Origin of the sequence: Rathayibacter sp. VKM Ac-2926, from assembly GCF_022815565.1 — a bacterium.
Classification (GTDB): Bacteria; Actinomycetota; Actinomycetes; order Actinomycetales; family Microbacteriaceae; genus Rathayibacter; species Rathayibacter festucae.
The window spans coordinates 272,618-328,170 of the sequence record NZ_JALGRS010000003.1; the positions used below are offsets into that span (position 1 = coordinate 272,618).

Below are 55,553 nucleotides of genomic sequence, written 5' to 3' on the forward strand. Positions count from 1 at the left end.
GGCGTAGTCGGCGGCGTAGTCGGCGGCGTAGTCGGCGGCGTAGTCGGCGGCGTAGTCGGCGGCGTAGTCGGCGGCGTAGTCGGCGGCGTCGTCGGCGGCGTCGTCGGCGGCGTAGTCGGCGGCGTCGTCGGCGGCGTCGTCGGCGGCGTCGTCGGCGGCGCCGTGGTCGGCGCGGTCGTCGGCGGGGCGGTGGTCGCCGGGGTGCAGGAGGACGAGACGAAGGTGTCGTCGTCGAGGGTCACGGCGCCGTTGCGGGCGAGGGCGCGGCCGTCGACGGTGACCGCGTTGGTCACGGTGATCGAGGTCAGCGCGAGGATCGAGCCGGCGAAGTCGGAGGAGGTGCCGAGGGTCGCGGAACTGCCGACCTGCCAGAAGACGTTGCAGGCCTGCGCGCCGTTGATCAGCTCGATCCGGCTCCCGGAGCCCGTGATGAGGGTCGAGGCGGCCTTGAAGACGAACACGGCGCCGTTCGCGCCCTCGGCGTCGAGGGTCACGGTGCCCGTGACTCCGATCGGGCCGGAGGCGGTGTACACGCCGGGAGTGAAGGTGCGGCCGACGAGGTCGCCGGCGACGGACTCGGTGGTGGCCTGCGAGGTCAGCTGGTCGTAGGCCTTGACCAGGTCGGACTGCGCGCCGATCGCGTCGGCGTCCGCGGCGTGGGTCGCGCCGAGCACCTCGCCGGGCGGGAAGCCGGTGATCGCGGTGCCGGGACTCACGCCGAGGTCGAGCGGCAGGAGCGTGTCGCCGGTGTTGGTGACGGTCGAGCCGCCGAGGACCGAGAAGTTCCCCGCCCTCCCGAGCGTCGGCGCCGTGGCCGCCTGGGCGGCGGTCGCGGAGAGGAGCCCCGCGGACAGGAGCAGGATCCCGGTCGACGCCGCGATCCCCACCTTCCAACGGGCCCGGTCTCGTCGGACGTGGGAAGGAGTTCCGTGCGGCATCGTTGCGCAGCGATCCGCCCACGACAGCGTGGGCTCGTGACACCCGAGGTGAGTGGAGTCGAACCGTAGCCCCGGGCTTGAGCAGGAGTACAGGGCGCGATCGCCGGCCCGGCGCGGATCTGCCGGGGATCCGGGCGCGGATCGACGGATTGTCACCCTAACGGGGGACTGCGTGCCGTTGCGCCGGTGTCCCCGGACACGTGACGCGACCGAGGCCACGATGACGCGGCGGCCACTTGCCCCGCCCCCGCTCGAGTGGGACCGTGGGCCGCAGCCGCCGACGCAGAGGAGCGCACCGTGGGAACCCTCGACATCGATCTGTTCAGCACCGTCGACGGGGTCGCGCAGGCGCCCGGCGGACCGGAGGAGGACCCTGGCGGCGGCTTCGCGTTCGGCGGCTGGCAGGCGCCGCTGGTCGACGAGGTGGTCGGCGAGCAGGTCCTGGACGGGATGGCCGGCATGGACGCCCTGCTGCTCGGACGGCGCACCTACGAGATCTTCGCGGGCTACTGGCCGCAGCAGCAGGGGCCGATCGCGGAGCTGTTCAACCGGATCCCGAAGTACGTCGCCTCCCGCGGCACCCCGCCACTCCCCTGGTCCGGCTCGATGCAGCTCGGCGCCGACCTGCCGGCCGCCGTCCGCGAGGTGCGCGAGCGCCACTCCGCCGTGCACGTGATCGGCAGCCTCGACCTGGTGCAGACGCTGCTCGCGGAGCAGCTCTTCGACCGGCTCACCCTGTGGCTGCACCCGATCCTGCTCGGCTCCGGCAAGCCGGTCTTCGGCGGCGGTGCCGTGCCCACGAACCTGCGGCTCGACGGGCCGGCCGTCACCTCGCCGCGCGGAGTCGTGCGCCTGCAGTACCTGCGGGTGGACGGGACGCCCGGCACCGGGACGATGGGGCCCTGAGCCGCCGATCGACCCGCCGGCCAGGCGACGCTCCGGCATACTGACGGCGTGCAGGACGAGGACGACGAGCGCCAGGATCTCGAGCGCGCGCTCTACGCCCGCCCGACCGGGGACGACCGCGACGAGGCACTGCGGGCCGAAGCGCTGCGGGTCGAGGCGCAGCGGATCGAGGCGCAGCGCCGACTCGTGGCCGCCGCCGCCGCGGAGGCGCAGCCCGCCCCACGAGCCGCCGGACCCGCGCGGACGGCGGGCGGACTCGCTCCCGCCGCACCCCCCGCCCGGTCGCGCCTCGTCCTCCTCGGCGCCGGGCTGCTCGTCGGCGGGCTCGCGATCGGCGCGGCCACCGCCTCCGTCATCAGCGCGGCCGTCCCGCAGCCGTCCTCGAGCGGGCCCGCACCGGCGACCGGGACCCCGACCCCGCGCGCGACCGACCGCTTCGCCGCGATCGTCGAGGGCTGGGCCGTCACCACCGACATCCCCACCGGTCTCTCGCTGATCTCGGGCGACGCCGAGGTCTACAGCCCGACCTTCGAGACCACCCAGAACGACCGGCTGCTGCTCACGGCGCCCGACGCCACCCGGATCTGCCTCGCCCTCGAGCGCCCCGACGGCTCGCTCTCGGCCGGCTGCACCGGCCTCGAGGCCTTCTTCGCCGGCGATGCGCTCGACGTCGTCGGCACGGTGACCGGCGACGACACCCCGGTGTACACGCGCGTCACCCTCCGCCCCGACGGCAGCATCGAGGGCGGCTTCCAGCTGGTCGCAACGCCGGGCCCGGAGGCGTGAGCGGCGAATCCGCAGCGGAGACCTTCCCGCGGCGCACTCTCACCACGGCCGACGGCACCGAGCTCTCCGTCCTGGATTCAGGAGGCTCCGGCCCGATCGTCGTCGTCCTCCACGGCCTCGCCGGCAGCTCCTCCGAGTTCTTAGCCACAGCCCAGGCGCTGCCCGAGCACAGGGTGCTGCTGCTCGACCAGCGCGGGCACGGGCACAGCACGCGGCGGCCGGCCGACGTGTCGCGGGAGGCGTTCGTCTCGGACGTGATCGCGCTCATCGAGGAGGTCGGCCGGCCCGTCGCCCTGGTGGGCCAGTCGATGGGCGCGCACACCGCGCTGCTGACGGCGGCGGCCCGGCCTGAGCTGGTGTCGCGCCTCGTGCTGCTCGAAGGCGGCGAGGGCAGCGGCGACCCCGACGAGCATGCGGCGCTCGGCGAATGGCTCCGCGCCTGGCCGGTGCCGTTCGACTCCCGCGAGGCAGCGCTCGCCTTCCTCGGCGACTCCCCGCTCTCGCGCGCGTGGGTCGACGACCTCGAGCAGGCGGCCGACGGCCTCCGCCCGCGCTTCGACCCCGACGTGATGGTGCGCGCGATCACCGCGGTCGCCGTGCCCCGGTGGGAGGAGTGGGAGAGAGTGACGGCCCCGACCACGGTGATCTACGCCTCCGACGGCCTCTTCACCTCGGAGGCGAAGGACGAGTTCGTCCGCCGCGGACGCGACGTGACCCGCATCGATCTGGCCGGCGCCTCCCACGACGCGCACCTCGACGCGTTCGACGGCTGGATCGCGGCGCTACGAGCCGGGCTGTCGGGCTGAGAGCCGCTGTCAAGCCTGCGCGGGCGCTCAGAGAAACCGAGGGCGCGGGCGCCAGGATGCGGAGACATCCGCCCGCTCCGCCGAGCACCGATCCGAGAGGCCCCGCCGTGCCCGCCAGCACTCAGAACGCCACCGCCGCCACCGACTCCGGCACCACCGCGCCCCAGGAGTACGACGTCGCCGTGATCGGCGCGGGCCCGGCCGGCACCGCCGCCGCCCTCCGCGCGGCCGAGCTCGGCGCGAAGGTGGTCGTGCTCGAGGCCGGCCGCGTCGGCGGCACCTGCGTCAACACCGGCTGCGTGCCCACCCGCGTGCTCGCGAAGACCGCGCGCATCGTGCGCGAGGCTCGCACCGCCGGCGACTACGGCGTCGACGTCGGCACGCCCGTCGTCGACTGGGCCGCGACCGTCCGCCACGTGCACGCGCGGGTCGACAAGGTCCGCTCGATCAAGCGCGAGGCGCAGCGCTTCGAGGAGGCGGGAGTCGAGCTGATCCACGAGGGCCGCGCGCGCTTCGTTGACGAGAGCACCCTCGTCCTGGACAGCGGCCGGCGGATCCGCGCGCGCTCGATCCTGATCTGCGTCGGCGGCCACTCGCGCCGCCTGCCGATCCCGGGCGCCGAGCTCGCCACCGTCCCCGAGGACGTGCTGGCGCTGCCGGCCCTCCCCCGCCGGGTCGCGGTCATCGGCGGCGGCAACACCGGCGCGCAGCTCGTCACGGTGTTCAACGCCTTCGGCTCCGAGGTGACGCTGCTCGACGTCGCGCCGCGGATCCTCACGACCTCGGACGCGAGCATCTCGGAGCACGTCGCCGGCGCCTTCGAGCGCCAGGGCGTGCGCGTGCACCTGGGCATCGAGACGGTCGAGCGCCTCGAGCGCGCGGAGGACGGCTCGATCGACATCACCTGGCGCGAGGACGGCTCCGCGCGCACCGAGGGCGTCGACGCCGTGATCATGGCGACCGGCTGGCCCGCCGACGTCGAGGACCTGGGGCTCGAGAACGCCGGCATCGAGGTCGTCCGCTCGGCGATCCCGGCCGATCAGTACTTCCGCACGATCGTGCCGCACGTCTTCGCGGTCGGCGACGCGAACGGGCGCGACATGCTCGTGCAGGCGGCGCAGTTCGAGGCGGAGGCGGCGGCCGAGAACGCGGTGCTCGGCGCCAACCGGCGCACCCCGCAGTTCCTGCTGCCGGCCGGCGGCTTCACGGACCCGGACTACGCGGGCGTCGGCTTCACGCAGGAGCAGGCCCGCGAGCGCGACCCGCAGTGCATCGTCGCGTCCGTGCCGTTCTCGAGCGTCGACCGCGCCGTGATCGACGACCGCGAGAGCGGATTCCTGACGCTGATCGCCGACCGCCGCCGCGAGCTGCTGCTCGGCGCGCACGCGGTCGGCGAGAACGCGATCGAGGTCGTGCAGTCCGTGACGACCGCGATGGCGGCCGGCGTCGACGTCGCGACCCTGGCGAACGTGCGGTTCGCCTACCCGACCTACAGCGCGGTGATCGGCATGGCGGCGCGGGCGCTGCTGGCCGAGCCGGCGCGGCCCGCCGAGCTGGAGTGAGCGGCGCTACCCGATCCCGGAGCGCGGCGCCAGCCCTCTCCGGGTGCGGCGCCCGCTCCGAATGATGGGAGGAGGGCGACTCCTGCCCTTCCGCTCCCGAGAGGAACCACCGTGCCGATCCCCGCTGTCGACTACGCCCACATCCGCCTGACCGTCCGCGACATCGCCGTGTCGCGCGCCTTCTACGATTCCGTCTTCGGCTTCGATGTCGCCTTCGAGGCGCCGCCCGCGGATGCCCCCGAGGAGCAGAAGGAGCAGCTCGCGTTCCTCTTCGGCGGAGTGATCTACCAGTTCCCGGGCGGACTGCTGGGACTGCGCCCGGTCGCCGACGCGGGCGACCGCTTCGACGAGAACCGCATCGGCCTCGACCACCTCAGCTTCGCCGTCGCGGACCTTGACGCCCTGAGGGCCGCCGCCGCCGCGCTCGACGAGCTCGGCATCGCGCACGAGCCGATCAAGGACGCCGGCGGCCAGAGCATCCTCGAGTTCCGCGACCCCGACAACATCGCGCTGGAGATCAGCTCGCCGAGCTGAGCGCCCATGCCGTCCATGCTGGTCGAGTAGCCCCGCAGGGGCGTATCGAGACCCGGCCCCTGCAGGACGGCGGATCTCGATACGCCCGCTCCGCGGGCTACTCGATCAGCATGAAACGGGCCGCGTCCATGCTGGTCGAGTAGCCCCGCAGGGGCGTATCGAGACCCTGCGTCTGCAGGACGGTGGATCTCGATACGCCCGCGCCGCGGGCTACTCGATCAGCTTGTGCCTCTCACGGGCGGCGCCAGAGGTACGGGGTCGTCGTCGAGACCTTCACGAGGCCCGAGCGCTCGAGGATCGGGCGGGAGTACTCCGTCGAGTCGCTGTGCACGAGGGTGCGGCCCGCCTCGAGCGCGGCGGCGGCGCGCGCGGCCGTCAGCGCGCGGTAGATGCCGCGGCCGCGGTACTCCTCGAGCACGGCGCCGCCCCAGACGCCGACGACGTCGGAGTCCGCGACCGGCTCGAGCCGGCCGCCGCCGACCATGCGGCCGTCGACCTCGGCGACCCACAGCTCCATGCCGTCGCCGCGGGCGAGCCGTGCGACCAGCGCGTCGGCGATGTCCGTGTCGACGTCCTCGCCGAACGCGGCGTCGATCATCGCGCTGAACGCGCGGACGTCCGGCTCGTCGACGACGCGGCGCAGGGTCGCGCCGTCGGGCACCGGGGCGTCGCGGGTGAGCGCCTCGAGCGGGCCGATCATGATCGACTCCGTCTCCTCGGCGACAAAGCCGTGCCGCAGCAGCGCCTCGTGCAGACCGGGCGCCCGGTCGTGGCCGCGGGTCTTCCACTCGACCTTCCGGATCTCCGGGTCGGCGTCGAAGTGCGCGCGGGCGGCGGCGACGAGGGCGTCGATCGCCGAACCGTCCGCCCCGCCGAGGTCGCGGTAGGTGACGAAGCCGCGCCCGCCGGCGAAGGTCACCAGCCGGAGCGGCCCGGCGAGAGTCACCGCCACGGCGCTCGGTGTCTCGGCGTCGGTGCGGAGCTGCTCGTCGTAGACGCGCAGGTACTGCGCGCGGAGGTCGTCGGGGTGGGTGCTGGTGGTCATCCCGCCACGCTACGGGCGGGGGGGTGCAGATCGCCTCGGGGTGCCCATGCTGATCGAGTAGCCCGCGGAGCGGGCGTATCGAGATCCAGCGACGTCAGAACGTGAGTCTGCAGACCCGCCGCGCTGAGGACGGCGGGTCTCGATACGCCCCTGCGGGGCTACTCGACCAGCATGTTCGCCGGCGACTCTTCCCGGTGGATCCACCGATGTCAGAAAACGAGTCTGCAGATCTGCCCTGCTGGTGACGGCGGGTCTCGAGACGCCCCTGCGGGCTCCTCGACCGGCAGGGGTGCGCACAACATCAGCTGAGAGCAGGGGGCCTCCCCTGACAGCGGAGGCCACCCCTTCTCAGCTGATGTTCTGCAGCGCTCGAGCGCTCCACACCGTTCGAGCGGGCCCTCCGGTGGTCGCACAGCACGCGCAGCGGTCGTGTCGAGGTCCGCTCGCGTCGGAAGGCGAGTCTGCAGACCGCCCTGCGGATGACGGTGGGTCTCGATACGCCCCTTCGGGGCTACTCGACCAGCATGAAAAAGGGCGGCCGCCGCGTCCACTCCCCCATCGCCGAGGTGCGAAGCGGTTCCGCCTGCTCGACCGGCGGGATGCGGAGCGGGGTCAGCCGGTGACGCGGGCGATCAGGTCCTGGATGAAGGGGATGACGTCGCCGGCCTGGTCGACGCTCGCGAAGGCGGTGGCGAGCAGCGGCCAGACGGAGCCGACGAGGGTGGCGATCACGGCGGCGACCGCGGCGACCCAGGCGAGGGCGGCGTTCCGGGAGACGAAAGCCAGCGCGAGGCACGCCAGGGCGATCAGGTAGCTCAGCACGATCGAGAGGGTGATCGCGCCGACCGGGACGTCGAGGACGCCCGCGGTCGTCGCGTCGGCCGCGCCGATCAGGCCGAGCACCGGGAGCAGCACGCCGACGACGATCAGGAAGCTGACGACGACGCCGGTCGCGAGGGCGGCCCAGGCCGCGCGCGGATTCCGGCGCGAGCCGTAGGAGCGGGTGCGCACGGCCTACTCCGACCCGCGGCGCTCGGCGACGATCACATCGGCGTCGTCGGCCGAGATGTCGTCGGCAGAGGTGTCGTCGGCAGAGGTGTCGTCGGCAGAGGTGTCGGCGGCCGAAGCATCGGTGGCCGAGGTGTCGGCGTCCACCGGCTCGACCTCGACGCGGACGACGAACTCGGCGGCGGGAGCATCGGCGGTGACGACGACGGTCTCGACAGCGTCGGAGTCGGAGTCCGCGTCGGCGTCGCGCTCCACGCGGGCCGGCCGGGTCGCGACCTCGTCGGACAGCGAGTCCGCGGTGGCGTCCGACTCGGCGGCGCGGTCGGCGGCCTCGTCGAGGCGGTCCGAGGCGTCGTCGAGCGCGTCGGCGGTCCGCTCGCGGGCGGTGTCGAGCGCTGCGGCGCCCTTCTCGCGGGCGGAGTCGAGGGCGGCGCCGCCCTTCTCGCGGGCCGAGTCCATCGCGTCGCCGGCCTTCTCGACCAGCGAGGGGCCGTCCTCGCGCTCGGAGTCCGGCACCTCGATCGGGTCGAAGGGGCCGTGCACGTCGGTGACGTTGACGTTGACGACGACGCGCTCGCGGGTCAGCTGAGCGGCGGCCTTGCCGACCTGCTCGCGGACGGCGTCGATGACCTCCTGGACGGGGCGCGGGTACTCCGACACCAGGTCGAGGTCGAGGACGAGCGCGCCGTCGACGCGGGCGATGCTCACGCCGGGGCTCGTGCTGGTGCCCAGGACGGCGCGGGTCGCGCGGTCGAGGGTGCGGGCGGCGGCGCCGCCGAGGTGGTGGACGCCGGTGACACCGGCGGTGGTCTCCGCGGCGGCGGTCGCGAGCAGGCGCTCGATCGACTCGTCCTCCGGGTGCGCGCCGTCGATGGCGCGGAGGTCGTTCGTTCCGACGGTGTCGGTCATGGGGTACTCCTCAGTGGTCTTCCGGCCCTCCCGAGCGGGAGGGCCGGATCGTCCGGTGCGGCGGGTGCGCGGCACGGGGCGGCGCGGACGCCGCTACTGCACGCGGGCGCTGCTGCTCATCCTGGTGCGGAGGCCGCTGACGATCTGGATGACCACGGGGGTCTCCTCGCCCAGCACAGCGTCCCAGCTCTTCACCGCGTCGTCGATCGCGCGGCGGGTCCGCATCGGCGAGACGCCGCGGCGGGTGTGCGCGGTGACGCGGAGGACCGTGCGGTGCTTGACCTCGAAGGCGGTGACGTCGAGCGCGACGATCGAGGGATCGTGCGACAGCGCCTCCTCGAGGACGTGCTCGGCGACCTTCGCGTCGATGGTGACGGAGCCGCCGGTCGGCGTGCCCGCGCCGGAGCCGGAGCCCACGCGCAGCAGGGTCGACGTGCGTCCCCGGCCCTGGCGCACGATGAAGCGCACCAGCAGCAGGATCAGCACGAGGGCGACCACGGCCGTGACCCAGAGGATCCACGGCTGCCCGCCGGACAGGGCGTCGCTGGTGGGCTGCGTCGCGTCCTCCGCGCCGGTGGACACCGTCTGCTGGACGTCGGGGAACAGGGCTCCCGCCGCGACGGCACCGCCGGCGAGCAGGAGCACGAGGCCCACGACGAACAGGAGGAGGCGGTTGAGGAACCGGTTGGTGGTGGTCATCGGACCGTCCCCTTCTCGGACAGGCGCACGCGGGCCGTGAGCTTCGGGCTGATGTCGTAGCCGGCGAGCTCGGCGTCGACCGCCTCGCGGATGGTGCCGACGTCGAGGCTGCGCCCGGAGGTGCGGCCGACGGTGACACCGGCCGTGCGTCCGCCGATCGACACCGACACCTGGTCGGGGTCGACGTCGCCGGCGTAGGCGGCGGTGCGGGCGAGGCTCTGCGCGATCACGCGGTCGTCGATGACGGCCGCGGTGCGGTCGGCGGCGGCGCGGCGGCGGCCGCGACGACCCGGGGAGAAGGACACGACGATCAGGACGAGCCCGATCAGCGCGGCGACCACTCCGCCGGCCACGATCAGCGGGACGGGAGCGCTCGCGGCGCCGAGCACCGCGGCCGCTCCGTCCTGCGGGGCGACGAGCAGCGCGGGCTGCCCGAGGGCGGCGAGCACCGCCTCCGTGCCGATCCACGCGAAGACGAGGATGAGCAGGACCGCGAGGACGATCGCCGAGGTGGAGCGGGACGAGGTGATCTCGCGCCGGACGAGCCGGGGATAGAGGGCTCCGGTGGAGCGGGTCCCTGAGGCTGCGGGGGTCGTCACGAGACTCTCCTTCGCTCGCGCAGGTCGGCCCCGGTGATCCGGAGGTCGACGCGCCCGATGGTGGACCCGGTCAGCTCGAGGCAGCGGGTGCGGATGGTGGACTGGGCCGTGCTGAGACGGCTGAGGACCGTGCCGGAGCGGCGGTCCCCCTCGCCGAGCGGACGGATGCGCAGGGGGGCCTGCGCGGTGACGTGCAGCTTCCCCCCGTCGTCGTCCAGCTCGACCGAGACGTCCGACGCGTCGACGTCGAGCGCCTCCGCGGTGACGGCCGACACGACCCTGCGCACGGCGCGCGAGGTGATCGTCGTGCGGCCGTGGCGGGCCTGGTCGGCCATCACCGCCGCGGTCACGAGGACCGCCGCCCGCGGAGGGTGTCGGCGAGCGAGCTCAGGTCGAGCTTGCCCTCGACGACGCGGCCGACGCCGTAGCCGATGGCCATGGCGAGGGCGACCCAGAGGAGTGCCCAGAAGCCGAAGACCAGGCCGGTGACGGCGAGGACGGCGCCCAGGATCAGGCCGAGGTGGGACGGAGTCACTTGACGCGGCTCTCGGTGTCCTCGTCCTTGTCGTCCGAGGGGATGTAGACGTCGGCGATGGTCACGTTGACCTCGGTGACCTCCATGCCGACGACCGAGGAGATGGCCTCGGAGACGGCGGAGCGGATGCTGTCGGCGAGCTTCTGCAGCGCGACGGGGTACTCGGCGACGACGGTGATGTCGGCGGCGACCTGCTTCTCGCCGACCTCGACGGAGATGCCCTGGCCGCGGTCCTGCGCGTTGATCGCGTTGCGGATGGCGCCGATGGCGCGGGCGGCTCCGCCACCGAGGTCGTGGACGCCGGCGACCTGGCGGGCGGCGATGCCGGCGACCTTCTCGACGACGCCGTCGGCGATCGTGTTCTTGCCCGTGGAGGTCTCGGTGCCGTGCTTCGCGGTCGTGGTGGCGACGGTGCTGGGGGTGACGTTGGTCATGATGCTCTCCCTGGTAGAAGGTGATGCGCGACTCGGTCGCGGTGACGACGATCCGTCGCACATGAATCAGACGTGCGGGGCTCCGGGATCGTCCCGCCGGATCAGCCAGTGCGCAGGAAACATCGAGCGACGACGCGCTCTGCGGCCAGTGCCGTCCACAGGTCCAGGAGATGCGCGGCAGCTGTCGGTGAAGCGGGCGTCCGGGTGGGCTCCGGGCGGACCCCGCGCGGTCCCGGGGCAGGCTCCACACTGCGCCCAGGCCCGTTTTGTATACAGCGGACGCAGAATCACCGCACGGTCGGCGCCCTCTCGCCCGGTTCGACGCCCGCGTGCGCAGGTTGTAGCATCGTGGAAACCTGCCCGAAACGGTGTTTGGGATACAAAAGAGGAGTCCTCGCGGTGACCATCACTCTGGAGCCGCCTCACCCCTCGCCCTGCTGGGAGCTACACATGTCAGCTGTATCCCGCACCACCGCTCCGCCCGCCTCCGGACACACGGTCGCCTCCGTCCTCGACTCCATCGGCTTCACCCGCGCGCAGTTCTGGATCTTCCTGCTGATCCTCGCCGGAGAGTTCTTCAACACGCTCGAGCAGAACTCGGTGGGTGCCATGGGCAGTCACATCAAGGAGACGCTGCAGATCGGCGACATCCAGCTCACGACGATCAACACCGCCACGGTCATCGGCGGACTGATCGGCCGCCTGCTGGCCGGCTACCTCGCCGACCGCTACGGCCGCCGCTTCTCGCTCAGCCTGAACCTGCTGATCTACACGCTCGGCGGACTGCTCAGCGCCGTCGCGATGAACTACGAGATGCTGCTCGTCAGCCGCCTCATCGTCGGCATCGGCATCGGCGGCGAGTTCATGATCGGCCTGGTCATGCTCTCCGAGATGGTCTCCACCCGCTTCCGCGGCACCGCGATCGGCGCCGTCAACGTCGGCGCCGGGGGCCTGGGCAACTTCCTCTCCTACGGCCTGTTCCTGCTGCTGCTCGGCCCGCTGGAGACCCCGCTCGGCGGCCCCGACTCGGTCTGGCGCTGGTCGTTCGTGATCCTCGCGGTCCCCGCGCTGCTGGTCGTCTTCTACCGCCGCAAGCTGCCGGAGACGCCGCGCTGGCTGCTCTCGCAGGGCCGCACGGAGGAGGCGAACCGCTCGCTCGCGATCCTCGCCTCGAACTCGCTCACCCCCACCACCGCCCGCCCGCCCGTCGAGCTCTCGCCGGACGACCTGCCGCCCGTGCGGATGTCCGCCTCCCCCGCCGCGGTGTTCAGCCGCCCGGTGATCCGCCGCACCGCCGCCCTCGGCATCGCGTCCTGGATGGCCTTCGGCTCGCAGGTCACGCTGAACTTCCTGATGCCGACCCTGCTGGTCGAGCGCGGCTACTCCGTCTCGGAGAGCCTGCTGTACACGATGATCATGAACATCGGCTCGCTCCTCGGAGCGACGACCGCGGCCCTGATCGCCGGTCGCGTCGGCCGCCGCACCGCCGTCGGCGCCGCCGGAGTCCTCGGCTGCCTCACCGCGCTCGCCTTCGCCGGGTTCGGCAACGGCACCGGGGCGATCCTCGTGCTCGGCGCTCTCTTCCAGTTCTTCACGATGGTCACCAACACGACCCTCGCCACCTGGACCGCCGAGATCTTCCCGACCGCGATCCGCGCCTCCGGAGCCTCGATCGTCAACGGCATCGGCAACATCGCCGGAGCGGTCATGCCGTTCCTCGCCGTCGCGCTCTACGGCTCGTTCGCCTTCGCCGGCGTCTTCGGCCTCGCCGCCGTGATGTACGCGGTGCTCGTCGTCGCCTCCCGCTTCGCCCCGGAGACCCGGGGACGCTCGCTCGAGGACGTCAACGAGAACGCGATCGCCGCCGCCGCCCACTGACCCACCCCCGCCCCCGGCGCTCCGGCGCCGGGGGCGCGACCCACCACCGGACAGCACCACAAGGAGCACCATGGACACCCTCACCGTCTCGGCCACCGCCAACGGACTCAACTACCTCCCCGAGTACGTCGCCGACGTCGGCGGCCTGTTCGCCGAGCGCGGCCTCGCCGTCACCGCCACCGCCTGCGACCCCTGGACCGGCGTCCTCGACGACCTCGACTCCGGCGCCGCCGACCTCGCCCTCGGCGGGCTCTGGGTCCCCGGCATGTACGCCGGCACCAGCCGCGAGCTGACCGTCGTCGGCCAGCTCAACCACCGCTTCCCGATGACGATCGTGGCCCGCCACGGCTCCGGACCGGTCGGGCTGGACTGGCTGGCCGGCAAGGTCGTGCTCGCCCCGGGCGCCGGCGGCAGCGCGCCGTTCGAGTTCACCGCGGGCCTGATCCGCGAGGCCGGCCTCGACGTCTCCGCCACCCGCTGGGCGCGCGACCTGTCCACGGCGATGATGCTCGAGCTCTACCGCGACGGCCTCGGCGACGCGATCGTGCTCGACCTGCTCTCGGCGAAGGAGCTCGTCGCGGCCGGCGGCGGGCAGATCGTCTTCCGCCACCTCGACGCGGGCGTGATGCCCAACAGCGTCTACTACACCCGCACCGAGCGGGTCGAGGAGCTCGCCGACCGCACCGAGCGCTTCGTCGACGCGATCGAGACGGCGATGCAGCGGATCACGGCGGGCGAGGCCGGCGCCGAGATCGACGCGGTGCTCGCCGCGCGCTGGCCCGACCGCGACCCGGTGCTGCTGCACGAGGCCGCCGACGAGATGGCCGCCGGCGGGGTCTGGGACACGACCGTGATCGACGAGGCCGCCTCCGACCGCTGGATGCGGATCCTCGCGGAGGCCGGGCTCGTCACCCGCGCCCCCTCCCTCGCCGAGCTGACCGGCCGCACGACGGTCGGCGCGCGCTGATGACGCTCGTCCTCGCCTCCGAGCAGATCGCCGGGCTGCTCCCCGACGTCGACGTGCTCGGCGCCGTCGAGCAGGTGTTCGCGGACCTCGGCTCCGGCGCGCTGCACCAGGGCGCGCCGACGGCCCTCGCGGGCGAGGACGACGGGCTGATCCTGCCGATGGCGGTCCGCTCCGACGCCCTGGGCCTGGCCGCCGTGAAGCTGATGGCCGACCTGCCCGGCAACGCGGCGCGCGGGCTGCCGACGCAGCGCTCGACGATCCTGGTCACCTCGCTGCTCACCGGGGAGTGCGTGGCCGTCCTGGACGGAGCGCTGATCACCCGGGCCCGGACCGCCGCCGCCTCCGCGGTCGCCACCCGGCACCTCGCCCGGGCGGACAGCCGGGTGCTCGGGCTGATCGGCGCCGGCAACCTCGCCGTCGCGCACGTCCGCGCACTGCAGGCGGTGCGCGACCTGGACGAGATCGTGGTCTGGTCGCGGTCGGACGCGACGCTCGACCGGTTCGAGGAGGCGGTGGGGCGCCCCGTGACCCGCGCCGCGGATCCGCGGGCCGTCGCCGAGCGCTCCGACGTGCTCTGCACGCTGACGCCGTCGGTCGAGCCGATCGTGCGCGGGGCCTGGCTGCACGCCGGCCAGCACGTGAACGCCGTGGGCGCCCGCCCGAGGCCGGAGCACCGCGAGCTCGACTCGGCGGCGATGGCGGTCGGCACCCTCGTCGTCGACAGCGCCGCCACCGCGCGGGCGAAGTCCGGCGACCTCGTCCTCGCGATCGCGGAGGGCGCCCTCGACGCGGCGGCCGGGCTCCTCGAGCTCGGCGACGTCGTGGCCGGGACCGCTCCCGGCCGCACGCGCGACGACGAGATCACCGTCTTCGACTCCGTCGGCCTCGCCGCGCAGGACCTCGCGGTCGCCGCCGCGCTCATCGACCTCGCGCGGCTGCGGGACGCGGGCAGCGCTGTCCGGCTGTCCGGCGTCCCCGCGGCGGCGGGCCGCTGATGCGCATCGCCGTCGTCAACTGCAACACGACCGAGTCGATGACCGAGACGGCCGCCGCCCGCGCCCGGCTCGCCGTCGGGCCGGGCACCGAGATCGTCGCGATCACGCCGAGCTGGGGCGTCGCCTCGGCCGAGGGCTGGTACGACAGCTTCCTCAGCGCCGCGGCCGTCCTGCACACCCTGGAGCGGCTGCCGGCCGGCATCGACGGCGTCGTGATGGCCGGCTTCGGCGAGCACGGCCGCGAGGGCGCGCGCGAGCTGCTCGACGTGCCCGTCGTCGACATCACGGAGGCGTCGGCACATCTCGCGATGCTGCTCGGCCGCCGCTACGGGGTGGTCACCACGGTCCGCCGCGCGGTCGGCCAGATCGAGGACAGCCTCACCACCGCCGGCCTGATCGCGCACTGCGCCGCGATCGAGGACACCGGGCTCGGCGTCCTCGAGCTGGAGGAGGATCCGCAGGCCACCCTCGACGCGTTCGTCGCCGCTGGCGAGCGCGCGATCGCCCGCGGCGCCGAGGTGATCTGCCTCGGCTGCGCGGGCATGGCGGGGCTCGAGGAGCACGTCGGCGCGCGGCTGCCGGTGCCGGTGGTCGACGGGGTCGCCGCGGCGGCAGCGCTCGTCGAGACCCTCGTCCGCCAGCGGCTCGGCACCAGCCGGATCGACAGCTACGCCCGGCCGCTGCCGAAGGAGCGCAGCTGGCCCGGCGGCTGAGCGCCTCCGGACGGCGAGCGCACCGGGTCGGCCGAGCGTGTTGAATGGTCGCACCGGCGTCGCGAGGAGGACCGTCATGACACTCGCCAGCACCGAGGAGTCGCTCGCCAGCCAGACCTACCGGACGCTGCGCCGGCAGATCATCCTCGGCCAGCACCCGCAGGGATCGCGGCTCGTCGAGGCCTCGCTGGCCGCCGAGCTGCACGTCTCGCGGCTGCCGGTGCGCGAGGCCGTGCCGCAGCTCGCGAACGAGGGCTTCGTGCGGATGCTGCCCCGTCGCTCCACCCGCGTCGCGCAGTGGAGCGTCGAGGACGTGGTCGAGCTCTTCGACGTCCGGCTGAGCCTCGAGACGCTCGCCGCGCGCCTCGCCGCGCAGGCCGTCGCCCGCGGCGCCTCCCTCGCTCCGCTGCTCGAGGCGATCGACGCCGAGCACCGCGCCCTCGACAGCGAGGACTGGCTGGAGGTCGCCGAGACCTCGACCGTCGTGCACGAGGCGATCGTCGAGGTGGCCGGCAGCGCCCTGCTCTCCTCGCTGATGCGCGCCGTGACCGGCCGGATGACCTGGCTGTTCTACCTGACCAGCGCCCGCGACCAGCGCCAGCAGTCCGACGAGCACCACGGCCTGCTCGACGCGATCCGCGCGGGCAACGACCGCCTCGCCGAGTCGATCGCCTTCACCCACATCGAGAAGGGCCGCGCGCCGTCGCTCGCGATGATCGGCGGGCAGTGACGTCCGTGGCGCGGCGGCCGAGCGCTCAGTGGCGCAGCGTGTGGCTCGGCAGCTCCTGGAAGCGGGTCTGGTAGGCGCTCGCGAAGCGGCCGAGGTTGCCGAAGCCCCAGTCGCGGGCGACGGCGGCGACGGTCGTCGAGCAGGGGTCGCCCTCGACGAGGTCGTGGTGGGCGCGGTCGAGGCGGACGTCGCGGAGGTAGACCGACGGCGAGACGCCGAGGTGGCGCTGGGTGGCCTGCTGCAGGGTGCGGGTGTGCAGGCCGGCGGCGCGGGCGGCGTCGGCCGGGGTGATCGGCTCGTGCGCGTGGTGCTGCAGGAAGTCCAGGGCGACGCGGGTGCGGGAGGCGGAGGGACGGCGGAGCACGGCGGGGACGTCCCAGGCGCGCCACGGGAAGAGCAGCAGCAGCGCGCGGGCGAGGTTGAGCTCGGCGGTGAAGCGCACCAGCGGGGCGATCGCGGCGCTCGCGAGCGCGGCCGTCGCGTCGGTCACGGCCGTGCGCCAGCGGGCGAGCACTCCGGGGTCGGCGTCGGCCTCGTGGTCGAAGGAGACGGGCTGGCGGGGGCCGGAGTGCGACTCGGTCGCGACGTCCTCGAGGAAGCCGGGCGCGAAGTGCACGAGGTTCTGGCGGTGCGGCTGGTAGGCCAGGCCGAACTGGCGCTCGGCGGGCAGCAGGAACGGCGCGGACGCGGCTCCGGTGCGGGTGAAGGGGCGCAGGTTGAGCTGGCCGCCGCCGGCGCGGAACCAGCCGACGACGTACTCGCGCAGGTGTGCGATCTCGCCGGTCAGCGCGCCCGCGCAGTCGGAGGTGCGGAGGGTGACCCGCTCGCTCCCGCGGTAGGCGTAGCGGAAGGAGAAGCCGCGCGAGCCCGGCTCCACGCGGAACGAGCCGCCGCCGTACGCCTCGGCGTAGACCGCGGACGCCTCGGCGGGGTCGCCTCCGGCGGCCTCGAACCGGCGCTCGGTGCCGCCGGAGAGGTCGCCGGCGGAGGCGAAGGGGCTGCCCATCGTGAAGGTCGAGCCGGGGGTCGCGGTCGAGCCGGGGGTCGCGGTCGAACCGGGGACGGCCGGGCGTGCCGTCGGTGGCGGGGAGGTGTGCATGGTCGGGCTTCTCTCGGGGTCTGGGAGATCAGAGGCGGACGGGGGTGGGCCTCGGGGCTCTACAGATACAGACGGGTCGACGGCCGGAAACGTCACGGATCCGGGGCGTGCTCGCAATCCGGCCAGCGGATTCGCCGGTGAGGGTGGAGGCTGATAGGCATTCGGAGCGGCGCCTGCGGAGAACGCCCGCAGGCGTGGAACGACGGCGGAACGACGGGAGGTGGCGATCGTGGCGGACGCGGCACAGCCCGACGACGCCCGGCCCGACGACCCGCTGCTCCGCGCCTCCGACGCCACGCTCGCCTCGCGGGCCGTGGACGGCGACGTCGCCGCGTTCGAGCAGCTCGCCCGGCGCCACGGCGCGCTGATGCGGGTCTACGCCGCCAAGCTGCTCGGCTCCGAGGCGGAGTCCGACGACATCGTGCAGGAGGCGTTCCTCACCGGCTGGCGCCGCCTCGGCGACCTGGACAGCCCCGCGCACATCCGGAACTGGCTGATGCGGATCGTCTCGCACAAGGCGATCGACCGGATCCGCGTCCGGCGCCGCCACGACGACATCGACGACTGGGACCCGCCCGCGCCCGCCGAGCACTCGCCCGAGCGGATCGTCGAGGCGCGGCTCCAGCTGGACGCCGTCTGGGAAGCACTGGACCGATTGCCCCCCGATCAGCGACGCTGTTGGCTGCTCCGCGAGACCGCCGGCTACAGCTACCAGGAGATCGCCGACGCTCTCGAACTCCCCGTCTCGACGGTCCGCGGCCTGCTCGCCCGAGCCCGCCGCTTCCTGCTCCACGAACTGGAGGCATGGCGATGACCACCGACGACATGCCCACCGCCGAGCCCGACGAGAACGCCGTGCCCGAGAGCGCCGTGCCCGAGAGCGCCGTGCCCGAGAACGACGTGCCCGAGAACGACGTGCCCGACGACGACCTCGACGGCCACACGCTCGAGGAGCTGGGCGAGTACCTCGACCGCGGGCGCACCCCCGTCGATCCCTCCATCGAGGGCTCCGCGGCCTGCCGGCTCGCGCTCGCGAACCTCACCCGCTTGAACGAGCTGTCGGCCACCGCGCTGCGCCGCCGCGCCGACGCGGAGCCGGACCGCGACGAGGTCTGGATCGCCGGGCTGCTCGACGCGATCCGGTCCGAGGTGCGCTCCGGGCGCGACGTGCCGATCCGCCACCCCGACCCGACGCTGCGGCTCGCGCTGACCGAGGCGGCGGTGCGCGGGATGATCCGGCGCGCGGGCGACACGATGGGCGGCGTCATCATGGGCCGCTGCACGCTCGACGGCGATGTCGGGACCCCGGGCGCGGTGATCCGGGTCGACGTCACCTTCGCGCTCGAGTTCGGCGTGCCGGTGGCGACCGCCGCGGACCGCCTGCGCGAGCGGATCCGCTACGCCCTCGAGCGGCACACCGAGCTCGTCGTCGGTGCGATCGACGTGACCGTGGACGACGTGTACCCGAGCAGGGAGGACCAGCCGTGACCGACAGCACTGCGACCGACAGCACTGGGATCGACAGCACCGGGACCGACGACAGCACCCTCGACGACAGCGCCCTCGTCGACTCGGCCCGCGAGGACACCGCCCGCGACGACACCGCGCTCTCGCAGCGCCTCACCGCGGCGATCCGCGACTCCGAGGGGGTCACCGGCGTCTATCCGGCCCAGCCGATCCTCGAGGCGGCCGCTGATGCGCTGGCCGTGAAGCTCGCCCTGCGGCAGCCGGACGTGCTCGTCGACATCGACCGCTCGGACGGCTTCACCACGGTGAGCGCGCACATCGCGGCGACCGCGGCGCTGCCCGCGCCCGAGACCCTGCGCGCGGTCGGCGAGGAGCTGCGGCGCCTGCTGGACGCGGAGCCGTCGGTGACGGGCCCGCTCGCCGTGAACGTGAAGGTCCGGCTGATCGAGGACTCGGGCCGCGCCGCGGAGTGACGGACGCCTCGTCTCGCGCGGAAGGCGTGCACAACTCAGGCTGAACGGCCCGAAATCGCGAGAGATCGCGTCGATCGGGGCATCCAGCCTTAGTTGTGTACCGGTTCCGCCGGAGACGCGCGATTCAGCGCTGCCAGGCGGGCCACTCCGGGTCGTGACCGGGCCAGACCTCGACGCCGGGCTCCGCCGCGAGGTCGGCGAGGCGCTCGATCGAGCGCTGGGCCGCCTCGGCGTCACCGGGACGCGCCGTCCAGCCGCAGGCGGTGCGCTCGTCGAGGTTGCGGCGGAGGTCCGCCGCGTCGCAGGCGAGCACGATCGAGCGGTCGGCGAGGTCGATCCGGAACGACTGGTGGCCAGGGGTGTGCCCTCGGGTGTCGAGGGCGGTGACGCCGGGGGCGAGCTCGGTGTCGCCGTCGAGGAGCACCACCCGGACGTCGGCGTCGAGGAGGTCCTGCGGGACGACGGTCTCGCGGCGGCCGAGGCCCTCGCCGAGCCACTCCCACTCCCGCCGCTGCAGGGCGACGGGGGTGCCGGCCGGGACGAGGCGCAGCCCGCCGGTGTGGTCGAGGTGCAGGTGCGAGAGGGCGACGAGGGCGAGGTCCTCCCAGCGCAGGCCGGCCGCCGCGATCTGCTCGGCGAGCGCGTCGCCGGGCGGGACGACGGCGGTGTAGCTCTCGTAGTCGTAGTGCGCGGCGCGCTGGGCGGGGTCGCGGACCCGGTCGAGGTGGAAGCCGCCGTCGATCAGGATCCAGGAGTCGCCGAGGTCGATCGCGGCGCCGGTGACCGGCTCGAGCAGGAAGCGCGCCGGGTCGCCGCCGCGGAGCGAGATCGACTCCGCGATCGGCTCGTGGCCGAGCACGAGCGGGACGAGGCGGCGGGGGCGGCCGAGCGGAAGGGCGCCCGGCCAGTCGTCGGCGATCACGGGAACCTCCTGCAGCTCTTCCGATTGGATCCAATATAGTCGTGAATGAATCCACGACCATCCTTCCGCACGAGACGAGGGCTCGCATGACCGGCGCCATCCCGATCAACATCCCGATCACCACCGAGATGCTCCACTGGGGCCGTCGGCCGACCTACGAGATGGTCGAGCAGATCGTGGACGGCTACCCCTCCGACGTCTCGCGCTGGCTGATCGGTGCGCACACCGGCACGCACGTCGACGCGCCGTCGCACTTCGTGCCGGGCGGCGCGACCGTCGACGAGATCGCGCTGGAGAGCGTGGTCGGGCCGGTGCGGGTGCTCGATCTGCGGCACGTCGCGGAGGAGATCACGGACGAGGACCTCGTCGCGGCCGGTGCCGAGGGGGCCGTGCGCGTGCTGTTCCGCACGCGCAACTCGACCGATGCACTGACCCGGGCGGTGAAGTCGGAGACCTGGGTCGGCCTCGCGCCGAGCGGCGCGCGCTGGCTGGTCGAGCACGGCGTGCTCTTCGCGGGCCTGGACTACATGACGATGGAGGCGCCCGCGCACACCGAGGAGTGGCCGACCCACGTGATCCTCTGCGGCGCCGGCGTCGTGATCCTCGAGAACGCGGACCTCGCGCAGGTCGAGCCCGGCGACTACCTGATGGTCTGCCAGCCCGTCGCCTTCGAGGGCCGCGAGGCCGCGCCCGCCCCGACGGTCCTGCTCCCCCTCCCGTGACCCGCCCCCCGCGAGATGCCACTTATGAGCGCGACACGCCGTGGAAAGCGCTCACAAGTGGCATCTCGCGGAGAGAGGCAGGCTCGCGGAGGGGGTCAGACTCCTGCGGGCTCCAGGGCGCCCTGCTGCTCGCGGTCGAGCTCGGTGCGGACGGAGCGCTCACCGGCGAGCTCGCGCGGGGTGCGGGGGGCCAGGAGGCCGACCACGATGAAGGTGCCGAAGCCGATCGCCGCGGCGACGAGGGTGGCGTAGCCGTCGAAGCCGGCGCCGATCAGGTCGTTCGGGACGTAGAGGATGTCGTTCGGCACGCCGTAGAGCGTCGGGGTGAGCGCCAGGAAGACCAGGCGGACGACCAGGCCGACGCCGGCCGCCGTGAGCGCGGCGACGACTCCGGGGCGCTTCCAGAAGACGCCGAGCAGGAAGGGCGCGGCGAGGCAGGCGAGCATGATGTCGAACGCGAGCGTCAGCAGGATGCCGGTCTGGCTGACCCGGATCGCGAGGAACGAGCCGAGGATCACGATCGGCACCATGGCGACGCGGGTCCAGCGCAGCAGCGGGTCCGGGCCGCTGCCGGAGTGGCGGCGGACCGAGAGCACGTTGCGGACGACGATCGCCGAGGTGGCGAGGATGGCGCCGGACGCCGTCGAGAACGACGCGGCGACGACTCCGGAGAGCACCAGGATCGCGATGACCGGCGGCGCGTAGTCGTCGAGCAGCGTGAACAGCACCGGGCCGTCGGCGGCCGAGAGGCCCAGGACGGCGGTGGCGCTGAGGGCGACGATGGCGAAGATCGAGCCGATCGCCGCGGTGCCGACGGCGGCGGCGTAGCAAGCGCGGCGGGCGACCTCGGGCGACTTGGCGCCGAAGATCCGCTGCATGAAGTCGATCGCGACGAGGTCGCCGATGCCGAGGGCGACGAGGGTGGCCCAGTTGACGGGGGCGCCCATCGCCGGGTCGGTGAGCTGCTCGAAGTCGAACGGCCCCATGCCCTCGGGGATGACGATGCCGTAGGCGAGCGCGACCCAGACCAGCAGCGAGATCGCCGCGACGACCGTGATCACGGTCTGGATGGCGGCGGTGTACGCGTCGGAGAAGAGGCCGCCGGCGATCGTGTAGCTGAGCACGAGGGCGACCGAGAGGATCACGCCCCAGGCGTACGGGATGCCGGCGAAGCGCTCGAGCAGGAAGCCGCAGGCCACCAGGTTGCCGGCCAGCAGGATCGTGAAGGAGAAGACCATGATCACCGAGGCGACGACCTCGGTGGTGCGGTCGTAGCGCATCCGGAAGAAGTCGGCGAGGGTGAAGAGCTTCATCGCGTTCATCGGCTTGGCGAGGAAGAGGCCCGTGATCAGGAGGCAGATCGCCAGGCCGATCGCGAGCGAGGCGCCCGCCCAGAAGCCGAACTGCGAGGTGAGGTCGGTGTTGCCGACGGTGGCGTTCGAGTCGACCGCGGCGGCCGTCAGGCTGACGGCGACGAGCGGGATGCCGAGGCGGCGTCCGGCGACGAGGTAGTTGGCGCTGTCGCCGTCGATCTTGCGGGCGACCGCGATGCCGACGGCGAGGATCACCACGACGGTGATCCCCACTCCGAGGATGATCATGCGTGCTCCGAGCTGCTGGGTGGTGCGGCGGGGTGTTTCTATCGGTTGATAGACACGGATCCTGCCGCGCGCTCGGTCGCGGTTCTTTTCGGGCGTGGGTCGATCCTGTTAACTCCGGCGCGCGGGCCCCTCGGCCACACCTCAAAAGTTGTCGTATCGGGCGCTCGAGTACGACAACTTTTGGAGAGTGGACGGGCGCTCGGGAGTGGGCGGGCGCTCGGGAGTGGGTGGGCACTCAGGAGTGGCGGCGGGGCGTCAGCGCAGGTGGGCGAGCAGGGCCGGGCCCTCGGCGAGCGCCTCGGCGACGGCGGGGCGCGAGAGGTCGAGGACGCGGAGGGCGGCGAGGGCGACCGCCTCCGCGGAGGGGCCGGGCTCGGCGGGCTGCCGGCGGCGCTGGAGGATGACGTTCTCGACGAGGGCGAGCACGAGCGAGGCGCCGGTCGCGGGGTCGGCGGCGCCGCAGGCCGCGACGAGGGTGCGGTAGGCGGTCTCCAGCTCGGAGCGGCGGTCGCGGAACACGGCGAAGCGCTCGTCGCCGAGCTCGGGCAGCAGGTAGAGCGCGCCGACGTTGTGCTCGCCGGCCGCGAGCAGGCGGGCGTCGGAGACGCAGAGCGCCCAGAGGCGGGCGGCCGGCGGTTCGTCGCGGGTGAGCAGCACGGCGGCGGTGTCGAGCGAGGGCTGCACCGTGCCGAGCAGCAGCTCGAGCAGCACCGCGTGCTTGCCGCCGAAGTGGTGGTACAGCGACGCCTGGCGGATGCCCGCCGCCGCGGCGATGGCGTGCGTGCTCGTGCCGCCGAACCCCTCGGTGCAGAAGAGCGCCGCGCTCGCCGCGAGGATGTCCGCCCGCGTGCCCAGCCCGGTGAGCGACGCCCCGGAGGCGCGCGGCCGTCCGGGGGGTGCGCTCGACATGCGCTCGACCGTAGCAGCGCCCGGAGCCCCCTCCGCTCCTCGAAAGTTGTCGTACTCGGCGGTCGAGTACGACAACTTCTGGAGAGTGGGGTGGGGTGGGACGCGCGCGAAACACGATCGCAACGTCGGGGTCACAGCGGCGACACGGGGGCGCGGTTGACTTCCTGTCGAGCGATAGAAACCCCGGCAGCGACCGGACCAGCAGACGGAGCAGGCGCAGCATGACGACATCAGGCACCTCGACCACGGCGGGTGCGCGCGAGCACGCCCGCGCCCAGGAGGCGGCGGCGGCGACCACGCGCCCCGACGCGCCGGAGGGCGTCGCCCCGGCGGACCTGCGCTGGTCCGAGCGGATCGAGGGCGGCGGCTACGGCCACCGCGTCCTCGCCCGCGGGACGCACCTCCGAATGACCGACGTCACCGGCGACGCGTGCGTCTCGCTCCTGGTCTACAACGCGCTGGAGCCGCACGAGCGGCTGAACGTCGCGGACACCGTGAAGGTGCAGTGGCAGGTCTACGCCGGCGCCGGCCAGCTGCTGCTCAGCGACCAGGGCCGCGTGCTCGCGAGCGTCGTCGCCGACGACTCCGGCCGCCACGACACGATCTACGGCACGACCGCGCTGGCGCGGAACGTCGAGCGCTACGGCGACGGCTCGCCGCAGGGCCCGTCGCCGGCCGGGCGCGAGCTGCTGCTGCTCGGCGCGGCCAAGCACGGGCTCGGCCGGCGCGATCTGCCGCCGAGCGTCTCGTACTTCCAGGGGGTGCGGATCCGCGAGGACGGCAGCCCGGAGTGGCTCGGCGGCGCCGGCCCCGGCCGCTCGGTGACGCTGCGGCTGGAGATGCCGGCGATCGTCCTGCTGGCGAACACCGCGCATCCGCTCGACCCGCGGCCGGACTTCACGGTCGGCGCGGTCGACGTGCACGCCTGGGCGGGCGAGCCGGCGAGCGCCGACGAGCGCGACGCCACTCCCGAGGGCCGCCGCGCCTTCCTGCAGACCGACGAGTACCTGAGCGCGAGGGGCATCGCATGAGCACCACCGGCACCGACACGAGCACGAGCAGCAGCGACACCACCACCGCCTACGGCACCGAGACCCACCGCGAGACGGTCGCCGCCCGCGCCCCCTGGTCCCGCCTCCTGAAGCGCGGCGAGCACCTGACCATCGTCGACGTCGACGGCAACCAGGCCGTCGACTTCCTCGCCTACGACGCGGAGGACCGCACCGCCTACTCCGCCGCCGCGACGCTGCAGGCGCAGGAGACGGTCTACCTCGTCACCGGCTCGGTGCTCCGCGACGCCGAGCACCGCCCGCTGCTGACCGTCGTGGCGACCGACGTCGAGCGCCACGACACCCTCGGCGGCGCCTGCTCGAAGGAGAGCAACGCGCTCCGCTACGGCTTCCACACCACGGCGCAGCACGCCTGTGCGGAGAACTTCGTCGCCGAGCTCTCCCGGCACGGGATGGGCAAGCGCGACCAGGTCTCGAATGTGAACTGGTTCATGAACGTGCCGGTGGACCCGGACGGCGCCCTCGGGATCGTCGACGGCATCTCCTCCCCCGGCCTCAGCGTCACCCTGCGGGCCGAGCGGGACACCCTCGTCGTCGTCTCGAACTGCCCGCAGATCAACAACCCGTGCAACGGCTTCGACCCGTCGCGCGCGGAGATGATCGTGCACAGCGGCGAGAACGCGGGAACGGGCACCGCATGACCTTCGACACCCTCCTCGTCGCCAACCGCGGCGAGATCGCGGTCCGCATCCTCCGCACCGCGAAGGCCATGGGCCTGCGCACGGTCGCGGTCTACTCCGACGCCGACCTCGGCGCCGCGCACGTCGCGCTCGCCGACGAGGCGGTGCGGCTCGGCCCGGCGCCCGCGGCCGACAGCTACCTACGGATCGACCGGATCCTCGCGGCGGCCGCGCAGACCGGCGCCGGCGCGATCCACCCGGGCTACGGCTTCCTCAGCGAGAACGCCGAGTTCGCGCGCGCCTGCGCGGCGGCCGACATCGTCTTCGTCGGCCCCACTCCCGAGCAGCTCGAGGTGTTCGGCGCCAAGCACACCGCGCGCGACGCAGCCGAGCGCGCGGGCGTGCCGCTGCTGGCCGGCACCGGGCTGCTCGACGACGCCGACCACGCGGCCCGCGAGGCCGACCGGATCGGCTACCCGGTGATGCTCAAGGCGACGGCGGGCGGCGGCGGCATCGGCATGCGCGCCTGCCGCGACGAGGCCGAGCTGCGCGCCGCCTGGCGCGAGGTGCGGCGCCTGGCCGAGGCCGGCTTCTCCTCCGCCGGCGTGTTCCTGGAGCGGCTGGTCGAGCGCGCCCGGCACGTCGAGGTGCAGGTCTTCGGCGACGGCGCCGGCCGCGTGGTCTCGCTCGGCGACCGCGACTGCTCGCTGCAGCGCCGCAACCAGAAGGTCGTCGAGGAGAGCCCCGCGCCGGATCTGCCGGACGCCGTGCGCGAGCGCATCGCGGAGGCGTCGCGCCGGCTCTGCGCCGAGGCCGGCTACCGCAGTGCGGGCACGGTCGAGTACATCTACGACCCGGTCCGGCAGGAGGCGGCGTTCCTCGAGGTGAACACCCGCCTGCAGGTCGAGCACCCGGTGACGGAGTCGCGCTACGGCATCGACCTGGTCGAGTGGATGCTGCGGCTCGCGCAGGGCGAGACGGCGTTCCTCGACGCGGTCCCGGAGCCGAGCGGGGCGGCCGTCGAGGCGCGGGTCTACGCGGAGAACCCGGACCTCGGCAACGCGCCGAGCTCCGGCACCATCACCGGGCTGCAGTTCCCGGACGACGTCCGCGTGGACGGCTGGATCCGCCCCGGCAGCGACGTCTCCACCTCCTACGACCCGCTGCTCGCGAAGGTGGTCGTCAGCGGCGCGACTCGCGAGGGGGCCTGGGCCGCGCTCGGACGGGCGCTCGCCGCCACCCGGGTCGACGGCATCGCGACCAACGTCGGACTGCTGCGGGCGATCGCCGCCGAGCCCTCGGTGCTCGCGGCCGAGCACTCCACCGCGACCCTCGACGACCTGCGCGACGCGAGCCCGCGGGTCGAGGTACTGAAGGGCGGGATGCTGACCACCGTGCAGGACGCGACCGGGCGCCTGGGCTACTGGCCGGTGGGCGTGCCGCCGTCGGGGCCGATGGATCCGCTCTCGTTCCGGCTCGGCAACACCGCGCTCGGCAACCCGGAGGACGCGCCGGGACTCGAGATCACGATGAGCGGGCCGACCCTCCGCTTCCACACCGCCACCCGCGTGGTGCTGACCGGGGCACCCGCGCCCGCGACCCTCGACGGCGCGCCCATCGCGCAGTGGGAGCCGGTCGCGGTGCCGGCCGGCGGCGTCCTCGCGATCGGCACGGCTGAGAGCGGCATGCGCATGTACCTGCTGGTCGAGGGCGGGCTCGACATCCCGCTCGTGCTCGGCTCGGCCAGCACGTTCGATCTCGGCGCGATCGGCGGGCACGCAGGGCGCGCGCTCGCCCCGGGCGACGTGCTCGGGCTGCGGACGCCGAGCGTCCCGAACACGGTCGCGATCGTGCCGGCGGAGGAGCGCCCCGCGTTCCCGCACGCCTGGACGCTCGCCGCGCTCGAGGGCCCGCACGCCGCTCCGGAGTTCTTCACCGAGGACGACATGGCCGTCTTCTACGCCACCGACTGGGAGGTGCACTTCAACTCGGCGCGCACCGGCGTCCGCCTGCTCGGCCCGAAGCCGCACTGGGCCCGCGAGGACGGCGGCGAGGCCGGGCTGCACCCCTCCAACATCCACGACACCCCGTACGCGGTCGGCGCCGTCGACTACACCGGCGACCTGCCGATCCTGCTCGGACCCGACGGCCCCAGCCTCGGCGGCTTCACCTGCCCGGCGAGCGTCGCGACCGGCCACCTCTGGCGGCTCGGGCAGCTCCGCCCCGGCGACACCGTGCGCTTCGTGCCGGTCACCGCGGCGCAGGCGACCGGGCTGCTCGACGCTCCGCTCGACGAGCCGGCGGCGGGCCGCGCGGCGGTCGACGACCAGGGCGTGCTGCACCGCCGGCCCGCGCACGACGGCGACCCGTCGCTGGTGCTGCGCCGGAGCGGCGACGCGAACCTGCTCGTCGAGATCGGCGAGATGAGTCTCGACCTCGCCTCGCGGATGCGCGTGCACGCGATCGCCGAGACGCTGGAGCAGGCGGCGCTGCCCGGCGTGATCGAGCTGACCCCGGGCATCCGCTCGCTGCAGGTGCACTTCGACCCGCGGACGACCTCGACCGACGCGGTCGCCGAGGCGGTGCTCGCGGCGGAGGCGCTGCTGCCCGCGACGGCCGACCTGCGCGTCCCGAGCCGCACCGTGCACCTGCCGCTGGCCTGGGACGACCCGTCGACGCGCGAGGCGATCCGCCGCTACATGGCCGGCGTCCGCGACGACGCGCCCTGGTGCCCGTGGAACATCGAGTTCATCCGCCGGATCAACGGCCTGGACAGCGTCGACGAGGTCTACCGCACGGTGTTCGAGGCGGAGTACCTGGTGCTCGGGCTCGGCGACGTCTACCTCGGCGCGCCGGTCGCGACTCCGCTCGACCCTCGGCACCGCCTGGTGACCACCAAGTACAACCCGGCGCGCACCTGGACGCCGCAGAACGCCGTCGGCATCGGCGGCGCCTACCTCTGCATCTACGGGATGGAGGGGCCGGGCGGCTACCAGTTCGTCGGCCGCACGGTGCCGATCTGGTCGACGCACCACCAGGCCGGAGCGTTCGAGACCGGCGTGCCGTGGCTGCTGCGGTTCTTCGACCGCATCCGCTGGTACCCGGTGGAGCCGGAGGAGCTGCTCGAGCTGCGCTCCGAGATGGCCGCGGGGCGGCTGCCGCTGCGGATCGAGGAGGGCGAGTTCGGGCTCGCGGAGTACCAGGAGTTCCTCGCGGAGAACGCGGAGTCGATCGCAGACTTCCGCGCGGTGCAGGCCGGGGCGTTCGGCGCCGAGCGCGCCGCCTGGGAGGCGTCCGGCGAGTTCGACCGCGTGGAGGCGGTGCCCGCGCCGCCCGCGTCCTCCGCCGTGGAGATCCCGGACGGCTGCGAGGGCGTCGAGGCGCCGTTCGTGGCGACGGTGTTCCGGATCGACGTGGCCGTGGGGGATGCGGTCGCCGCCGGGCAGACGCTGGTCGCCCTCGAGGCGATGAAGATGGAGGCGCCCGTGACGGCTCCGGCGGCCGGGCGCGTGGTCGCCGTGGTCGCCGAGGTCGGGGCGCACGTGGCCGCGGGCACGGTGCTCGTGGTGCTGGAGACGAGGGCCGAGCAGGCCGAGGAAGAGGACGCAGCATGAGGGACGACCCGGCGCAGGACCCCGCGCACCAGGACCCCGCGGCGCACGTCGCCGAGCGCTACCGGCGGCTGGCCGCCCGGCCCGAGGCGTTCATCGCCCTGCGGCCCGAGGCCGAGGTGGCCGCGGAGCTGGCCGCCGTCGATCCGGCGCTCCCGCTCGCCGGGCTGCTGTTCGCGGTGAAGGGCAACATCGACGTCGCGGGGCTGGAGACGACCGCGGCCTGCCCGGCGTTCGCCTACGCGCCCGCCGAGGACGCGACCGTGGTGGCGCGGCTGCGCGCGGCGGGAGCCGTGGTGCTCGGCTCGGCCAACCTCGACCAGTTCGCGACGGGCCTCGTCGGCACCCGCTCCCCCTACGGCGCGGTGCGGCACGCGGTGGACCCGTCGCGGATCTCGGGCGGCTCGTCCTCCGGCTCCGCGGTCGCGGTGGCGCTCGGCGGCGCGGACTTCGCGCTCGGGACCGACACCGCGGGCTCCGGCCGGGTGCCGGCCGCGTTCCACGGGCTGGTCGGGCTGAAGCCGACCAAGGGCTGGGTCAGCGCCGCCGGCGTGGTGCCGGCCTGCCGGAGCCTGGACGTGGTGACGGTGATGGCGGCGGATCCCGCGATCGCCCGGCGCGCGCTCGACGTCCTGGCCGGGCCGGATGCCCGCGATCCGCTCAGCCGCAGAGGAGTCGCCGCTCCGTTCGCCTCGACGGCGAGGATCGGCGTCCCGCGGCCCGGGCAGCTCGGCGAGCTCGCGCCCGGCTGGGCCGAGGCGTTCGACGCCGAGGTCGCCCGCTGGGCCGAGGCGGGCGCGACGCTGGTCGAGCTCGACATCGAGGTGTTCCTCGAGACCGCGCGGATGCTCTACGACGGCGCGTTCGTGGCCGAGCGCTACGCGGCGGTCGGCGCGTTCGTCGACGCGCATCCCGAGGAGGTGGACCCGGTCGTCGGCGGCATCGTCTCGCGGTCGCGGGAGCTGCCGGCCTGGAAGCTCTTCCAGGACCAGGAGCGGCTCGACCGCGCGCGGGTGGTGTCGGACGCCGTGTTCGAGCGGATCGACGCGTTGCTGCTGCCGACGACGACCGAGCACCCGACGCTCGCCGCCGTCGCGGCCGACCCGATCGGCGTCAACTCGCGGCTCGGGCGCTTCACCAACTTCGCGAACCTCCTCGACCTCGCGGCCGTCGCCTACCCCGCGGGAGTCGTCCACGGGCTGCCGTTCGGCGTGCAGCTGATCGGGCCCGCGTTCACCGACCACCAGCTCGCCGATCTCGTCTGGAGCCGCTCATGAGCACCACCACCGCGACCACCGTCCTCCTCGCCGTCGCCGGCGCGCACCTGCGCGACCAGCCGCTGCACCACCAGCTCGCGGATCGCGACGCGGAGTTCGTCGAGGCGACGACCACGAGCGCCGACTACCGGCTCTACGCGCTGTCGACCGTGCCGCCGAAGCCCGGCGTCGTGCGGGTCGCCGAGGGCGGCGCGGCGCTCGAGGTCGAGGTCTACCGGCTGACGGAGGCCGCGTTCGGCTCCTTCGTCGCGGCGCTCCCGCAGCCGATGGCCATCGGCTCCGTCTCCCTCGCCGACGGCTCGCTCGTCAGCGGCTTCCTCGTCGAGCCGATCGCCCTCGCCGGCGCGGACGACATCACCGCCTTCGGCGGCTGGCGCGCCTACCTCGCCCGCTGACGCCGCCCTTCCCTGCTGGTCGAGCAGCGCGCAGCGCGTTCCATGCTGGTCGAGTAGCGCGCAGCGCGCTCCATGCTGGTCGAGTAGCGCAGAGCGCGTTCCATGCTGGTCGAGTAGCCCCGCAGGGGCGTATCGAGACCCGACCTCTACAGCACGGTGGATCTCGATTCGCCCTCTCCGCGGGCTACTCGATCAGCATGGAGTGCGCCCGCTCCGCGGGCTACTCGATCAGCATGAAGGCGCGCATCGGCACGCTCGGGCTAGATCGTCGGGAGGAGGATCTCGCGGACGAGGGCGTCGAGGCGGGCGTCGGCGTCGAGGAACTGGCGGAGGGTGCGGCGGGTGGCGCCGAACGAGCCGAACTCGTCGACGGTCATGCCGTCCTCGAAGTAGGCGCGGCGGAACTCGGGCAGCTCGAGCAGCGCGGCCAGGATCTCGGCGGGGACCGGGACGTCGATCTGCGCCGGGTCGACCTCGATGCGGTTCTCGTGGATCAGCAGCTGCCACTCGAACGGCGGCGAGACGACGAGGTCGCCGCCCACCAGCTCCGACCACTGCAGGTGGTTGCGGAACGCGGCCGAGAGGATGCGCGCGCGGTAGCCGCGCTCCCGGAAGATCCGGTACGCCTCCTTGAGCGCCGCGACGCCCGCCCAGTCCAGGTAGCCGGGCTGCACGAGGCGGCGGTCGGCCGCGACCGACGCCTTGATCCAGTCGTCGAGACGCCCGCCCATGATGGTGACGACGGAGCCGAACTCGTGGTCCGGCAGCCCCTCGGCCGCGCGGCGGTCGAAGCCGCGCTCGATCGCCTCGGCGACGGCCACGGCCTGCGCGACGGTGAACGACACCGTCGCGTTGATGCTGACGCCGCGGTAGGTCGCCTCCTCGATCGCGCGGATGCCGATCTCCGTCGCGGGGATCTTCACGATGATGTTCTCGGCGAGCTCCGAGAAGTGCACGGCCTGCGCGACGAGCGCGTCGGCGTCGCGGTGCAGCCGCGGGTCGGTCTGCACCGAGAGGCGCCCGTCCCGTCCGCCGCTCGCGCGGAACGCGGGGAGGAGCAGCTCGGCCGCCTCGATCGACATCTGCTCGATGGCCAGCCAGCCGAGCTCGCTCTCCCCCGCGGTGGGGTGCTGCTCGGCGAGCGCCGCGATCCGCGGACCCCACACGTCGAGGTGCTTCTCGATCGTGGTCAGCGCGATCACCGGGTTGCAGGTCGCGCCGACCGCGCCGAACGCGATCGACCGGCCGAGCTCCTCGAGATCCGCGGAGTCGTTCCAGAGGCTGGTCGCCGTTGCGGCGCCGGCCCGCAGCGGCTCGTACGGGGCGGTCGCTGCGTCGGCGGTCACGGTGGCGCTCATGGTCTTCTCCAGGGGACGGGGCGCGTCGGCGCCGGTGGCAGTGGTGCTCATTCTAGGCGGATTCTGTGCGAATGTCCTGACATTAGGGCAGGCCTTTCCCGCCAGGCGCTCAGCCCAGCAGCGGCTTCTGCGCCGCCCGCTGCCGCGTGTACTCCTCGAACGCCCGCTGCGTGCTCGGCAGCTCGGACACCTCGGCGACGGGCACGTCCCACCAGCCCTCGCCGCTCGGCGCGTAGAGCAGCGGGTCGCTGTTGATGTGGATGAGCGTCGTGCGGTCCGACGCCTTCGCGGCCGCCATCGCGGCGCGCAGGTCGTCGATCGCGGACCCGCTCGGCGCCACCTCGATCACGTCGACGCCGTAGCTGCGCGCGTTCGCGGCGAGATCGAGCGGGATCTCGCGGTCGTCGAGCCCGCGGTACTGCGTGCCGTAGCGGCCGGAGCCGACGGTCTCGGAGAGGTGCCCGATCGAGGCGTAGCCGTGGTTCTGGATCAGCACCACGATGATCTTCAGTCCCTCGGCCACCGCGGTCACCAGCTCGGTGTGCAGCATCAGGTAGGAGCCGTCGCCGACCATGACGACGACGTCGCGGTCCGACCCCGACGCCTCCGCCCCGCGCTTGACGCCGAGGCCGCCGGCGATCTCGTAGCCCATGCAGGAGAAGGCGTACTCGACGTGGTAGCCGAGGCTGTCGCGCACCCGCCACAGCTTGTGCAGGTCGCCGGGCAGCGAGCCGGCCGCCTGCACGACGACGTCCTCGGGGTCGGTCGCGGACTGCACCGCGCCGATGATCTCGGCCTGGCCGGGCAGCGCGAGTCCGGAGGGGGCGAACGCGGCGTCGACCGCGGCGTCCCACTCCGCCTTCTCGCGGCGGAGGCGCTCGGCGTACTCCTCGGAGACGTGGAACCGGCTCAGCTGCTCGCGCAGCGCCTCCAGCGTCTCGCGGGCGTCGGCGATGATCGGCAGCCGGCTGCCGTGCTTGTAGGCGTCGAACGCGGCGACGTTGACGTTCACGAACACGACGCCGTCGTTCTGGAAGACGGTGCGGCTCGCGGTGGTGAAGTCGCTGTAGCGCGTGCCGATGCCGATGACGACGTCGGCGTCGGCCGCGAGGCGGTTCGCGGCGGTGGAGCCGGTGGCGCCGATCCCGCCGAGGTACTGCGGGTGGTCCCAGGCGAGGGCGCCGCCGCCGGCCTGGGTGGTGGCGACGGGGACGCCGGTGGCCTCGGCGAACGCGCGCAGCGCCGCCTCCGCGCCGGAGTAGATCACGCCGCCGCCGGCGACGACGATCGGGTTCCGCGCGGCGGCGATCGCGGCGACCGCCCGCTCGAGCGGTCCGCGCTCCGGGACCGGGCGGCGCAGGTGCCACTCGCGCTCCTCGAGGAAGGCGACGGGGACGTCGAGCACCTCGGCCTGGACGTCCTCGGGCAGGGCGATGGTGACGGCGCCGGTCTCGGCCGGGTCGGTCAGCACGCGCAGCGCGGCGAGGGCGATCGAGTAGAGCTGCTCGGGCCGCTGCACGCGGTCGAAGAAGCGGGAGAGCGGCCGGAACGCGTCGTTGACGGTGATGCCGATGTCGTGCGGCAGCTCGAGCTGCTGCAGGACCGGATCGGCGACGCGGGTCGCGAAGGTGTCGCTGGGCAGCAGCAGCGCCGGGAGCCGGTTCGCGGTCGCGAGGGCGGCTCCGGTGAGCATGTTGGCGGCGCCCGGGCCGACGGAGGCGGCGCTGGCGTAGGTCGCGAGGCGACGGTGCATCCGGGCGTAGCCGACGGCCTGGTGCACCATCGCCTGCTCGTTGCGCGCCTGGTGGTAGGGCATCAGGGTCGGGTCGAGGGCGTTCGACTGCGCGAGCGCCTGGCCGATGCCGGCGACGTTGCCGTGCCCGAAGATTCCGAACATGCCGGGGATCGTGCGCTCGCGGTGGTCGCCGTCCACGGTCCACTGCCGGGCGAGGAACTCGACGAGCGCCTGGCTCACGGTCATCCGCTGGGTCCTGTCGGCCATCAGTGCTGTCCTCCGGTGGTGCTGGGTGTGCCGGGTGTCGTGTCGGTGCTGGTCGTGCTGTCGGGCGTGTACGGGAGTCGGGGGTCGATGTCCTGGTCGTCCCAGGTGCTGCGGATCCAGCCGTGCGCCGGGTGGTCGCTGATCAGCCAGGCGCGCTCCTCGCCCGGGCCGGCCATCACGTTGAGGTAGTAGAGGTCGTAGCCCGGCGCCGCGACGGCGGGGCCGTGGTATCCGAACGGGACGAGGGCGATGTCGCCGGTGCGGACCGTCGCGTCGATCGCGATCTCGCCGGCGGGCGAGGTCGAGGTGCTGAACATCCCGAACGGCTCGGCGTTCGCGGGCCCGTCGACGCCGCGGCTGACGGCGGTCTCGAAGTAGTAGATCTCCTCGAGCCGCGACTCGTGGCCGGGGACGTCCTCGTCGTGCTTGTGCGCGGGGTAGCTGGACCAGTTCTCGGCCGGAGTGATGACCTCGCAGACGATGAAGCGGTCGGCCTCGAGCGCGCCCGGGGTGCCGAAGTTGTGCACCTGACGGCTGGAGCGGCCGGCACCGCGCAGCTCGACGGGGACCTCGGCGCGCGGGACGTAGCGGCTCGGGTGCGGGGTCGCGGCGGGCGCCTCCGCGATCGCGACGCGGCCCTCCCCCGACACCGTCGCGGAGGACAGCGTCGAGAGGTAGAGCACGTCGCTCGGGCCGTCGAAGACCGAGGCCCGGCCCGCGAGGACGGTGGTCTCGGCGGCGCCGCCGGCCTCGTGCCGGACGGTGAAGGAGCCGGCGAGCGGGACGACGAGGCGCTCGAGGCCCGCGGCGGGGAGCGCGAGCTCGTCACCGGGGGCCAGGTCCGCGACGCGGAGTCCGGTGTGCTGCCAGGCGGGCAGGCCGGCGTCGACGACGGACTCCCAGCCGTCGCGGGCGAGCGCGCCCCGCGGGAACAGCCACTCGTTGTGCGTGGTCATCTCGGGCCTTCCGTCGTGTCTCGGTGGGGGGTGTGCTGGCGGGGCGGGTCTCGATACGCCGCCTGCGGCGGCTACTCGACCAGCATGTGAGCCCGATGCGTCTGCGCGAGGGTGGAGCGCAACCGGTGAATCGCGTGCCAGCGATTCGACGTGCGCGGACGCAGGACGCTCTGCGGAACGCTCCCCCTTCGCGAAGCCGACCGCGGCCGAGCGACGACGAAGGAGGAGCGAGGCACAACGGCTCAGTTCTGGGGGAAGCCCAGGTTGATGCCGCCGTGCGAGGGGTCCAGCCAGCGCGAGGTGATCGCCTTCTGCTGCGTGAAGAAGCGGACGCCCTCCGCGCCGTGGGCCTTGGTGTCGCCGAAGAGCGACGACTTCCAGCCGCCGAACGAGAACGTGGCGACGGGCACCGGGATCGGCACGTTGATGCCGATCATCCCGACCTGGACCTCGTTCTGGAAGCGCCGCGCGGCCCCGCCGTCGTTCGTGAAGATCGCCGTGCCGTTGCCGAACGCACCGGTGTTGATGAGCTCGACGCCCTCCTCGTAGGAGGCGACGCGCACGATCGAGAGCACCGGTCCGAAGATCTCCTCCGTGTAGGCGCGGGAGGTGGTCGGGACCCTGTCGAGCAGCGTCGGGCCGAGCCAGAAGCCGTTCTCGTCGCCGTCGACCTCGATGCCGCGGCCGTCGATGACGACCTCGGCGCCGTCCTGCTCAGCGATGCCGATGTAGGACGCGACCTTGTCGCGGTGCGCCTCGGTGACCAGGGGTCCCATGTCGCAGCCGCGGCGCCCGTCGCCGATGCGCAGCTGCGACGCGCGCTCCTGGATCTTGGTGATCAGCTCGTCGGCGACCGGCTCGACCGCGACGACGACCGAGATCGCCATGCAGCGCTCCCCCGCCGAGCCGAAGCCCGCGTTGATCGCCGAGTCGGCGACCAGATCGAGGTCCGCGTCCGGCAGCACCAGCATGTGGTTCTTCGCGCCGCCGAGGGCCTGGACGCGCTTGCCGTGCTTCGTCCCGGTCTCGTAGACGTACTGCGCGATCGGCGTCGAGCCGACGAACGAGATCGAGCGGACGTCGGGCGAGGTCAGCAGCCCGTCGACGGCCTGCTTGTCGCCGTTGAGCACGGTGAAGACGCCGTCGGGCAGGCCGGCCTCCTTCCACAGCTTCGCGAGCCAGATCGCCGCGGTCGGGTCCTTCTCGCTGGGCTTGAGGATGACGGTGTTGCCGGCCGCGATCGCGATCGGGAAGAACCACATCGGCACCATCGCCGGGAAGTTGAACGGCGAGATGATCCCGACCACGCCGAGCGGCTGCTTGGTGGAGTAGACGTCGACGCCGGTCGAGACCTGCTCCGAGTACTCGCCCTTCAGGTGGTGCGCGAGGCCGGTCGCGAACTCCACGACCTCCTGGCCGCGGGTGATCTCGCCGAGCGCGTCGGAGACGACCTTGCCGTGCTCCGAGGTGATGATCTCGGCCAGCTCGCCCTTCTTCGCCTCGAGCAGCTCGCGGAACGTGAAGAGGATCTGCTGGCGCTTGGCGAGCGAGAGGTCGCGCCAGGCGGGGAACGCGGCCTTGGCGGAGGCGATCGCCGCGGCGATCTCGTCCGCATCGGCCAGGGCGACCTCCTTGGTCGCGACACCCAGCGCGGGGTCGAAGACCGGCGCGGTGCGGCCCGAGGTCGAGGGCGACTCGCGCCCGTCGATCCAGTGCGGGACGACGGCGAGCTGGTGCAGCGGGGTGGTTCCGATGGTCTCGGACATGATTCCTGTCTCTGTTCGTGGGAGAGGGGGTTCGTGGGAGAGGGGATTCTTGGGAGAGGGGATTCGTGGGAGAGGGGGTCCGTGGGAGAGGGGGTCCGTGGGAGAGGGGCTCGTCGGTCAGGGGTGCGGTCAGCCGTGCACGAGCGCGGCGGCGGTGTCGACCGCTGCCGCGACGTCGCCGTCGGCCGGGTAGAGGAGGGTGCGCCCGACGACGAGGCCGCGGACACCGGGCAGCGCGAGAGCCGCGCCCCATGCCGCGTAGGTCTCGTCGGGGCTCCCCGTCGGGTCGCCGCCGAGCAGCAGCGTCGGGAGGGTGGTGGCGGCCATCACCCGCTCCATCTCGTCGACGACGGGCAGCTTCATCCAGGTGTAGGCCGAGGACGAGCCGAGCCCGGAGGCGATCGCGATCGAGGTGATCACGGCGTCGGCGGAGAGGTCGTTGACGACGGCGCCGTCGACCCACTCGCTCAGGAAGGGCTCGAGCATGATCGGCACGCGGGCCGCCGCGGCCGCGGTCACGGCCGCCGCGTTGGCCTCGAGCGTCGCGACCGAGCCGGCGTCGGCGAGGTTGATCCGCAGCAGCGTCTTCGCGAAGTCGAGGCCGTCGCGGACGATCCCGTCGATGTCGTAGCCGGTGAAGCGGTCGTCCATCTCGAAGGAGGCGCCGCGCAGGCCGCCGCGGTTCATCGATCCGACCACGACCTTGTCGTCGAGCAGCCCGAGCAGGGCGAGATCGTCGATGATGTCCGGCGTGCCGAGCACCCCGTCCACTCCCGGCCGCGAGAGCGCAGTCGCGAGACGGTCGAGCAGGTCGTAGCGGTCCGCCATCGCCATCGCCTCGCCGCGCACGCCGAGCGCGCCGCGGGCGGGGTGGTCGGCGGCCACGAGCAGCAGCCGGCCGTTCCCGCCGAGCAGCGGACGGCGGCGGCGCCCGGCGAGCGCCCGTGCGACGGCGGTCGGGTCCTCGGCGCGGAGCCGGCGCAGCTCCGCGAAGTCGCGATCAGAGCGTGACATCGGTGCGCTCCTTCAGGAAGGACTCGACCTCGGCCGTGGTGGGCATCGCCGTCGAGCACTCGCGCCGCGAGGCGACGATCGCGCCGGCGACGTTCGCGAAGCGGAGGATGCGCTCGAGGTCCCAGCCCTCGACGAGGCCGTGGATGAGCGCGCCGCCGAAGCTGTCCCCGGCGCCGAGGCCGTTGACGACCTCGACCGGGAAGGGCGCGACCTCGACCGTCTCGGAGCGGGTCTTCGCGAGCACGCCGCGCGGCCCCTGCTTGACGATCGCGAGCTCGACGCCCCGGTCGAGGAGCGCGTCGGCCGCGCGCGACGGGTCGGTCTCGCCGACGGCGACCTCGCACTCCTCCCGGTTGCCGACCGCGACGGTGACCCACTCCAGCGCCTTAGCGACCTCCTGCGAGGCGCGCTCCGGCGAGCGCCAGAACATCGGCCGGTAGTCCAGGTCGAGCACGGTGAACGGCCGGCGGTCGCGAGCCTGCCACGCGACGAAGTGCGCGGACCGGCTGGGCTCCTCCGTGAGCCCGGTGACGGTCGACCAGTAGACCTTCGCCCGGACGATCGCGTCGAGGTCGAGCGACTGCGCGGTGATCGCCAGGTCGGGCGCCTTGGGCTTGCGGTAGAAGTACAGCGGGAAGTCGTCCGGCGGGAAGATCTCGCAGAACGTGACCGGCGTGGCCAGGTCCGGCTCGGTGCCGACGAACTCGTCCGAGACGCCGAGCCGGACCAGCTCGCGCTTCACGTAGCGGCCGAACGGGTCGTCGCCGGCCCGCGAGATCAGCGCGGCGGAGTGCCCGTGCCGGGCCGCGGCGATCGCGACGTTGGCCGCGCTCCCGCCGAGGTACTTGCCGAAGGTCTCGACGTCCTCGAGCCCGAGGCCGTCCTGCAGCGGGTAGATGTCGACCCCGACCCGGCCGATGGTCAGGACGTCGTAGGGCGCCGGCGCGTCCGTCACTCCGGCCTCGCGGCGGCCTCGTGCGCGAGCTCCGCGGTGACCGCGGAGTCCGGCATCGAGCGCTCGAGCTCGTGGGCGAGGGAGGCGAGCTCGGCGCCGCCGGCCATCAGGCTGGTCAGCTCGCCGAGGGTGATCTCGCTCTTCTCGAAGTTGCCGAGGCTGGTGCCGCGGTTCAGGAGGAGGAAGCGGTCGCCGACCGGGTAGGCGTGGTGCGGGTTATGGGTGATGAAGACCACGCCGAGCCCGGCGTCGCGGGAGCGGGCGATGTACTTGAGCACCACGCCCGACTGCTTGACGCCCAGCGCCGCGGTCGGCTCGTCCAGGATCAGCACGCGGGCACCGAAGTACACGGCGCGGGCGATGGCGACGCACTGGCGCTCGCCTCCGGAGAGGGTGCCGATCGGCTGGTCGACGTCGCGCAGGTCGATGCCCATGTTCGCCAGCTCGCTCTGCGTGATCTCCTTCATCCGCTTCACGTCCAGGCGGCGCAGCGGTCCGCGCCCCTTGGTGATCTCGGAGCCGAGGAAGAAGTTGCGCCAGACCGGCATCAGCGGCACGACCGCGAGGTCCTGGTAGACGGTCGCGATCCCCGCCTGCAGCGCGGCGCGCGGCGACGAGAAGGTGACCGGCGTCCCGTCGAGGAGCAGCTCGCCCTCGGAGGGCGTGTGCGCACCGGCGAGCATCTTGATGAACGTCGACTTGCCGGCGCCGTTGTCGCCGAGGACGCAGGTGACCTGGCCGGCGTTGACCGTGGTCGAGACTCCGGCGAGCGCATTGACGGCGCCGTAGCTCTTGCCGATGTCGCGGACCTCGACGATCGTCGTGCCCACCGGGGTGCGGGGCGCGGCCGGCTGTCCGGTCGAGGGGCCGCTCGTCGTGTCGGCGCTCATCGTCCGCCTCCTGCTCGTGTCCGGACGAAGTTGTTGAGGAGCACCGCGGCGAGCAGCATGCCGCCGAGGACGGTGCGCAGCCAGTTGGTGTCCCACTGGGCGAAGGTGATGCCCTGGAAGACCATCCCGTAGATCAGCGCGCCGAGGGCGGCGCCGATCGCCGAGCCGTAGCCGCCGGTCATCAGGCAGCCGCCGACGACCGCGCAGATGATGAAGATGAACTCCTGGCCGACGCCGGTGTTCGCCTGCACCGTCGAGGTGCGGAAGAGCGAGATCATGCCGACGAGCCACGCGGCGCCGGCGGTCCCCATGAAGAGGCCGATCTTGGTCTTCAGCACCGGGACGCCGACCTGGCGCGACGCGGTCTGCGCCCCGCCGACGGCGAAGATCCAGTTGCCGGCGCGGGTGCGCAGCAGGATCCAGGTCGCGACGGCCGCCACCACGAACCACCAGAGCACCGAGACGTAGAAGGTGCCGCCGCCGATGCCGGCCGACGAGCCGAACAGCGGCTGGATGCCGTCGTAGCCCGGGACCTTGGTCATGCCCTGGATCGCGACCTGGCCGGTGATGATCTTCGTCACCGCCAGGTCGATGCCGGCGAGGGCGAAGAAGGTGCCGAGCGTCACGATGAAGCTCGGGAGCCCCGTCTTCATCACCAGGATGCCGTTGAGGGCGCCCACGCCGAGGCAGACGATCAGCGAGACGAAGACCGCCACCCAGATGCTGAGTCCGTAGTGGGTGGTCAGGATCCCGACGATGAGGGCGGAGAAGCCCGTCATCACGCCGGCGGAGAGGTCGAACTCGCCGCCGATCATCAGCAGCGCCACGGCGACGGCCATGATCCCGAAGGTCGAGGCCGACTCCAGCCAGACCCCGGCGCCGGCGAAGCTCAGGAACTGCGGGGTGTAGAGGGAGAAGAACACGAGCACGGCGAGGGCGGCGACGAACGCGCCGGTCTCGGGCCGGGCCAGGATCTTGCGGAGCGGACGGCGCTCGAGGCGGGGCCTCGTCGCGATCGTCACGATGTCTGTCGTCGTCACTGCTGACTCCTGTCGGGGACGGGCCGGGGCCGCTAGCGGGTGCCGTTCGCGGCGAACTCGGCGACCGCGGCCGCGTTCTCCTTGGTGACGAAGGCGGGTCCGGAGTAGACCGGCTGGCCGCCGCCGATGACGTTGCCGTTGGTCGTGTAGAGCTGGAGCGCGGTCACTCCCAGGAAGCCCTGGACGTAGGGCTGCTGGTCGACGGCGAAGACGATCGAGCCGTCCTCGACCGCGGTGACGACGTCCTCGGAGAGGTCGAAGGTGCCGACCTGGGCCGAGCTGCCCGACTCCGACACGGCGCCGACGGCGTCGATCGCGTACTGACCGCCGAGGGTGAGCACGCCGTCGATGGACGGGTCGGCCTGCAGCTTGGACTTGATGGTCGCCTTGACGTCGGCGTCGTTCGTGCCGTCCACCTGCAGGTTGCTCATGCTGCCGCCGAAGGTCGAGGCGGCCGCCTTGCAGCGCTCCTCGAGGCCGACGTTGCCCGCCTCCTGGATGACGCAGAGGGCGTTGGTGGCGCCGGCCTCGGCGAGCTTGGTGCCGACCGCCTCGCCCGCGACCGTCTCGCTCTGGCCGATGTGGGTCAGCGCGCCGAACTCGGCGGAGCGCTCGATGCCGGAGTTGATGGTGACGACCGGGATGCCGGCCGCGACGGCCTTCTCGACGCTGTCCTTGACGCCGTCGGGGTTCGCCATCGAGACGACGATGCCGTCGACCTGCTGGGCGACCGCGTTGTCGATCAGCTGCGACTGCTTCGCCGGGTCGGGGTCGGCGTTGTAGGTGACGGTCGCGCCGTAGTCGCCGCCGGCCGCCTCGGCGCCGGACTTCACGCGGTCCCAGAAGGCGTCGCCGGGGCCTGAGTGGGTGACGACCGCGTAGGTGTAGTCGCCGCCGCCGCCCGCGCCACCGCCGCCGCCGGTGGTCGCGGCGGGCTCCTGCCCGGTGCCCGTGCACCCGCTGAGCAGCAGGGCGGCCGAGGCTGCGAGGCCGAGGCCGGCGAGGAATCGCTTCTTCATGGAGAGCTCCTTCTCTGCGGACGGCGTCGTCTCTGACGGTCCGGAACGTCGTTGTCGGGTCGAGTATGAAATCGCTGGTTGCAAATGTCAATACATATTGTCATTGCGCTACGCTCGGAGCGGCTCACCGGTGAGAGACATCGGGTGCCGAGCTGCTGTCAAGAGCAGGGAGGAGCGCGCAATGGTGCACCGTTTCGGAGTGGGTCTGGTGTCGGTCGGCTGGATGGGGCGCCTGCACACGCGGGCGTACCGCGCGGTCCCGGAGCACTACCCGGACCTCGGCGTCGCCGTGGACCTCGTGTCGGCGGCCGACACCGATCCTGGCACGCGCTCGCTGGCGGAGGACGTCCTGGGCTACCGCCGGACGACGGCCGACTACCGCGAAGTGCTGGCGGACCCCGAGGTCGACGTCGTCTCGATCTGCGCGCCGAACTTCCTGCACCGCGAGGTCGCCCTCGCCGCTGCGGCCGCCGGCAAGCCGTTCTGGATCGAGAAGCCGATGGGCCGCTCCGCCGCCGAGTCGTCGGAGATCGCGCGCGCCGCGGCCGACGCCGGCGTCGTCACCTCGGTCGGCTTCAACTACCGGCACGCGCCGGCGCTCGCGCAGGCCCGCGCCCTGATCCGCGAGGGAGCGATCGGCCGCGTCACGAACGTGAGCGTGCGCCTGCTCGCCGACTACTCCGCGGACCCGCTCGGCGCGCTCACCTGGCGCTTCCTGCAGGCGCGGGCCGGCTCGGGCGTGCTCGGCGATCTGCTCTCGCACGGCGCCGACCTGGCGCAGTACCTGGTGGGGCGGATCGACTCGGTCTCCGCGCTCACCGAGACCTTCGTGCGCGAGCGCCCGCTGCCCGGCTCCGCCGCGGCGGGCCACTTCAGCAAGGGCTCCGAGGGCGGCGAGCGCGGCGCGGTCGAGAACGAGGACTACGCGGCGGTCCTCGGCCGCTTCGAGTCCGGCGCGGTCGCGGTGCTGGAGGCGAGCCGGGTCGCGGTCGGGCCGCGCGCCGAGTACACCCTCGAGGTGTACGGCACGAAGGGCTCGCTGCGCTGGGACTTCCAGCGGCTGAACGAGCTGCAGCTCGCCGACGACCCCAGCGGCTACCGCACGATCATGGCGCAGCCCGGCTTCGGCGACTTCTCGCGCTTCCAGCCGGGCGCCGGGACGAGCATGGGCTTCGACGACCTCAAGACCATCGAGGCGTCGCTCTTCCTCACCTCGGTGCTCGAGGGCCGCCAGCTCGCGCCGTCGGCCGCGGACGCCTGGTCGGCCGCCGAGATCGTGGAGGCCGCGCTCCGCAGCGACCGCTCGCGGGCGTGGGAGAGCGTCGGGACGGTCAGCGGAGACATCACCTACGACGCCTGAGCCGTCCGACGCCCCCGCGGGGCGGCCTTCAGAGAGCGAAGGCCGCCTCGAAGGCGTCGAGCGCCGACTCGGAGTCGGTCGACGGCCACGCCTCGAGCCCGACGACCCCGTCGTAGCCGAGGGCCCGCAGCTCCCGGGCGACGGCCGGGTAGCGGATCTCGCCGGTCCCCGGCTCACAGCGGCCGGGCACGTCGGCGACCTGGATCTCGCCGATCCAGGGCAGGCAGCGGCGCACGAGCTCGAGCAGGTTCCCCTCGCCGATCTGCGCGTGGTACAGGTCGAGGTTCAGCCGCAGACCCGGGCGGTCGACCGCGCTGACCAGCGCGAGGGTGTCCTCGGCGCGGGCGAACGGGGTGCCCGGGTGGTCGACGGCGGTGTTGAGGTTCTCGAGGGTGAAGACCCGGCCGCGCTCCTCGCCGAGCGCGGCCAGCCGGCGGAGGGTGTCCTCGGCGCGCTCGCGGTCCGCGGGCGTCACCTCGGTGCCGGGCCGGACGGGCAGGCCGCCCGGCGCGAGGCCGGTGCCGTGCAGGTTCAGCCGCGGGCTGTCGATGATCTCGGCGGCCGCCAGCGAGAGCTCGGCCGTCCGGAGCGTCTCGGCGATGCCGTCGGGGGTGATCAGGTCGCCGGTCAGGTAGCCGGTCATCGACGAGAACGTCGCTCCGGTCGCCGCGAGCGCGGGCAGGTCCTTGGTGGACCAGTCCCAGATCTCGACCTCGAAGCCGCGCTCGTGCAGGCGGCGGACGCGGTCGACGAACTCGAGCTCCGGGAAGAGCATCTCCGCGGAGGCTGCGAGACGGACGGTCACGGCCGGGGCCCTACAGCTCGACGCTCACCGACACGCGCTCGACCGCGGAGCGGGCGGCGGCATCGGCGAGGACCAGGGCGGCGCGGCCGTCGGCGAAGGTGGGGCTCGTCGACTCCTGACCGCGGGCGAGCTTGATGAACTCGCTCAGCTCGGCCCGGTAGGCCACGGAGTACCGCTCGAGGAAGAAGTCCTGGTACGGCGGCTTGGCCTGCACGCTCGTGCCGTTCGAGACGCTGACCAGGCTGGTGAGGGCGTTCGCGACCTCGATGGAGCCGTCTGCGCCGAAGGCCTCGATCCGCTGGTCGTAGCCGACCGAGCTGTGCCGCGAGTTGGTGATCGAGACGAGCGCGCCGGAGGCGGAGCGGAGCGTGACGACGGCGGTGTCGAAGTCGCCGTGCTCGCGCGCGCCGGGGTCGAAGGTCGTCGTGCCGGTCGCGGTGACCTCGACGATGTCGGGGAGGAAGAAGCGCGCCATGTCGAAGTCGTGGATCGTCATGTCGCGGAAGATGCCGCCGGAGACGCCGATGTAGGCCGCGGGCGGGGCGGCGGGGTCGCGGCTGATGATCGAGAGCTGCTCCAGCGCGCCGATCTCGCCGGCGGCGACGCGGGCGCGCGCCTCGGCGAAGGCCGGGTCGAAGCGGCGGTTGAAGCCGAGGGCGATCGGCACTCCCGACGCCGTGACGCGGGGCAGCAGGGCGTCGACGCGCGCGATGTCGAGGTCGATCGGCTTCTCGCAGAGCGCGGGGATCCCGGCCGAGATCGCGGCCTCGAGCAGGTCGACGTGGGTCGCGGTCGGCGAGGCGATCAGCACCGCGTCGATCTCACCGGAGGCGAGCATCTCGGCGGCGTCGGTCGTCACGGTTCCGCCGTAGCGGGCCGCGACGGCGTTCGCTCCGTCGACGAACGGGTCGCAGACCCAGGCGAGCGTCGCCTCGGGGTCGGCGGCGATGTTCGCCGCGTGCACCTGGCCGATGCGGCCGGTGCCGATGAGTCCGAAGCGGAGAGGGGTGTCGGTCACGGCGATGTCCTTGCTGCCCGGGGGCGGTCGGGGTGGTCGGGGTTCGGGTGTCGGGTGTCGGGTGTCGGGTGTCGGGAGAGGGTGGCGCTGGGTCAGGCCCAGGCGCGCAGGGCCTCGCGGTTGACGGCCTGGTCGTCGCGGCGCTCGTCGCGGAAGGCCGTGATGTCGGCGTCGGGGGCGTTGAGGACGTCCTGCTCGACGACGACCCAGCCGTCATAGCCCTGGGCGTCGATCGCGGTCATCACGGCGTCGAGGTCGATGTCGCCGCGGCCGAAGGCGACGAACGCTCCGGAGGACCAGACCTCGCGCATCCCGCCGCCGGCCGCGAGGACCCGGCGCAGCTCGGCGACGTCGACGTCCTTGAGGTGCAGGTGGTTGATCCGGGAGCCCCAGCGCTCGACGGCCGCGACCGGGTCGCCGCCGCCGATCAGGAGGTGGCCGGTGTCGAGGGTGAGCCCGATGTCGACGGCGCCGAGGAACCGGTCGATCTCCTCCGGCGACTCGATGAACGTGCCCGCGTGGTGGTGGAAGGTCGGCTCGAAGCCGGCCGCGCGGACGGCGGCGGTGGCGCGCTCGACGTTGGCGACCAGCCGCGACCAGCGCGCGTCATCGAGCGGGTCGGCGCCGGCGCCGCGACCGGGCGAGGAGCGCCGGGCCGCGGAGCCGTCGTCGGCGAGGGTCGGCAGGGGGAGCCGCGCGGGGCCGTGCTCGGACGCCTCGGCGAAGAGGCGGAGCGCGGCGTCGAGCTCGGGGAGCGACGCCGCGAAGGCCTCGTCGTCCGAGAAGGGCAGCTGGATCCAGCCGCCGGCGATGTCGAGTCCCGAGCGCTCGAGGCGCTGGCGCAGTTCTCGTCCGCGGCCGAGGTAGCCGGCCGGTCCCAGGTCGACGCCGGTGTAGCCCGCCTCGGCGAGCACGTCGACGAGGTCGTCGGGCGAGACCACGTCGGCGCCCTCGGGGGTGAGCTCGAAGACGCCGAAGCTGACGGGGGCGCCGGCGACCGCGGCCTTCATCGGGACGCTCCGGGGACGACGAGCACGGGGACGACGAGCGCGGGGGCGGCGAGCGCAGGGGCGGCGTGCGCGAGGGCGCGGCGGATCATCTGGACCATACGACGGTGTACTACTCCTCGAGAGGGCGGTCTGTAATGTCGTTACAATAGCACAATGGGACGGACTGCTGAGCTGCTGATGTGCGCTGCATAATGTAGTGACGCCGACAGGTGTCGAGGACAGCCGGCGGTGAGTCGGCGGGCGGAGGGGGACGACATGGCGCTGCAGGAGGAGCACGCCCTGCCGATGGACCTCTTCATGGACCTCGACCGCTCCGGGCCCATCCCGCTCTACCACCAGATCGCGACCCGCCTCGAGCGCGCCATCCTCGACGAGACGCTCCCGGCCGGCTCCCGGCTCGAGAACGAGGTGTCGCTGGGCAACCGTCTCGGCATGTCGCGGCCGACCATCCGCCGCGCCATCCAGGACCTCGTCGACAAGGGACTCCTCGTGCGCCGCCGCGGCATCGGCACGCAGGTCGTGCACGGAAGGGTCACCCGCAACGTCGAGCTCACCAGCCTCTTCGAGGACCTCCAGCGCTCCGGGCAGAGCCCGACGACGAGCACCCTCTCCTCCACCGTCGGCACGGCCGACGAGAAGACCGCCGAGGCGCTCGGCGTCGAGGTCGGCTCGCCCGTCCTGCACCTCGTGCGGCTCCGGTCCGCGGACGGGGTCCCGCTCGCCGTGCTCGACAACACGCTGCCGGCCGACTTCGTCGACCTCGACCTCGGCGCCCTCGAGACGCACGGCCTCTACCAGCTGCTCCGGGCCCGCGGAGTGGCGATGCGCGTCGCCAAGCAGCGGATCGGCGCCCGCGCCACGACCCCGCGCGAGGCCCAGCTCCTCGACCTCCGGAAGGGCGCCGCGGTCCTGACGATGACCCGCACCGCCTTCGACAACTCGGGCCGCGCCGTCGAGTACGGCCAGCACTGCTACCGCCCCGACCTCTACTCCTTCGAGATCACCCTCGTCGACCGCTGACCCGCGGGCGGGTGGATCTCGATACGCCCTCTGCGAGGGCTACTCGATCAGCATGAACGGGCGTCTTCCATGCTGGTCGAGTAGCGCGCAGCGCGTATCGAGACCCACGTGCCGGCGGTGGGCGGATCTCGATACGCCCTCTCCGAGGGCTACTCGATCACCATGAAGTGACCGCCCTGAACACGGCTGCTCGGTCAGCACGGGCGGGCACGCCCGTTCCATGCTGGTCGAGTAGCGCGCAGCGCGTATCGAGACCCGCCCACCGGACGACGGTGGATCTCGATACGCCCTCTCCGAGGGCTACTCGATCAGCATGAGGGGGCGTCAGTTCCCGTCGCGGCGGAGGCGCGCCTCGCGGCCGGCGATGTGCACGCCGAGGCCGGTGATGCCGGCGGCGAACGCGACGATCACGCCGAGCATCCCGTAGACGCTGCCCGCGCCGGCGGCGAACGCGCCGATCAGGAGCACGATCGAGGCCAGCACGATCAGGACGGCGCCGGCGATCTCGCCGCCGCTGGATCTCCTCAGCACGTCTCGCATGCCTCCAGACTGCGGCGGGCGCCACGCCCGCCGCAAGGCCTCCGAGGTGAACGGAGCACGAGCTCCCTCCCCCGCTAGACGCCCACCCGCCCTCGCCGCAAGCCCAGGAGGGAGCCGACCGCCGCTTGTCAGACTGGAGGAATGCAGCAGCTGACCTACGCCTCCAAGAGCATCGTCACCACCGACGCCGTCACCGAGGCCCTCCTCGACCTCGTGACCGCGATCGACCGGCAGGAGCACTCGGAGGCGGTCACCGTCCCGGCGTTCACCGACGACGGCGTGCTCATCGAGGCGAAGATGACGCTCGACGCGAGCAGCGAGCTCGTCGCCGTGCCCGTGGAGGTGGCCGTCGACGACGAGGCCGCGACGAACGAGGCCGTCGCCTCGGCCGTCGAGGACATCCGCTCGCGGATCAAGAACAACAGGCGCACCGTCGCCCGCCCCGTGATCGAGCCGGACCCGGAGCCCTACAACTACGAGGAGTTCTGAGCCGCCGCTGACGTCCGGGCTCTAGCCCAGGCGCCCGTCGAGGTCCTTGACCACGCGGCCGGACTGCAGGACCGCGCGCACCGCCGAGGGATCGCCGAGCGCGGCGATGTCGGCCAGCGGGTTCGCATCGGTCAGCACCAGGTCGGCGAGCTTGCCCGGCTCGACCGAGCCGAGCTGCGCGTCCAGGCCCAGCAGGCGGGCGCCGCCGAGGGTTCCGGCGCTCAGGGCCTCGAGCGGGGTGAGCCCGACGGCGACCAGCTGCGCCAGCTCGGCGAGGTTGCGGCCGTGCGGGTGCACGCCGGCGTCCGTGCCGAGGGCGAGCGGGATGCCCGCCGCGACGGCCCGGCGGACCGAGTCGAGACCGCGCTCGCGCAGGAGCTCGCGCTGCCGGAGCCGCTCGGCGGTCGTCGTCGCCGGGTCGAACGCGCGCACCAGGATGCTCAGGGTCGGCACGAGCGTCGTCCCGCGCTCGCGCATCAGCGCGATCGTCTCGTCGGAGAGGTCGTAGCCGTGCTCGATGCTCGTCGCGCCGCCCAGCACAGCGGCGCGCGCGGCGTCGTCGGAGAGGGCGTGCGCGGTGATCGGCCGGCCGCCGCGCTCGGCGAGCAGCTCCGCGATCAGGGCGACCTGCTTCTCGGTGATGCCGACGTCGCGCGCGTCGTCGTTCGGTGAGCCGAGCCCGCCCGAGGTGGCGACCTTGATCACGTCGGCGCCGGTGCGGACGAGCGTCCTGACCATCCGGACCACGTCCTCGTCGGTGTCCACGAGTCCGGGCGCGGGCATGCCCGGGCGCACGGCCCAGGCCGGCAGGCTGCCGTTGCGGTGGTGCGGATCGGCGTGGCCGCCGGTCGGCGAGAGCATGGCGATCGCGAGGTGCAGGCGCGGGCCGTCGACCGCGCCGCGCGCGACGGCCTCGCGGTAGCCCGGCGAGAGCCCGTCGAGGTCGCGGGCGGTGGTGACGCCGGCGTCGAGCGTGCGGCGCAGGAGCCCGGCGATCTCGAGGACGTCCTCCTCCGGGAAGCGCTCGCGCGCCGCCTCCGGAGCGACCGGCACCATCGCGAGGTGCACGTGGACGTCGACGAAGCCCGGCAGCAGGAACGTGCCGGACACGTCGACCGCGCGACCCTCGAGCGCGGGATCCGCACGGCGCGGCCCCGCGTAGGCGATCACGCCGTCGCGGATCTCCGCCTCGGAGTCCTCGAGCGGAGCGGCGCCGGTCCCGTCGACGAGCGTCGCGCCGACGAGGCGGAGCACGCCCTCGGCGACGGGGGTGGCGGGCAGCCGGGCCGTCATGCGCTCTCCTTCGCGGGGACCGCCGCGGGACCCGACAGGCTGAAGCCGGGCGAGCCCGGGTCGGCGTCGAGCAGGCGGCGGGTGTACCAGTGCTGGGGGTCGGCGTAGATCCGCTCGACCGGGCCGGCCTCGACGACCTCGCCGCGGTAGAGCACCACGACCTCGTCGCTGACGCGCTGGACGACGGCGAGATTGTGCGAGATGAACATCATCGTCAGGCCGAGCGACTCCTTGATCCCGGCCAGCAGATCGAGGATCTGCCCCTGCACCGAGACGTCGAGCGCGGAGGTGATCTCGTCGGCGATCACGAAGGTCGGGTCGATGATCAGCCCGCGGGCGATCGCGACGCGCTGGCGCTGCCCGCCGGAGAACTCGTGCGGGAACCGGTGCCGCATGTCGGCGCTGAGACCGACGCGCTCGAGCCAGGCGACGATCAGCTCCTCGTTCCGGCCGACGCGGGCGCGGACCGGGTCGATCGCCTCGGCGAGGGTCTGCGCGATGGTGCGCCGCGGCGACAGCGAGGAGTAGGGGTCCTGCGGGATCATCTGCGTGCGCCGGCGGTAGGCGTGCATCGCCGCCCGGTTGGCGGCCACGATGTCGACGCCGTCGACGCTCGCCGTGCCGGCCGCCGCGCGGACCGAGCCGACCAGCACCTTCGCGAGGGTCGACTTGCCGGAGCCGGACTCGCCGACCACGCCGACGGTGCGGCCGCGCTCGACCCGCAGGTCGACGCCGTGCAGGACCTTCGCGTGGCCGAAGACCACGTCGAGACCGCGGACGTCGACCATCGCGGAGGACGCGGGGGTTCCGGCGGCCGAAGCGGCGGCGGCGCTCACGAGCGCACCTCCGGCGGCGTCGGCACGGTCACGACCGGCGTCGCGGCGAGCAGCTGCCTCGTGTACGGATGCGTCACGGTCTCCTCCGAGAGATGGGCGATGTCCTCGATCCGCTCGACGATGCGGCCGTCCTTCATCACGAGGACGCGGTCGCAGAGCGCCCGGACGACGCCGAGGTCGTGCGAGATGAAGAGCACGGCGGTGCCGGAGTCCTCGTTCATGCGCTTGAGCACCGAGAGCACCTCGCGCTGCACCGTCACGTCGAGCGCGGTGGTCGGCTCGTCGGCGATCAGCAGGTCGGGCTTCGCGCTCATCGCCGAGGCGATCATCGCGCGCTGCTTCATGCCGCCGGAGAGCTGGTGCGGGTACTGCCGCAGGCGCCCCTCCGGATCGGAGAGCATCACCGAGCGGAAGCCGCGCAGGAGCAGGTCGAGCGCGTCGCGGCGGGAGTGGCGCAGGCGGATCCGCAGCACGTCGGACAGCTGGGTGCCGAGGACCATGGCGGGGTTCAGCGCGGTGCCCGGGTCCTGGTAGATCAGCCCGATCTTCGCGGCGAGCACCCGGTCCGGGACGGGGCCGAGCAGGTCGGTGCCGCCGAGCTCGAGCCGGCGCGCGGACGCCTCGAGGCCCTCGCCGAGCAGCTTCGCGACCACGGACGCCGTCAGCGACTTGCCCGAGCCGGACTCGCCGACGATGCCGAGCACCTCGCCGCGGCGGATGGTGAAGGAGAGGTCGGAGACGAGCTCGCGGCCGGTCGCGCCGTGGCGGACCGTGATGCCGTCGGCGACGAGCACGGCGTCGGCGGGGGCGGGCGCGGCGGTCGAGGAGCCGGTGGCCCTCGTCATCCGGGCCCGCGTCGTGTTCGAGCGCGGGTTCGCCGCCGCCGCCAGCCCGTCGCCGACCAGCAGCGCCGCGAAGGAGGCGACCGTGAGCGCGAGCGCCGGGCCGAGGATGACGACGGGGTTCACCGAGATCCGGCTCAGCCCGTCGTTGAGCAGCGTGCCCCAGTCGAAGGCGGGCGTCTGGGCGCCGAGGCCGATGAAGGAGAGGCCCGAGATCTCGACGAGCGCGCCGGAGAAGGCGCCGGCGACGAGGATCAGCGTCGGCTCGGCCATGTTCGGCAGCACGTGCCGCAGCGCGACGAGGTGCGTCGGCACTCCGGTCAGCCGGGCGGTCGTGACGTACTCGCTCGCCGCGATCTTGGAGGCGAGGTTGGCCGTGAGCCGCGCGAAGCCGGCGATGTTGGCGACCGCGATGGCGACCACCACCTGGACGACGCCCTGACCGAGGATGGCGGCGACGATGATCGCGACGAGCATCGTCGGGTAGCTGACGGCCAGCTCGATCGCGCGCAGCCCGAGCTCGCGGACCCGGCGCGGCGCGAGCCAGACGCCGATGCCGACCGCGATGCCGACGATCGCGGAGAGCACGGTCGCGGCGAGCGCCATCAGCACGGTCGAGCGGGTGGCGACGAGGGTGCGGGCGAGCATGTCGCGGCCGAGGGTGTCGGTGCCGAGCGGGTGCTCGGCGGTCGAGCCGAGGCTGGGGCTGCCGCCGAGGCCGGTCGCCTGGCCCTCGAGCGCGATCGGGGCGATCAGCGCGGTGAGGGCGATCACGCCGAGCAGGCCGAGCCCGATCACGAGCCCGGGGTTCCAGGCGAAGGTGCGCGCGCCGGCGGGCTTCAGTCCGCGGACGGCGGGGAGGGACTCAGCCACGCTGCTCTCCGAGGGTGCGCGGGTCGATCAGACCCAGGATGACGTCGATCACGAGGGTGATCACGAGGGAGATGAGCCCGATCACGAAGACGGCCGCCCGGATCACCGGGTAGTCCTTGTCGATCGCGATCGCCTGGACGATCACGCCGCCGAGGCCGGGCCAGGCGAAGACCGCCTCGGTGATCAGCGCCGAGCCGAGCAGGGCGGTGAGGATGATGCCCGAGAGCGTCAGCGCCGTGGTGAGCAGGTTGGGCAGCATGTGCTTGGCGTAGAGGGTGAGCGCGGGCAGCCGCCAGCCGCGGGCGGTGCGCATGTAGTCCTGCTCGAGGATCACCGCGGTCTCGCGGCGAACGATCCTCGCGACGGAGCAGGTGCCGCCGACGGTGAGCGAGGCGATCGGCAGGATCGCGGCGGTGCCGAAGTCGTAGGCCGGCGAGTACGCGGGCGGCAGCACCTTCAGCAGCACCGCGAAGACGACGACGAAGCCGGTCGCCAGCACGTAGGTGGGGACCGAGGAGATCAGCCCGGTGACGGTGCTGAACACGGCGTCGAGCCAGCGGCGGCGGTCGCCGCGGGTCGCGACTCCGACCGCCATGCCGAGCGCGATGCCGAGCACGAGCAGGAGCAGCACCGCGGAGATCGTGATGGTCAGCGTGTACGGGACGGCCGTCATCACGAGGTCCATCGCGGGGATCTTGTAGCGGTAGGAGGCGCCGAAGTCGCCCTGCAGCACGCCGACGAGGTAGGTCCAGAGCTGCGCGGGCAGCGGCTGGTCGAGCCCGAGCTGGGTGCGGACCAGCTCGACCTGGTCGAGCGAGGCCGCCTCCCCCGCGATGGCGATCGCCGGGTCGCCGGGGATGAGCTGCACGATCAGGAAGGTGACCAGCACGAGCAGCGCGAGGTTGACGAGCAGGCCGAGGGCCCGGCGGAGGAGGAACCTCCGCCAGGCCCCGCCGAGGGTGCCGGCGCGGACGGCGCCCGGGCCGGGGCCCGGGCCGGCCGCGCCGGACGACGCAAGGGTGGTGGCGGTCGTGGTGCTCATCGCGTCGTCTCCTCGTGTCGTCCGGCTCGGTGGGCTGCTCAGTGGATCAGGGCGTCAGCGGATCAGGACAGGATCCGCATGGCCGAGATGTCCCAGTAGCCCGAGAACACCGAGGTGGCGAAGCCGGAGCGGGCCACGTAGCGGTGCGTGTCGGTGATCAGCGGCGTCATGTCGACGCGCTCGAGGATCGTCTTCTGGGCGGCGAGCAGGTTCTCGCACTGCGTCTCGGTGTCCGAGGCGGCCATCGCGGCCTCGTAGTAGGCGACGCCCTCGGGGTTGTCGCTGGAGGAGACGTTCGTGCCGCCGTCGGCGTAGGTCGGGCCGAGGTAGCGGGCGATCGTGGTGTGGATGAGGCCGGGGCCGGCGTTCTCCGCGGCGATCGCGACGTCCCAGGTGGCGGGCTCGGTGCGCATGGCCTTCGACCAGTCGGCCGGGTCGAGCGCCGAGACGGTGACGGTGGCGCCCGCGGCGCGGAGCGACTCGGCCAGGTAGTCGGCGGCCGGGTCCCAGTTCGACATCATCAGCAGGCGGATCGACTGACCGGTGAGCTCGGGCGTCGCGGCGGCAGGGTCGTACTTCTGCACGAGCGACTCGTCGTCCAGCGCGCAGCGGTAGCTCGCCGCGTTGACGGTGTACTGCGGCACGCCGAGGCCGTCGAGGCCGGCGGAGTTGAAGCCCTGGGTGTCGATCGCCTGGGCGACGGCGGCGCGGAGGTCCTCCTTGCCCTCGAAGATCGAGCCGGAGCCGGGGGCCTCGTTGAAGACGAGGTTGTAGGCCGAGCTGGCGAAGGTGACGGTCGTGTAGGCCGGGTCGTCCTCGAAGCGCAGCGCGTTGGAGTCGTAGAAGCGGGCCAGGTCGACGCCGCCGGACTCGAGCAGATTGGCGCTCGTGTTGGAGTCGGACTGCACGGTGAGGTTGATCGTCTTCGCGGGCTCGCCCTCGACGTCCTGCCAGTCGGGCCAGGCGTCGTAGTCGTCGCGCAGCGTGTAGGCGGCGCTGACGCCGGCCGACAGGTTCGAGAGCATGTACGGGCCGGACCAGGCGCCGTCGACGGTGCCCGCGGCGAGGCCCTCGGTGTCGGCGAGGCCGGCGGGGCAGATGATGCCGGTGCCGGGGCGGGTGACGCCGCCGAGCAGCTGCGAGTAGGGCTGGCTGAGCGAGATCGTCAGCGTGCCGGCCGCGTCGTCGGGGGTGAAGGTCGCGTCGCCGGAGCCGAAGGCCTGGTTCTTCCAGGTCAGCGCGCCCGAGTCGTCGAGGCCGGTGAGGTACGTGAAGGAGTCGGCGACGACGGTCGGCGTGATCGCGGTGCCGTCGGCGCAGGTGGCGTCGTCGCGGAGGGTGAACGTGTACTCGGAGGCCGAGACGGCGTTCCACTCGGTGGCGAGGCCGCCGATGTAGCCCTCGGTCTCGCCCTGGCGGAGCAGGGTGTCGAAGCCGAGGCGCGCGACGGTCACGTCGGCGTCGGCGGAGGCCTTCGCGGGGTCGAAGGTGGACGGCGCGTACCAGAGCTCCGCGTTGATGGTGTCGGTGGTGCCGGCGGTGCCGGTGGCGCTCTGCGGGGCGCTGGTGGTCCCGCAGGCGGTGAGCGCGAGGCTCGCGACGGCCGCCAGTGCGACGCCGGCGAGCAAGCTCTTCCTGACCATGGTGCTGTCCTCCAAGGGGTACGGGTGGTGCATCGGGGGCGGGGCGGAGTTGCTCGGGGGGCCGCTCAACTTGGATCCAATCTAAGGCAATGCGGATCCCATTGTGTTTCGTCGGGATTACATCTGGTTGGCGTCCTCCGCCGCGTGCCCGTGCACCGTCCGCCCGCCGACCACCGTGCGCAGCACGCGCGCCCCGGCGAACTCCTCCGCCGAGCACTCCCCCGGGTCGACCGAGAACAGCACCAGGTCGGCGAGGAAGCCGGGGCGGAGCATCCCGCGGCGGTCCTCCGCGAAGGCCGCGTGCGCCGCGCCTAGGGTGTAGCCCTCGACGGCCTCGAGCACCGTGAGCGCCTGCTCCGGACCGAGCGGGTCGGGCAGGCGGCGCATCCGACGGCTCACCGCGGTCGCGACCACCCGCCGCGGGTCGAACGGGAAGTAGGGGGCGTCGGAGCCGAGCGCGATCACGGCGCCGGAGTCGCGCCAGTCGCGCATCGGGTTCACCGGGTCGGCCCGCGCGCCGAGCCGGGCGGTCAGTCCGGCCGCGTTGCTCCAGGCGATCGAGGGCTGCAGCGAGGCGACGACGCCGAGCCGGGCCGCGCGCTCGCGGCTCTCGGCGGACGGCTCGAGGTAGGCGTGGATCAGCTGGCAGCGCAGGGCGGCGATCCGCTCGGGCGGGCCCGCCGCCTCGAGGGCGTCGAGCACCTCGGCGACCGCGCGGCTGCCGACCGCGTGCACGCCCAGGCCCCAGCCGCGCTGGACGCACTCCGCGGCGAGCCGCGCGAACTCGGCCGTCGCGATCCGCTGCACGCCGTGGCTTCCGCCGGGCCAGGGCTGCTCGAGGAGAGCCTGGCCCTTCATCCCCTCGCCGTCGTAGTAGACCTTGATCGGGCCGAGGCGGAGCAGCTCGTCGCCGTCGCCGGTCGTGCCGCCGACGGTGCCGAGCAGGGCGAGCGCCTCGTCGACGCCCGGGACTCTGGCGGTGACGAGCTCGGGGTAGGGCATGGCGACGACGCGCAGCGACAGCTCACCACGCTCGTGCGCCGCGCGGTAGGCGGCGAGCTCGTCGAGTGTGACGGCGGGGTCGATGACGCCGGTGAAGCCCAGCTCGTGCAGCAGCGGCTGGATGCGCAGGAGGGCCGCGCGGCGGTCCGCGGGGGTGGGCGGGGTGTCGCCGAGCCAGTCCGGGGCGTCCGGATCGGCGTCCGCGTCGGCGAGCATCGCGGCCGAGAACGCGTCGGCGCCGGCGCCCGCGTCGAGCAGCTGCAGGGCCTTCAGGCCCGCGCGCTGGGCGTGCGAGTGCGCGTCGATGAAGCCGGGGAGGAGGGTGCCGTCGAGGTGCTCCTCGGGGGTGCCTGCGGGGGCTGCGGCGCGGACGTCTGCGAGGGTGCCGACCGCGGCGATCCGGTCGCCGTCGATCAGGAGCGCCTCGGCGAGCGGGTTCTCGGGGTCCATGGTGCGGACGCGGGCGACGAGGAGGCGGGGCGCCGCTGTCCCCTGGGTGTCCGGCATCGTGCGGGGCTCAGGCATCGGTGCTCTCCCGGCGGTCGAGCCAGTCGTGCACGTCGGCGGCGG

At 73.3% G+C, this 55,553-nt stretch carries 55 protein-coding genes (1 of these 55 cut by a window edge); 22 read left to right on the top strand and 33 right to left on the bottom strand.

From position 1 onward, the window contains the following. Positions 1–887: ice-binding family protein (locus tag MT351_RS05665; protein WP_243581508.1), on the bottom strand; the 887-nt coding region annotated here is incomplete at its 3' end. 348 nt (positions 888–1,235) lie between these two features. Between MT351_RS05665 and MT351_RS05670 the strand changes: the two genes are divergently transcribed. The 5 genes from MT351_RS05670 (at position 1,236) to MT351_RS05690 (ending at position 5,532) form a co-directional block, all read left to right on the top strand. Next, positions 1,236–1,844, top strand: coding sequence for a dihydrofolate reductase family protein (locus MT351_RS05670; protein ID WP_243581510.1), 609 nt, complete (start codon positions 1,236–1,238; stop codon positions 1,842–1,844). A 48-nt stretch (positions 1,845–1,892) separates the two neighbouring features. Continuing rightward, positions 1,893–2,630 (top strand): hypothetical protein, encoded by a 738-nt coding sequence (locus tag MT351_RS05675; RefSeq protein WP_243581512.1) that lies wholly within the window; start codon positions 1,893–1,895, stop codon positions 2,628–2,630. Further along, on the top strand, positions 2,627–3,436 hold the full coding sequence (locus tag MT351_RS05680; protein WP_243581514.1) for an alpha/beta fold hydrolase: 810 nt from the start codon (positions 2,627–2,629) through the stop codon (positions 3,434–3,436). The genes MT351_RS05675 and MT351_RS05680 overlap by 4 nt, the downstream gene beginning before the upstream one ends. 107 nt (positions 3,437–3,543) lie before the next feature. Beyond that, positions 3,544–4,998, top strand: a complete 1,455-nt coding sequence (locus tag MT351_RS05685) for an NAD(P)/FAD-dependent oxidoreductase (RefSeq protein ID WP_243581516.1) — start codon at positions 3,544–3,546, stop codon at positions 4,996–4,998. A gap of 111 nt (positions 4,999–5,109) precedes the next feature. Beyond that, positions 5,110–5,532: a VOC family protein gene (locus tag MT351_RS05690; RefSeq protein ID WP_243581518.1), complete on the top strand. Its 423-nt coding sequence runs from the start codon at positions 5,110–5,112 to the stop codon at positions 5,530–5,532. Between the two features lie 232 nt (positions 5,533–5,764). Here MT351_RS05690 and MT351_RS05695 read toward each other — a convergent pair whose 3' ends face one another. From MT351_RS05695 to MT351_RS05730, 8 genes are all read right to left on the bottom strand, one after another. Further along, positions 5,765–6,577, bottom strand: coding sequence for a GNAT family N-acetyltransferase (locus MT351_RS05695; protein ID WP_243581519.1), 813 nt, complete (start codon positions 6,575–6,577; stop codon positions 5,765–5,767). Between the two features lie 612 nt (positions 6,578–7,189). Then, a complete protein-coding gene (locus MT351_RS05700; protein WP_243581521.1) occupies positions 7,190–7,588 on the bottom strand; it encodes a hypothetical protein in 399 nt (132 codons plus the stop codon). 3 nt (positions 7,589–7,591) lie between these two features. Next, complete coding sequence (locus MT351_RS05705; protein ID WP_243581523.1) at positions 7,592–8,494, bottom strand: Asp23/Gls24 family envelope stress response protein; 903 nt, start codon at positions 8,492–8,494, stop codon at positions 7,592–7,594. A gap of 93 nt (positions 8,495–8,587) precedes the next feature. After that, positions 8,588–9,193 (bottom strand): hypothetical protein, encoded by a 606-nt coding sequence (locus MT351_RS05710; RefSeq protein ID WP_123447470.1) that lies wholly within the window; start codon positions 9,191–9,193, stop codon positions 8,588–8,590. Beyond that, positions 9,190–9,792, bottom strand: coding sequence for a DUF6286 domain-containing protein (locus MT351_RS05715; protein WP_123705847.1), 603 nt, complete (start codon positions 9,790–9,792; stop codon positions 9,190–9,192). The genes MT351_RS05710 and MT351_RS05715 overlap by 4 nt, the downstream gene beginning before the upstream one ends. Next, positions 9,789–10,142: a hypothetical protein gene (locus MT351_RS05720; protein ID WP_243581525.1), complete on the bottom strand. Its 354-nt coding sequence runs from the start codon at positions 10,140–10,142 to the stop codon at positions 9,789–9,791. Before MT351_RS05720 ends, MT351_RS05715 begins: the two co-directional genes overlap by 4 nt. Then, positions 10,139–10,327, bottom strand: coding sequence for a DUF2273 domain-containing protein (locus tag MT351_RS05725; RefSeq protein WP_123734545.1), 189 nt, complete (start codon positions 10,325–10,327; stop codon positions 10,139–10,141). Before MT351_RS05725 ends, MT351_RS05720 begins: the two co-directional genes overlap by 4 nt. Next, the gene (locus MT351_RS05730; protein WP_123734544.1) at positions 10,324–10,761 is read right to left on the bottom strand and encodes an Asp23/Gls24 family envelope stress response protein; all 438 of its coding nucleotides are present in this window, start codon (positions 10,759–10,761) and stop codon (positions 10,324–10,326) included. Before MT351_RS05730 ends, MT351_RS05725 begins: the two co-directional genes overlap by 4 nt. 450 nt (positions 10,762–11,211) lie before the next feature. On the opposite strand from MT351_RS05730, the gene MT351_RS05735 reads away from it, so the two are divergent. The 5 genes from MT351_RS05735 (at position 11,212) to MT351_RS05755 (ending at position 16,044) form a co-directional block, all read left to right on the top strand. Continuing rightward, positions 11,212–12,639, top strand: a complete 1,428-nt coding sequence (locus tag MT351_RS05735) for an MFS transporter (protein WP_243581528.1) — start codon at positions 11,212–11,214, stop codon at positions 12,637–12,639. A gap of 70 nt (positions 12,640–12,709) precedes the next feature. Next, positions 12,710–13,606 (top strand): ABC transporter substrate-binding protein, encoded by an 897-nt coding sequence (locus tag MT351_RS05740; protein ID WP_243581530.1) that lies wholly within the window; start codon positions 12,710–12,712, stop codon positions 13,604–13,606. Beyond that, positions 13,606–14,601: an ornithine cyclodeaminase family protein gene (locus tag MT351_RS05745; RefSeq protein ID WP_243581532.1), complete on the top strand. Its 996-nt coding sequence runs from the start codon at positions 13,606–13,608 to the stop codon at positions 14,599–14,601. Before MT351_RS05740 ends, MT351_RS05745 begins: the two co-directional genes overlap by 1 nt. Further along, on the top strand, positions 14,601–15,314 hold the full coding sequence (locus MT351_RS05750; RefSeq protein ID WP_104226500.1) for an aspartate/glutamate racemase family protein: 714 nt from the start codon (positions 14,601–14,603) through the stop codon (positions 15,312–15,314). The genes MT351_RS05745 and MT351_RS05750 overlap by 1 nt, the downstream gene beginning before the upstream one ends. A gap of 76 nt (positions 15,315–15,390) precedes the next feature. After that, positions 15,391–16,044 carry a GntR family transcriptional regulator gene (locus MT351_RS05755; RefSeq protein WP_243581534.1) on the top strand — a complete coding sequence of 218 codons (654 nt, stop codon included), beginning with the start codon at positions 15,391–15,393 and terminating at the stop codon, positions 16,042–16,044. A gap of 25 nt (positions 16,045–16,069) precedes the next feature. On the opposite strand, the gene MT351_RS05760 is transcribed toward MT351_RS05755, so the two are convergent. After that, positions 16,070–17,143 carry a helix-turn-helix domain-containing protein gene (locus tag MT351_RS05760; protein WP_243581536.1) on the bottom strand — a complete coding sequence of 358 codons (1,074 nt, stop codon included), beginning with the start codon at positions 17,141–17,143 and terminating at the stop codon, positions 16,070–16,072. Between the two features lie 229 nt (positions 17,144–17,372). Here MT351_RS05760 and MT351_RS05765 point away from each other — a divergent pair, with 229 nt between their 5' ends. The 3 genes from MT351_RS05765 to MT351_RS05775 are packed head-to-tail and all read left to right on the top strand — an operon-like array spanning position 17,373 to position 19,083. After that, positions 17,373–17,957: an RNA polymerase sigma factor gene (locus tag MT351_RS05765; protein WP_243581538.1), complete on the top strand. Its 585-nt coding sequence runs from the start codon at positions 17,373–17,375 to the stop codon at positions 17,955–17,957. Continuing rightward, positions 17,954–18,631: an Asp23/Gls24 family envelope stress response protein gene (locus tag MT351_RS05770; RefSeq protein WP_243581539.1), complete on the top strand. Its 678-nt coding sequence runs from the start codon at positions 17,954–17,956 to the stop codon at positions 18,629–18,631. Before MT351_RS05765 ends, MT351_RS05770 begins: the two co-directional genes overlap by 4 nt. Further along, on the top strand, positions 18,628–19,083 hold the full coding sequence (locus MT351_RS05775; RefSeq protein ID WP_243581541.1) for a hypothetical protein: 456 nt from the start codon (positions 18,628–18,630) through the stop codon (positions 19,081–19,083). The genes MT351_RS05770 and MT351_RS05775 overlap by 4 nt, the downstream gene beginning before the upstream one ends. A gap of 124 nt (positions 19,084–19,207) precedes the next feature. Here MT351_RS05775 and MT351_RS05780 read toward each other — a convergent pair whose 3' ends face one another. Next, positions 19,208–20,005, bottom strand: coding sequence for an N-acyl homoserine lactonase family protein (locus tag MT351_RS05780; RefSeq protein WP_243581542.1), 798 nt, complete (start codon positions 20,003–20,005; stop codon positions 19,208–19,210). 86 nt (positions 20,006–20,091) lie between these two features. Here MT351_RS05780 and MT351_RS05785 point away from each other — a divergent pair, with 86 nt between their 5' ends. Beyond that, positions 20,092–20,727 carry a cyclase family protein gene (locus tag MT351_RS05785; protein ID WP_123731646.1) on the top strand — a complete coding sequence of 212 codons (636 nt, stop codon included), beginning with the start codon at positions 20,092–20,094 and terminating at the stop codon, positions 20,725–20,727. 95 nt (positions 20,728–20,822) lie between these two features. Here the strand turns inward: MT351_RS05785 and MT351_RS05790 are convergent, their stop codons facing one another. Together MT351_RS05790 and MT351_RS05795 are read right to left on the bottom strand one after the other, a co-directional pair. Further along, complete coding sequence (locus MT351_RS05790; protein WP_123734537.1) at positions 20,823–22,328, bottom strand: sodium:solute symporter family protein; 1,506 nt, start codon at positions 22,326–22,328, stop codon at positions 20,823–20,825. A gap of 255 nt (positions 22,329–22,583) precedes the next feature. Further along, positions 22,584–23,237 carry a TetR/AcrR family transcriptional regulator gene (locus MT351_RS05795; RefSeq protein ID WP_132435392.1) on the bottom strand — a complete coding sequence of 218 codons (654 nt, stop codon included), beginning with the start codon at positions 23,235–23,237 and terminating at the stop codon, positions 22,584–22,586. 221 nt (positions 23,238–23,458) lie between these two features. Here MT351_RS05795 and MT351_RS05800 point away from each other — a divergent pair, with 221 nt between their 5' ends. Genes MT351_RS05800 through MT351_RS05820 form a run of 5 tightly spaced genes read left to right on the top strand, consistent with a single transcriptional unit; the run spans position 23,459 to position 30,210 of the window. Further along, complete coding sequence (locus MT351_RS05800) at positions 23,459–24,268, top strand: urea amidolyase associated protein UAAP1 (protein WP_132435394.1); 810 nt, start codon at positions 23,459–23,461, stop codon at positions 24,266–24,268. After that, the gene (locus tag MT351_RS05805; protein WP_132435396.1) at positions 24,265–24,948 is read left to right on the top strand and encodes an urea amidolyase associated protein UAAP2; all 684 of its coding nucleotides are present in this window, start codon (positions 24,265–24,267) and stop codon (positions 24,946–24,948) included. The genes MT351_RS05800 and MT351_RS05805 overlap by 4 nt, the downstream gene beginning before the upstream one ends. After that, positions 24,945–28,541, top strand: a complete 3,597-nt coding sequence (gene uca, locus MT351_RS05810; protein ID WP_243581544.1) for an urea carboxylase — start codon at positions 24,945–24,947, stop codon at positions 28,539–28,541. Before MT351_RS05805 ends, uca begins: the two co-directional genes overlap by 4 nt. Next, a complete protein-coding gene (gene atzF / locus MT351_RS05815) occupies positions 28,538–29,815 on the top strand; it encodes an allophanate hydrolase (protein WP_243581545.1) in 1,278 nt (425 codons plus the stop codon). The genes uca and atzF overlap by 4 nt, the downstream gene beginning before the upstream one ends. After that, positions 29,812–30,210: a hypothetical protein gene (locus tag MT351_RS05820; RefSeq protein WP_243581547.1), complete on the top strand. Its 399-nt coding sequence runs from the start codon at positions 29,812–29,814 to the stop codon at positions 30,208–30,210. The genes atzF and MT351_RS05820 overlap by 4 nt, the downstream gene beginning before the upstream one ends. Before the next feature lie 260 nt (positions 30,211–30,470). Here MT351_RS05820 and MT351_RS05825 read toward each other — a convergent pair whose 3' ends face one another. From MT351_RS05825 to MT351_RS05865, 9 genes are all read right to left on the bottom strand, one after another. Beyond that, positions 30,471–31,619: a transaldolase family protein gene (locus MT351_RS05825; RefSeq protein WP_243581549.1), complete on the bottom strand. Its 1,149-nt coding sequence runs from the start codon at positions 31,617–31,619 to the stop codon at positions 30,471–30,473. 58 nt (positions 31,620–31,677) lie between these two features. Then, positions 31,678–33,570 carry a 3D-(3,5/4)-trihydroxycyclohexane-1,2-dione acylhydrolase (decyclizing) gene (gene iolD, locus MT351_RS05830; protein WP_132435400.1) on the bottom strand — a complete coding sequence of 631 codons (1,893 nt, stop codon included), beginning with the start codon at positions 33,568–33,570 and terminating at the stop codon, positions 31,678–31,680. Next, positions 33,570–34,526, bottom strand: a complete 957-nt coding sequence (iolB, locus tag MT351_RS05835) for a 5-deoxy-glucuronate isomerase (RefSeq protein WP_132435401.1) — start codon at positions 34,524–34,526, stop codon at positions 33,570–33,572. Before iolB ends, iolD begins: the two co-directional genes overlap by 1 nt. Positions 34,527–34,768: 242 nt before the next feature. Then, the gene (locus tag MT351_RS05840) at positions 34,769–36,292 is read right to left on the bottom strand and encodes a CoA-acylating methylmalonate-semialdehyde dehydrogenase (RefSeq protein WP_132435403.1); all 1,524 of its coding nucleotides are present in this window, start codon (positions 36,290–36,292) and stop codon (positions 34,769–34,771) included. Positions 36,293–36,421: 129 nt separating this feature from the next. After that, positions 36,422–37,306 (bottom strand): deoxyribose-phosphate aldolase, encoded by an 885-nt coding sequence (locus MT351_RS05845; RefSeq protein ID WP_132435405.1) that lies wholly within the window; start codon positions 37,304–37,306, stop codon positions 36,422–36,424. After that, positions 37,293–38,261 (bottom strand): 5-dehydro-2-deoxygluconokinase, encoded by a 969-nt coding sequence (gene iolC, locus MT351_RS05850; RefSeq protein ID WP_132435407.1) that lies wholly within the window; start codon positions 38,259–38,261, stop codon positions 37,293–37,295. The genes MT351_RS05845 and iolC overlap by 14 nt, the downstream gene beginning before the upstream one ends. Beyond that, positions 38,258–39,151: an ATP-binding cassette domain-containing protein gene (locus tag MT351_RS05855; protein ID WP_123705870.1), complete on the bottom strand. Its 894-nt coding sequence runs from the start codon at positions 39,149–39,151 to the stop codon at positions 38,258–38,260. Before MT351_RS05855 ends, iolC begins: the two co-directional genes overlap by 4 nt. After that, the gene (locus MT351_RS05860) at positions 39,148–40,191 is read right to left on the bottom strand and encodes an ABC transporter permease (RefSeq protein ID WP_243581550.1); all 1,044 of its coding nucleotides are present in this window, start codon (positions 40,189–40,191) and stop codon (positions 39,148–39,150) included. The genes MT351_RS05855 and MT351_RS05860 overlap by 4 nt, the downstream gene beginning before the upstream one ends. A 32-nt stretch (positions 40,192–40,223) precedes the next feature. Continuing rightward, positions 40,224–41,210, bottom strand: a complete 987-nt coding sequence (locus MT351_RS05865) for a sugar ABC transporter substrate-binding protein (RefSeq protein ID WP_123734525.1) — start codon at positions 41,208–41,210, stop codon at positions 40,224–40,226. 181 nt (positions 41,211–41,391) lie between these two features. Between MT351_RS05865 and MT351_RS05870 the strand changes: the two genes are divergently transcribed. Further along, complete coding sequence (locus MT351_RS05870; protein ID WP_132435411.1) at positions 41,392–42,570, top strand: Gfo/Idh/MocA family protein; 1,179 nt, start codon at positions 41,392–41,394, stop codon at positions 42,568–42,570. Between the two features lie 28 nt (positions 42,571–42,598). On the opposite strand, the gene MT351_RS05875 is transcribed toward MT351_RS05870, so the two are convergent. The 3 genes from MT351_RS05875 to MT351_RS05885 all read right to left on the bottom strand — a co-directional run bounded on the left by MT351_RS05875 (position 42,599) and on the right by MT351_RS05885 (position 45,403). Beyond that, the gene (locus MT351_RS05875; protein WP_132435698.1) at positions 42,599–43,345 is read right to left on the bottom strand and encodes a TIM barrel protein; all 747 of its coding nucleotides are present in this window, start codon (positions 43,343–43,345) and stop codon (positions 42,599–42,601) included. Between the two features lie 40 nt (positions 43,346–43,385). Then, positions 43,386–44,393 carry an inositol 2-dehydrogenase gene (gene iolG / locus MT351_RS05880; protein ID WP_132435413.1) on the bottom strand — a complete coding sequence of 336 codons (1,008 nt, stop codon included), beginning with the start codon at positions 44,391–44,393 and terminating at the stop codon, positions 43,386–43,388. A 92-nt stretch (positions 44,394–44,485) separates the two neighbouring features. Beyond that, positions 44,486–45,403 (bottom strand): sugar phosphate isomerase/epimerase, encoded by a 918-nt coding sequence (locus MT351_RS05885; protein ID WP_132435415.1) that lies wholly within the window; start codon positions 45,401–45,403, stop codon positions 44,486–44,488. A 255-nt stretch (positions 45,404–45,658) separates the two neighbouring features. On the opposite strand from MT351_RS05885, the gene MT351_RS05890 reads away from it, so the two are divergent. Next, positions 45,659–46,423, top strand: coding sequence for a GntR family transcriptional regulator (locus MT351_RS05890; RefSeq protein ID WP_123705876.1), 765 nt, complete (start codon positions 45,659–45,661; stop codon positions 46,421–46,423). 324 nt (positions 46,424–46,747) lie between these two features. On the opposite strand, the gene MT351_RS05895 is transcribed toward MT351_RS05890, so the two are convergent. Next, a complete protein-coding gene (locus MT351_RS05895) occupies positions 46,748–46,963 on the bottom strand; it encodes a hypothetical protein (RefSeq protein ID WP_132435417.1) in 216 nt (71 codons plus the stop codon). A 141-nt stretch (positions 46,964–47,104) separates the two neighbouring features. Here MT351_RS05895 and MT351_RS05900 point away from each other — a divergent pair, with 141 nt between their 5' ends. After that, complete coding sequence (locus tag MT351_RS05900; RefSeq protein WP_165908998.1) at positions 47,105–47,452, top strand: hypothetical protein; 348 nt, start codon at positions 47,105–47,107, stop codon at positions 47,450–47,452. A gap of 21 nt (positions 47,453–47,473) precedes the next feature. Here MT351_RS05900 and MT351_RS05905 read toward each other — a convergent pair whose 3' ends face one another. From MT351_RS05905 to MT351_RS05935, 7 genes are all read right to left on the bottom strand, one after another. Then, entirely contained in the window at positions 47,474–48,745 is a 1,272-nt protein-coding gene (locus MT351_RS05905; protein WP_243581551.1) for an amidohydrolase family protein, read from the bottom strand. Then, positions 48,742–49,581, bottom strand: coding sequence for an ABC transporter ATP-binding protein (locus MT351_RS05910; protein WP_243581553.1), 840 nt, complete (start codon positions 49,579–49,581; stop codon positions 48,742–48,744). Before MT351_RS05910 ends, MT351_RS05905 begins: the two co-directional genes overlap by 4 nt. Then, entirely contained in the window at positions 49,578–51,296 is a 1,719-nt protein-coding gene (locus MT351_RS05915) for a dipeptide/oligopeptide/nickel ABC transporter permease/ATP-binding protein (protein ID WP_243581554.1), read from the bottom strand. The genes MT351_RS05910 and MT351_RS05915 overlap by 4 nt, the downstream gene beginning before the upstream one ends. Then, the gene (locus tag MT351_RS05920; RefSeq protein ID WP_132435421.1) at positions 51,289–52,338 is read right to left on the bottom strand and encodes an ABC transporter permease; all 1,050 of its coding nucleotides are present in this window, start codon (positions 52,336–52,338) and stop codon (positions 51,289–51,291) included. Before MT351_RS05920 ends, MT351_RS05915 begins: the two co-directional genes overlap by 8 nt. Positions 52,339–52,400: 62 nt before the next feature. Next, positions 52,401–53,981, bottom strand: a complete 1,581-nt coding sequence (locus MT351_RS05925; RefSeq protein ID WP_243581556.1) for an ABC transporter substrate-binding protein — start codon at positions 53,979–53,981, stop codon at positions 52,401–52,403. Between the two features lie 117 nt (positions 53,982–54,098). Next, entirely contained in the window at positions 54,099–55,508 is a 1,410-nt protein-coding gene (locus MT351_RS05930; protein WP_243581557.1) for an amidohydrolase, read from the bottom strand. Beyond that, positions 55,501–55,553: the end of a cysteine hydrolase family protein gene (locus MT351_RS05935; RefSeq protein WP_123734514.1), read on the bottom strand. It continues 553 nt past the right edge of the window; the window shows 53 of its 606 coding nt (coding positions 554–606); the start codon falls outside the window, past its right edge — the gene reads right to left on this strand; its stop codon occupies positions 55,501–55,503. Before MT351_RS05935 ends, MT351_RS05930 begins: the two co-directional genes overlap by 8 nt.

Excerpts from the sequence above, each read along its gene's own strand:
- MT351_RS05695 (WP_243581519.1), bottom strand. The coding sequence starts at position 6,577 with ATGACCACCAGCACCCACCCCGACGACCTCCGCGCGCAGTACCTGCGC.
- MT351_RS05705 (WP_243581523.1), bottom strand. The coding sequence starts at position 8,494 with ATGACCGACACCGTCGGAACGAACGACCTCCGCGCCATCGACGGCGCG.
- MT351_RS05710 (WP_123447470.1), bottom strand. The coding sequence starts at position 9,193 with ATGACCACCACCAACCGGTTCCTCAACCGCCTCCTCCTGTTCGTCGTG.
- MT351_RS05730 (WP_123734544.1), bottom strand. The coding sequence starts at position 10,761 with ATGACCAACGTCACCCCCAGCACCGTCGCCACCACGACCGCGAAGCAC.
- MT351_RS05735 (WP_243581528.1), top strand. The coding sequence starts at position 11,212 with ATGTCAGCTGTATCCCGCACCACCGCTCCGCCCGCCTCCGGACACACG.
- MT351_RS05740 (WP_243581530.1), top strand. The coding sequence starts at position 12,710 with ATGGACACCCTCACCGTCTCGGCCACCGCCAACGGACTCAACTACCTC.
- MT351_RS05745 (WP_243581532.1), top strand. The coding sequence starts at position 13,606 with ATGACGCTCGTCCTCGCCTCCGAGCAGATCGCCGGGCTGCTCCCCGAC.
- MT351_RS05750 (WP_104226500.1), top strand. The coding sequence starts at position 14,601 with ATGCGCATCGCCGTCGTCAACTGCAACACGACCGAGTCGATGACCGAG.
- MT351_RS05755 (WP_243581534.1), top strand. The coding sequence starts at position 15,391 with ATGACACTCGCCAGCACCGAGGAGTCGCTCGCCAGCCAGACCTACCGG.
- MT351_RS05760 (WP_243581536.1), bottom strand. The coding sequence starts at position 17,143 with ATGCACACCTCCCCGCCACCGACGGCACGCCCGGCCGTCCCCGGTTCG.
- MT351_RS05770 (WP_243581539.1), top strand. The coding sequence starts at position 17,954 with ATGACCACCGACGACATGCCCACCGCCGAGCCCGACGAGAACGCCGTG.
- MT351_RS05785 (WP_123731646.1), top strand. The coding sequence starts at position 20,092 with ATGACCGGCGCCATCCCGATCAACATCCCGATCACCACCGAGATGCTC.
- MT351_RS05790 (WP_123734537.1), bottom strand. The coding sequence starts at position 22,328 with ATGATCATCCTCGGAGTGGGGATCACCGTCGTGGTGATCCTCGCCGTC.
- MT351_RS05795 (WP_132435392.1), bottom strand. The coding sequence starts at position 23,237 with ATGTCGAGCGCACCCCCCGGACGGCCGCGCGCCTCCGGGGCGTCGCTC.
- MT351_RS05800 (WP_132435394.1), top strand. The coding sequence starts at position 23,459 with ATGACGACATCAGGCACCTCGACCACGGCGGGTGCGCGCGAGCACGCC.
- MT351_RS05805 (WP_132435396.1), top strand. The coding sequence starts at position 24,265 with ATGAGCACCACCGGCACCGACACGAGCACGAGCAGCAGCGACACCACC.
- uca (WP_243581544.1), top strand. The coding sequence starts at position 24,945 with ATGACCTTCGACACCCTCCTCGTCGCCAACCGCGGCGAGATCGCGGTC.
- atzF (WP_243581545.1), top strand. The coding sequence starts at position 28,538 with ATGAGGGACGACCCGGCGCAGGACCCCGCGCACCAGGACCCCGCGGCG.
- MT351_RS05820 (WP_243581547.1), top strand. The coding sequence starts at position 29,812 with ATGAGCACCACCACCGCGACCACCGTCCTCCTCGCCGTCGCCGGCGCG.
- MT351_RS05825 (WP_243581549.1), bottom strand. The coding sequence starts at position 31,619 with ATGAGCACCACTGCCACCGGCGCCGACGCGCCCCGTCCCCTGGAGAAG.
- iolD (WP_132435400.1), bottom strand. The coding sequence starts at position 33,570 with ATGGCCGACAGGACCCAGCGGATGACCGTGAGCCAGGCGCTCGTCGAG.
- iolB (WP_132435401.1), bottom strand. The coding sequence starts at position 34,526 with ATGACCACGCACAACGAGTGGCTGTTCCCGCGGGGCGCGCTCGCCCGC.
- MT351_RS05840 (WP_132435403.1), bottom strand. The coding sequence starts at position 36,292 with ATGTCCGAGACCATCGGAACCACCCCGCTGCACCAGCTCGCCGTCGTC.
- MT351_RS05845 (WP_132435405.1), bottom strand. The coding sequence starts at position 37,306 with ATGTCACGCTCTGATCGCGACTTCGCGGAGCTGCGCCGGCTCCGCGCC.
- MT351_RS05855 (WP_123705870.1), bottom strand. The coding sequence starts at position 39,151 with ATGAGCGCCGACACGACGAGCGGCCCCTCGACCGGACAGCCGGCCGCG.
- MT351_RS05865 (WP_123734525.1), bottom strand. The coding sequence starts at position 41,210 with ATGAAGAAGCGATTCCTCGCCGGCCTCGGCCTCGCAGCCTCGGCCGCC.
- MT351_RS05870 (WP_132435411.1), top strand. The coding sequence starts at position 41,392 with ATGGTGCACCGTTTCGGAGTGGGTCTGGTGTCGGTCGGCTGGATGGGG.
- MT351_RS05875 (WP_132435698.1), bottom strand. The coding sequence starts at position 43,345 with ATGCTCTTCCCGGAGCTCGAGTTCGTCGACCGCGTCCGCCGCCTGCAC.
- MT351_RS05885 (WP_132435415.1), bottom strand. The coding sequence starts at position 45,403 with ATGAAGGCCGCGGTCGCCGGCGCCCCCGTCAGCTTCGGCGTCTTCGAG.
- MT351_RS05890 (WP_123705876.1), top strand. The coding sequence starts at position 45,659 with ATGGCGCTGCAGGAGGAGCACGCCCTGCCGATGGACCTCTTCATGGAC.
- MT351_RS05895 (WP_132435417.1), bottom strand. The coding sequence starts at position 46,963 with ATGCGAGACGTGCTGAGGAGATCCAGCGGCGGCGAGATCGCCGGCGCC.
- MT351_RS05900 (WP_165908998.1), top strand. The coding sequence starts at position 47,105 with ATGCAGCAGCTGACCTACGCCTCCAAGAGCATCGTCACCACCGACGCC.
- MT351_RS05905 (WP_243581551.1), bottom strand. The coding sequence starts at position 48,745 with ATGACGGCCCGGCTGCCCGCCACCCCCGTCGCCGAGGGCGTGCTCCGC.
- MT351_RS05920 (WP_132435421.1), bottom strand. The coding sequence starts at position 52,338 with ATGAGCACCACGACCGCCACCACCCTTGCGTCGTCCGGCGCGGCCGGC.
- MT351_RS05925 (WP_243581556.1), bottom strand. The coding sequence starts at position 53,981 with ATGGTCAGGAAGAGCTTGCTCGCCGGCGTCGCACTGGCGGCCGTCGCG.
- MT351_RS05930 (WP_243581557.1), bottom strand. The coding sequence starts at position 55,508 with ATGCCTGAGCCCCGCACGATGCCGGACACCCAGGGGACAGCGGCGCCC.